Source organism: Orrella marina (genome assembly GCF_003058465.1).
Lineage (GTDB): Bacteria > Pseudomonadota > Gammaproteobacteria > Burkholderiales > Burkholderiaceae_B > Algicoccus > Algicoccus marinus.
This window is the reverse complement of the sequence record NZ_CP028901.1, coordinates 1,614,144-1,671,567: the sequence shown is the minus strand read 5'-3', so window position 1 is coordinate 1,671,567 and position 57,424 is coordinate 1,614,144. Positions and strand designations below refer to the sequence as shown.

General features: G+C 55.9%; 51 protein-coding genes and 3 pseudogenes (2 of these 54 only partly in view). 38 read left to right on the top strand and 16 right to left on the bottom strand.

Annotation, left to right across the window (positions count from 1 at the left end; translation table 11 throughout):
• Positions 1–161: the 3' portion of a DUF1850 domain-containing protein gene (locus DBV39_RS07460; RefSeq protein ID WP_159078858.1), read on the top strand. Its footprint begins 355 nt before the window's first position; only the last 161 of its 516 coding nucleotides appear in the window; its start codon lies off the left edge, out of view; the stop codon is at positions 159–161.
• A gap of 29 nt (positions 162–190) precedes the next feature.
• Entirely contained in the window at positions 191–2,422 is a 2,232-nt protein-coding gene (locus DBV39_RS07455) for a TRAP transporter permease (RefSeq protein ID WP_227870854.1), read from the top strand.
• 235 nt (positions 2,423–2,657) lie between these two features.
• Here DBV39_RS07455 and DBV39_RS07450 read toward each other — a convergent pair whose 3' ends face one another.
• Positions 2,658–4,301: a thiamine pyrophosphate-dependent enzyme gene (locus DBV39_RS07450; RefSeq protein WP_108621000.1), complete on the bottom strand. Its 1,644-nt coding sequence runs from the start codon at positions 4,299–4,301 to the stop codon at positions 2,658–2,660.
• Positions 4,302–4,605: 304 nt separating this feature from the next.
• Between DBV39_RS07450 and DBV39_RS19455 the strand changes: the two genes are divergently transcribed.
• Both DBV39_RS19455 and rplS read left to right on the top strand, forming a co-directional pair.
• Positions 4,606–4,773 (top strand): hypothetical protein, encoded by a 168-nt coding sequence (locus DBV39_RS19455; protein ID WP_159078857.1) that lies wholly within the window; start codon positions 4,606–4,608, stop codon positions 4,771–4,773.
• Positions 4,774–4,984: 211 nt separating this feature from the next.
• The gene (gene rplS / locus DBV39_RS07445) at positions 4,985–5,374 is read left to right on the top strand and encodes a 50S ribosomal protein L19 (RefSeq protein ID WP_108620999.1); all 390 of its coding nucleotides are present in this window, start codon (positions 4,985–4,987) and stop codon (positions 5,372–5,374) included.
• Positions 5,375–5,500: 126 nt separating this feature from the next.
• On the opposite strand, the gene DBV39_RS07440 is transcribed toward rplS, so the two are convergent.
• On the bottom strand, positions 5,501–6,880 hold the full coding sequence (locus DBV39_RS07440) for a serine hydroxymethyltransferase (protein ID WP_108620998.1): 1,380 nt from the start codon (positions 6,878–6,880) through the stop codon (positions 5,501–5,503).
• 289 nt (positions 6,881–7,169) lie between these two features.
• Complete coding sequence (locus tag DBV39_RS19890; RefSeq protein WP_227870853.1) at positions 7,170–7,577, bottom strand: transposase; 408 nt, start codon at positions 7,575–7,577, stop codon at positions 7,170–7,172.
• A gap of 2 nt (positions 7,578–7,579) precedes the next feature.
• Between DBV39_RS19890 and DBV39_RS07430 the strand changes: the two genes are divergently transcribed.
• The gene (locus DBV39_RS07430) at positions 7,580–7,993 is read left to right on the top strand and encodes an OmpA/MotB family protein (protein ID WP_108620997.1); all 414 of its coding nucleotides are present in this window, start codon (positions 7,580–7,582) and stop codon (positions 7,991–7,993) included.
• 334 nt (positions 7,994–8,327) lie between these two features.
• Positions 8,328–9,074, top strand: a complete 747-nt coding sequence (locus DBV39_RS07425) for a CoA pyrophosphatase (protein WP_108620996.1) — start codon at positions 8,328–8,330, stop codon at positions 9,072–9,074.
• Here the strand turns inward: DBV39_RS07425 and rsgA are convergent.
• Together rsgA and DBV39_RS07415 are read right to left on the bottom strand one after the other, a co-directional pair.
• Positions 9,035–9,934, bottom strand: a complete 900-nt coding sequence (gene rsgA, locus DBV39_RS07420) for a ribosome small subunit-dependent GTPase A (protein WP_108620995.1) — start codon at positions 9,932–9,934, stop codon at positions 9,035–9,037. The genes DBV39_RS07425 and rsgA overlap by 40 nt on opposite strands.
• On the bottom strand, positions 9,931–11,184 hold the full coding sequence (locus DBV39_RS07415; RefSeq protein WP_108620994.1) for a M48 family metallopeptidase: 1,254 nt from the start codon (positions 11,182–11,184) through the stop codon (positions 9,931–9,933). Before DBV39_RS07415 ends, rsgA begins: the two co-directional genes overlap by 4 nt.
• Before the next feature lie 99 nt (positions 11,185–11,283).
• On the opposite strand from DBV39_RS07415, the gene orn reads away from it, so the two are divergent.
• On the top strand, positions 11,284–11,892 hold the full coding sequence (orn, locus tag DBV39_RS07410) for an oligoribonuclease (RefSeq protein WP_108620993.1): 609 nt from the start codon (positions 11,284–11,286) through the stop codon (positions 11,890–11,892).
• On the opposite strand, the gene DBV39_RS07405 is transcribed toward orn, so the two are convergent.
• The 3 genes from DBV39_RS07405 to DBV39_RS07395 all read right to left on the bottom strand — a co-directional run bounded on the left by DBV39_RS07405 (position 11,849) and on the right by DBV39_RS07395 (position 15,786).
• The gene (locus tag DBV39_RS07405; RefSeq protein WP_108620992.1) at positions 11,849–13,300 is read right to left on the bottom strand and encodes an MATE family efflux transporter; all 1,452 of its coding nucleotides are present in this window, start codon (positions 13,298–13,300) and stop codon (positions 11,849–11,851) included. The genes orn and DBV39_RS07405 overlap by 44 nt on opposite strands.
• On the bottom strand, positions 13,297–15,033 hold the full coding sequence (locus DBV39_RS07400; RefSeq protein ID WP_108620991.1) for a glycosyltransferase: 1,737 nt from the start codon (positions 15,031–15,033) through the stop codon (positions 13,297–13,299). The genes DBV39_RS07405 and DBV39_RS07400 overlap by 4 nt, the downstream gene beginning before the upstream one ends.
• A 483-nt stretch (positions 15,034–15,516) precedes the next feature.
• A complete protein-coding gene (locus DBV39_RS07395) occupies positions 15,517–15,786 on the bottom strand; it encodes a type B 50S ribosomal protein L31 (protein WP_108620990.1) in 270 nt (89 codons plus the stop codon).
• 422 nt (positions 15,787–16,208) lie between these two features.
• Between DBV39_RS07395 and DBV39_RS07385 the strand changes: the two genes are divergently transcribed.
• The 12 genes and pseudogenes from DBV39_RS07385 (at position 16,209) to DBV39_RS07335 (ending at position 31,169) form a co-directional block, all read left to right on the top strand.
• Positions 16,209–16,979, top strand: a complete 771-nt coding sequence (locus DBV39_RS07385) for a spermine/spermidine synthase domain-containing protein (RefSeq protein WP_108620988.1) — start codon at positions 16,209–16,211, stop codon at positions 16,977–16,979.
• 153 nt (positions 16,980–17,132) lie between these two features.
• Positions 17,133–18,674 carry a malonate--CoA ligase gene (locus tag DBV39_RS07380; protein ID WP_108620987.1) on the top strand — a complete coding sequence of 514 codons (1,542 nt, stop codon included), beginning with the start codon at positions 17,133–17,135 and terminating at the stop codon, positions 18,672–18,674.
• Between the two features lie 31 nt (positions 18,675–18,705).
• Positions 18,706–19,299, top strand: a complete 594-nt coding sequence (locus tag DBV39_RS07375) for a DUF4136 domain-containing protein (protein WP_108620986.1) — start codon at positions 18,706–18,708, stop codon at positions 19,297–19,299.
• A 154-nt stretch (positions 19,300–19,453) separates the two neighbouring features.
• Complete coding sequence (locus tag DBV39_RS07370; protein WP_108620985.1) at positions 19,454–20,599, top strand: efflux RND transporter periplasmic adaptor subunit; 1,146 nt, start codon at positions 19,454–19,456, stop codon at positions 20,597–20,599.
• Between the two features lie 21 nt (positions 20,600–20,620).
• Positions 20,621–23,770, top strand: coding sequence for an efflux RND transporter permease subunit (locus DBV39_RS07365; protein ID WP_108620984.1), 3,150 nt, complete (start codon positions 20,621–20,623; stop codon positions 23,768–23,770).
• Positions 23,736–24,830, top strand: a pseudogene (locus tag DBV39_RS07360) (efflux transporter outer membrane subunit); the annotation flags it as partial. The gene DBV39_RS07365 and the pseudogene DBV39_RS07360, both read left to right, overlap by 35 nt.
• Positions 24,831–24,841: 11 nt before the next feature.
• Positions 24,842–25,390, top strand: coding sequence for a TolC family protein (locus DBV39_RS20430; RefSeq protein WP_322348753.1), 549 nt, complete (start codon positions 24,842–24,844; stop codon positions 25,388–25,390).
• Positions 25,387–26,148: a pyridoxine 5'-phosphate synthase gene (locus DBV39_RS07355; RefSeq protein WP_108620983.1), complete on the top strand. Its 762-nt coding sequence runs from the start codon at positions 25,387–25,389 to the stop codon at positions 26,146–26,148. The genes DBV39_RS20430 and DBV39_RS07355 overlap by 4 nt, the downstream gene beginning before the upstream one ends.
• 99 nt (positions 26,149–26,247) lie before the next feature.
• A complete protein-coding gene (gene nagZ, locus DBV39_RS07350; RefSeq protein WP_108623156.1) occupies positions 26,248–27,264 on the top strand; it encodes a beta-N-acetylhexosaminidase in 1,017 nt (338 codons plus the stop codon).
• Positions 27,251–29,089 carry an excinuclease ABC subunit UvrC gene (gene uvrC, locus DBV39_RS07345; RefSeq protein ID WP_108620982.1) on the top strand — a complete coding sequence of 613 codons (1,839 nt, stop codon included), beginning with the start codon at positions 27,251–27,253 and terminating at the stop codon, positions 29,087–29,089. The genes nagZ and uvrC overlap by 14 nt, the downstream gene beginning before the upstream one ends.
• A 67-nt stretch (positions 29,090–29,156) precedes the next feature.
• Positions 29,157–29,726: a CDP-diacylglycerol--glycerol-3-phosphate 3-phosphatidyltransferase gene (pgsA, locus tag DBV39_RS07340; protein WP_108620981.1), complete on the top strand. Its 570-nt coding sequence runs from the start codon at positions 29,157–29,159 to the stop codon at positions 29,724–29,726.
• 126 nt (positions 29,727–29,852) lie between these two features.
• The gene (locus tag DBV39_RS07335) at positions 29,853–31,169 is read left to right on the top strand and encodes an MFS transporter (RefSeq protein ID WP_227870852.1); all 1,317 of its coding nucleotides are present in this window, start codon (positions 29,853–29,855) and stop codon (positions 31,167–31,169) included.
• A 41-nt stretch (positions 31,170–31,210) separates the two neighbouring features.
• On the opposite strand, the gene queF is transcribed toward DBV39_RS07335, so the two are convergent.
• Positions 31,211–32,068 (bottom strand): NADPH-dependent 7-cyano-7-deazaguanine reductase QueF, encoded by an 858-nt coding sequence (gene queF / locus DBV39_RS07330; RefSeq protein WP_108620979.1) that lies wholly within the window; start codon positions 32,066–32,068, stop codon positions 31,211–31,213.
• Positions 32,069–32,631: 563 nt separating this feature from the next.
• Between queF and aceA the strand changes: the two genes are divergently transcribed.
• The 12 genes from aceA (at position 32,632) to DBV39_RS20265 (ending at position 41,923) form a co-directional block, all read left to right on the top strand.
• Complete coding sequence (gene aceA / locus DBV39_RS07325; protein WP_108620978.1) at positions 32,632–33,939, top strand: isocitrate lyase; 1,308 nt, start codon at positions 32,632–32,634, stop codon at positions 33,937–33,939.
• A gap of 147 nt (positions 33,940–34,086) precedes the next feature.
• The gene (locus DBV39_RS07320) at positions 34,087–35,043 is read left to right on the top strand and encodes a P-type ATPase (protein ID WP_108623155.1); all 957 of its coding nucleotides are present in this window, start codon (positions 34,087–34,089) and stop codon (positions 35,041–35,043) included.
• A gap of 6 nt (positions 35,044–35,049) precedes the next feature.
• Entirely contained in the window at positions 35,050–35,223 is a 174-nt protein-coding gene (gene ccoS, locus DBV39_RS07315) for a cbb3-type cytochrome oxidase assembly protein CcoS (RefSeq protein ID WP_108620977.1), read from the top strand.
• Between the two features lie 116 nt (positions 35,224–35,339).
• Positions 35,340–36,809 carry a cytochrome-c oxidase, cbb3-type subunit I gene (gene ccoN / locus DBV39_RS07310; protein WP_108620976.1) on the top strand — a complete coding sequence of 490 codons (1,470 nt, stop codon included), beginning with the start codon at positions 35,340–35,342 and terminating at the stop codon, positions 36,807–36,809.
• 8 nt (positions 36,810–36,817) lie between these two features.
• The gene (gene ccoO / locus DBV39_RS07305; protein ID WP_108620975.1) at positions 36,818–37,495 is read left to right on the top strand and encodes a cytochrome-c oxidase, cbb3-type subunit II; all 678 of its coding nucleotides are present in this window, start codon (positions 36,818–36,820) and stop codon (positions 37,493–37,495) included.
• A 2-nt stretch (positions 37,496–37,497) separates the two neighbouring features.
• Complete coding sequence (locus tag DBV39_RS07300) at positions 37,498–37,680, top strand: cbb3-type cytochrome oxidase subunit 3 (protein ID WP_108620974.1); 183 nt, start codon at positions 37,498–37,500, stop codon at positions 37,678–37,680.
• The gene (ccoP, locus tag DBV39_RS07295; RefSeq protein ID WP_108620973.1) at positions 37,677–38,612 is read left to right on the top strand and encodes a cytochrome-c oxidase, cbb3-type subunit III; all 936 of its coding nucleotides are present in this window, start codon (positions 37,677–37,679) and stop codon (positions 38,610–38,612) included. The genes DBV39_RS07300 and ccoP overlap by 4 nt, the downstream gene beginning before the upstream one ends.
• Positions 38,613–38,629: 17 nt before the next feature.
• A complete protein-coding gene (gene ccoG, locus DBV39_RS07290; protein WP_108620972.1) occupies positions 38,630–40,153 on the top strand; it encodes a cytochrome c oxidase accessory protein CcoG in 1,524 nt (507 codons plus the stop codon).
• A 15-nt stretch (positions 40,154–40,168) separates the two neighbouring features.
• Positions 40,169–40,393, top strand: a complete 225-nt coding sequence (locus tag DBV39_RS07285; protein ID WP_108620971.1) for a FixH family protein — start codon at positions 40,169–40,171, stop codon at positions 40,391–40,393.
• An 11-nt stretch (positions 40,394–40,404) separates the two neighbouring features.
• Positions 40,405–40,653 (top strand): hypothetical protein, encoded by a 249-nt coding sequence (locus tag DBV39_RS07280; protein WP_108620970.1) that lies wholly within the window; start codon positions 40,405–40,407, stop codon positions 40,651–40,653.
• Positions 40,654–41,216: 563 nt separating this feature from the next.
• On the top strand, positions 41,217–41,681 hold the full coding sequence (locus DBV39_RS20270) for a deaminase (RefSeq protein WP_265416043.1): 465 nt from the start codon (positions 41,217–41,219) through the stop codon (positions 41,679–41,681).
• Between the two features lie 23 nt (positions 41,682–41,704).
• A complete protein-coding gene (locus DBV39_RS20265; protein WP_265416042.1) occupies positions 41,705–41,923 on the top strand; it encodes a tRNA-specific adenosine deaminase in 219 nt (72 codons plus the stop codon).
• A gap of 291 nt (positions 41,924–42,214) precedes the next feature.
• Here the strand turns inward: DBV39_RS20265 and DBV39_RS07265 are convergent, their stop codons facing one another.
• A complete protein-coding gene (locus DBV39_RS07265; protein ID WP_108620969.1) occupies positions 42,215–43,447 on the bottom strand; it encodes a CaiB/BaiF CoA transferase family protein in 1,233 nt (410 codons plus the stop codon).
• Between the two features lie 235 nt (positions 43,448–43,682).
• Between DBV39_RS07265 and DBV39_RS07260 the strand changes: the two genes are divergently transcribed.
• Both DBV39_RS07260 and DBV39_RS07255 read left to right on the top strand, forming a co-directional pair.
• Complete coding sequence (locus DBV39_RS07260; RefSeq protein ID WP_108623154.1) at positions 43,683–44,834, top strand: acyl-CoA dehydrogenase family protein; 1,152 nt, start codon at positions 43,683–43,685, stop codon at positions 44,832–44,834.
• Positions 44,835–44,839: 5 nt separating this feature from the next.
• Complete coding sequence (locus DBV39_RS07255) at positions 44,840–45,859, top strand: acyl-CoA dehydrogenase family protein (protein WP_108620968.1); 1,020 nt, start codon at positions 44,840–44,842, stop codon at positions 45,857–45,859.
• Between the two features lie 99 nt (positions 45,860–45,958).
• On the opposite strand, the gene DBV39_RS07250 is transcribed toward DBV39_RS07255, so the two are convergent.
• Both DBV39_RS07250 and DBV39_RS07245 read right to left on the bottom strand, forming a co-directional pair.
• Positions 45,959–46,687, bottom strand: coding sequence for a helix-turn-helix domain-containing protein (locus DBV39_RS07250; protein WP_227870851.1), 729 nt, complete (start codon positions 46,685–46,687; stop codon positions 45,959–45,961).
• Between the two features lie 129 nt (positions 46,688–46,816).
• On the bottom strand, positions 46,817–47,722 hold the full coding sequence (locus DBV39_RS07245; protein WP_108623153.1) for a LysR family transcriptional regulator: 906 nt from the start codon (positions 47,720–47,722) through the stop codon (positions 46,817–46,819).
• Positions 47,723–47,840: 118 nt separating this feature from the next.
• On the opposite strand from DBV39_RS07245, the pseudogene clpB reads away from it, so the two are divergent.
• Together clpB and DBV39_RS07235 are read left to right on the top strand one after the other, a co-directional pair.
• Positions 47,841–50,428 (top strand): annotated as a pseudogene (gene clpB / locus DBV39_RS07240) (ATP-dependent chaperone ClpB).
• 296 nt (positions 50,429–50,724) lie between these two features.
• Positions 50,725–51,728 (top strand): annotated as a pseudogene (locus DBV39_RS07235) (glycosyltransferase family 2 protein).
• On the opposite strand, the gene DBV39_RS07230 reads toward DBV39_RS07235, so the two are convergent.
• Positions 51,639–52,037: a GtrA family protein gene (locus tag DBV39_RS07230; RefSeq protein ID WP_108620966.1), complete on the bottom strand. Its 399-nt coding sequence runs from the start codon at positions 52,035–52,037 to the stop codon at positions 51,639–51,641. The pseudogene DBV39_RS07235 and the gene DBV39_RS07230 sit on opposite strands and share 90 nt — an antisense overlap.
• 57 nt (positions 52,038–52,094) lie before the next feature.
• On the opposite strand from DBV39_RS07230, the gene DBV39_RS07225 reads away from it, so the two are divergent.
• Positions 52,095–52,952: a ChbG/HpnK family deacetylase gene (locus tag DBV39_RS07225; RefSeq protein WP_159078856.1), complete on the top strand. Its 858-nt coding sequence runs from the start codon at positions 52,095–52,097 to the stop codon at positions 52,950–52,952.
• Here DBV39_RS07225 and DBV39_RS07220 read toward each other — a convergent pair.
• Positions 52,907–53,587 (bottom strand): epoxyqueuosine reductase QueH, encoded by a 681-nt coding sequence (locus tag DBV39_RS07220; protein ID WP_108620964.1) that lies wholly within the window; start codon positions 53,585–53,587, stop codon positions 52,907–52,909. The two genes, DBV39_RS07225 and DBV39_RS07220, sit on opposite strands and share 46 nt — an antisense overlap.
• 395 nt (positions 53,588–53,982) lie before the next feature.
• Between DBV39_RS07220 and DBV39_RS07215 the strand changes: the two genes are divergently transcribed.
• Together DBV39_RS07215 and DBV39_RS07210 are read left to right on the top strand one after the other, a co-directional pair.
• Positions 53,983–55,269 carry an NAD(P)/FAD-dependent oxidoreductase gene (locus DBV39_RS07215; RefSeq protein ID WP_108620963.1) on the top strand — a complete coding sequence of 429 codons (1,287 nt, stop codon included), beginning with the start codon at positions 53,983–53,985 and terminating at the stop codon, positions 55,267–55,269.
• A 12-nt stretch (positions 55,270–55,281) separates the two neighbouring features.
• Positions 55,282–55,647, top strand: a complete 366-nt coding sequence (locus tag DBV39_RS07210; protein WP_108620962.1) for a hypothetical protein — start codon at positions 55,282–55,284, stop codon at positions 55,645–55,647.
• 132 nt (positions 55,648–55,779) lie between these two features.
• Here DBV39_RS07210 and DBV39_RS07205 read toward each other — a convergent pair whose 3' ends face one another.
• The gene (locus DBV39_RS07205) at positions 55,780–56,082 is read right to left on the bottom strand and encodes a DUF3303 domain-containing protein (protein WP_108620961.1); all 303 of its coding nucleotides are present in this window, start codon (positions 56,080–56,082) and stop codon (positions 55,780–55,782) included.
• 27 nt (positions 56,083–56,109) lie between these two features.
• Positions 56,110–57,424, bottom strand: partial view of a bifunctional [glutamate--ammonia ligase]-adenylyl-L-tyrosine phosphorylase/[glutamate--ammonia-ligase] adenylyltransferase gene (glnE, locus tag DBV39_RS07200; RefSeq protein WP_108620960.1) — the final stretch only. It continues 1,499 nt past the right edge of the window; the window shows 1,315 of its 2,814 coding nt (coding positions 1,500–2,814); its start codon lies off the right edge, out of view; it ends in the stop codon at positions 56,110–56,112.

Sequence of the window (57,424 nt, the reverse complement as noted above, 5' to 3'; positions counted from 1 at the left end):
ATGGTTGGCGACTGACCCTGAATCGAGTCATCGATCCACTGGTCCAGTTGCCTCTGCCGCAGCAAGAAATTGATCTGGTCTGGCCGATCGGCCGTATCCGGATCGCAAGCCTGAGCGAGTCCTCAGTGCGCATCACCCTTGAAGGTTGTCCGCCTGACTGACAGTCAATCCGATTCATTTGAGGTATGCAGTGAAATCAGAAAACAATAAACCAGATGAGGGCGCTGCGCCCAACGTCGACCAGTTGATCGAGCAATACGATCCGGAGTCGAATTTCCGGAATCTGGCCGGCATGGCTGCGATGTTTGTGACCATCGTGTCTGTCTCGCTCTCGGGCTGGCACCTTTACACCGCAGGCTTCGGTCTGCATAACGAGATTGAGCACAGGGCAATCCATCTGTCAGTTGTGCTCGGCCTTTGCTTTCTCGTCTTTCCGCGCCAGAAGGCCTTGCCTGGCATTTGGGAATGGATTGTGCCGACGCTGCTAGGCGTTTTTTACATGCTGCTTGCCTGGTGGCTGGTCGACGAGCTTGGTTCTGATCTTGATCCAGTTACGAGCTGGATCTTCATGGGTGTGGTGCTTTTGATCAGTGTGCTAGCCATGCCGTTCAAGGCTCTAGATGGCAGCCATACACACATTCCCCTGCGAGACTGGTTCTTTGCTGTCGTGGCAAGTGGTTTCTCGCTGTATCTGATTGTCTTTTTTCAGGACATTTTCATTGACCGTCCGGGAGACCATACGTCGATCGATCTCATGATCGGTGTACTGGCGATCATCATGGTCGTGGAAGTGACCCGGCGCACGATGGGCGTGTTCCTGCCTCTACTCGCCGTTGCGGTTGTCCTTTACGGCATTTTTGGCCCTTATCTGCCAGGCGATCTCGCTCACCGTGGGTACAGTGTTCCACGAGTGGTGGCACACCTTTACAAAGGTACCGAAGGCATCTACGGCATCCCTGTCGGTGTGGTTGCCACTTTCGTGTTTCACTTTGTGCTGTTCGGCATCATGGCGCAACTGACCGGTCTGGGACAATTGTTTGTCGATCTTGCAACAATTGCTGCAGGCCGCTTCTCAGGTGGCCCGGCCAAGGTTTCAGTGGTTTCTTCCGGATTGTTCGGCATGATTTCCGGATCACCGATTGCCAACACCGTCACGACAGGGGTGATGACCATCCCGATGATGAAGCGGGTCGGTTTCCCAGCGCGTTTTTCTGGCGGCGTTGAGGCTGCGGCATCCTGCGGAGGCCAGGTTACGCCGCCGATCATGGGCGCCGCCTCATTCATCATGGCTGAAACCCTTGGTATTCCGTATTCGACGCTGGTGTTGATTGCAATTATTCCGGCTGCCATGCATTACCTTGCCATCTTGCTGATGGTGCATTTCGAAGCCAGACGTCTGCGCTTGAAGGGGATGGATCCTGCCGATATTCCGGACGCCTGGAAGGTTCTCAAGGCTTCTTGGCACCTGTTCATTCCGCTGCTTGTCATGGTCACGCTGCTGCTGATGCAGTACACACCGTTCCTGGCCGCCTTCTGGGGCATTATTCTTTGCATCGTCTGCTCATGGATTCCGAAGTTTCTAGGTCAATATGGTCGAACGATGGCAGGAACGCCTATCACCCCGCGGGGTCTGATCATCGGTTTCGAAATGGGTGCCAAGACGGCTTTGGGCATTGGTGCGGCGTGCGCTTGCGTGGGCTTTGTACTGGGCATCATGACGCTCACCGGCATGGGGTTCAAATTCTCGTCATTTGTCTTGAACCTCTCGGAAACAGTTGCGTTGGGGGTGAAGGGATTTGACTTCCTCAATCTGCTGGACATGAAGCAGCTCACCATTTTCTTTGGTCTGCTGTTCACTGCTGTCGCGTGCATCGTGATGGGAGCTGGTGTTCCCACGACTCCGACTTACATCATTCTGGCTTCGATTGTTGCACCCACGCTGGCTCAACTGGACGTGCCGCAGCTTTCGACACACCTGTTCGTGTTTTATTTCGGGGTGCTAGCCGATGTCACACCGCCTGTTGCGCTGGCAGCCTTCGCGGCCGCGGGGATTGCCCGTTCTGAACCGATGCGAACAGGCATGACTGCGTTCCGTTTGTCAATGGGCAAGGCACTGGTGCCGTTTGCATTCGTGTACACACCAGCGCTGCTGTTCGTTGACTTCACCTGGAGTGCTTTCCTGGTGGCGTTCTTTGGCATGGTTGTGGCGCTGACTGGACTTGCCGCCGCCTACACGGGGTATTTCGGACGCAAGATTTCCTGGCCGATCTTTATTGTTCTGAATGTCTTGTGCATCTCGCTGGTCTTTGGCAATCCGGTAGTGACGGCCGTAGCTGCGCCGATTGTGGTGTTGATCATGATGTGGTTGTGGCGTAACCGCGACAATCACGATGATGTTCAACCGCAGGTGCAGACTGTCTGATCATGATGGTCTGGGCGGGTTGTCCTCGTGTGGGTGGTCCCGCCTTTTTCACACGCTGAGTCTTGTCTGCGAGTCGTCGTTAAAGGTTGAATCAGGTTAGCCAGCAACAAAAAAGCCAGACTGACGTCTGGCTTTTTTGTTGACTACCTCTTTTGCTCCTCATCCCGTCCTGGACGGTCGTGACGGTGGATCCATTGCCATTTTTCTACATGGTGCCGTGTTCTGAGTGATGTGCTCAGGGGGTGTGCGGCAGAATGGCGCGCAGACTGCTCTGGACTTGAATCAGAACCGGACCCTGCTCACGTACCGCCTGAGCGATGGTCTGGTTGATGTCACGGCTGTGTTCAAGTCTCAGTGAGCGCATACCGAAACTTTCTGCCATCGCCGCGAAATCCGGGTTATGCAGGCTTGTGCCACTGACTCGGCCAGGATAGTGAACTTCCTGATGCAGCCGGATCGATCCATAGGTTCCGTTACACGAAACAATCATCACGATTGGTAATTGCCTCTCGACTGCAAGAATCATCTCCTGACCGGTCATCAGTATTCCGCCGTCACCTGCGATGCAGATGACCTGGCGCTTTGGATAACGCAATGCGCAGGCCAGCGCTGCGGGAGTGCCGTACCCCATTGCACCTGCCAGTGGAGCCATCAATCGACGCTCCTGTATAAAAGATGCATAGCGGTAGACAGGTGCAGCGAAGGTTCCTGCATCCAGACAGATCATGGCGTCGGGTGTGGCATGGTCCATGACGGCACGCACGACCTGTGTAAAGTCCAGCCCATCATCAAGTGTGCGTGGCGCGGGCCACTGGACATATTCGGTGTGGAAAGCTCGAAGTGCCTCGCGCCAGCTCTGGTCGCGCATTTCGCAGCTGGCATCGTGTCCTGTCATGGCTCTGGCGAAGCCGACAGGGTCAGCTACCAGCGGAAAATCGGCCTCGGTGTCCCACCCGATCAGCCGACTGTCGGGATAACAGTGCAATAGCTTCTGTCGAGCCCGGCCGTATCGGGGAAACACATAGTTCTGTGTGGTGATGTCTCCAAGCCGGGTGCCGAGCGCGAGCAGGAAGTCACACTGTTCGAGTAACGCCATTTGGCGTGCAGGATTGGCCAGTCCCATCGTGCCAATAAATAGCGGATGATCGTGAGCCAGGATGTCGTGACGCCGAAATGACAAGATCACGGGTATCTGGAAATGTTCGGCAAAGGCTTGCAGAGCTTCGCGACCGCCGGGAACATCAAATGCGCCGCCAGCCATGATGAGTGGGCGTTGTGCCTGATTGATTGCGTCGGTGATCGACTGGCGGGTGCGATGATCCGGGATGCCGGCAATCTGCAGTTGAGCCGACGTGATGGCTGGCTCGACCTCCTGCTGCTGGATATCCTCCGGCACGACCAGAATGACTGGTCCGGGTACACCTGACGTCGCCACCCGGACCGCCTTGGCCGCCGCTTCACCTAGCTGTTCCGGGTGTCTGCACTCAAATACCCATTTCGCGATTGATCCGAACATCTGCTGGTAGTCGATCTCCTGGAATGCCTCTCTGCGCAGATCTTTCTCGGCGATCTGTCCGATCAGGAGAATCATGGGAACAGCATCTTGCTGTGCCGTGTGAACCGCAATGGTTGCGTTTGAGGCACCTGGTCCGCGACTGACCAGTGCCACGCCGGGACGTCGGGTTAGTCGACCATCTGTGACCGCCATGAAACCTGCTCCGCCCTCATGACGGCAGGTCACGGTGTCAATCTGCGCAAAGTCAACCAGCGCGTCGAGCAGACCCAGATAGCTTTCTCCTGGTACCAGGAATACTCGATCGACGCCCGCTTGAGACAGGACGTCAAACAAGGCGTGGCTGCTGGTGTAACGAGAATGCATTGGCTGGACTCCACAGAAAAATAGGGGACTCGGTGGTGACTGGGCGAACACGCGTGTGGCTGTCTGGTCACCGTGAGTACGATTCGACCCGTATTTTGCGTAGAGGCGAACCTGCCGGCAAGATCTCAGAATTACTTGCGAAGCTCGCCACCTGTCTCTATCCGGTAGAACGGGCCTACAGAACACAAGTTATCTGTTATTGCAATCAGCAGTGATGTTGTGTACAGTACTGTTTAAGAAATCAGTTTTTTGATCAGTCAACCTCAGACTGGCAGTCCGAAACAGAAACTTCCGGAGATGAACGATGACAAGTCTTTCTGCCACCAGCGTGCACGCTTCTTCATATGCCAGGGCCAACGAAGCATTACGAGAAAAACAGTCTGCTTCATTCAAGTCCGATGTCATGCTGGTTCTCTTCTGGGCAGCAATGATTCCTGGTCTGATGTGGATGGGGTCGTATCTCGGTTATTGATGCTGGTGGCGGTTGGCATCTTTGCGACTCGCCAGGACTGGCGTATGTTTTCAGGATAGGGGGGCATCGGTTCAAAGCACAGACTCGCAGAAACCGATATAATTGCGGGCTAACTTGTTTGCATCCTCTGTCCAGCGGATATTTAACAATTTCACAAGCCGGTCTCGTGCAGACCGCATTCGCTGCGAACAAGATGCGTATGGAGCCTTAAATGAATTTGATCGCTATTCTTGAGCAAGAAGAAATTGCTCGTCTGACAGAAGGGAAACAATTGCCCGAGTTCGGCCCGGGTGACACCGTTGTGGTGAACGTCAACGTGGTTGAAGGTACACGCAAGCGCGTCCAGGCCTACGAGGGTGTGGTGATTGCCAAACGCAAGCGTGGCTTGAATTCCGCGTTCATCGTTCGCAAGATTTCCTCTGGTGAGGCCGTTGAGCGGACCTTCCAGTTGTATTCGCCCCAGATCGCTTCGATCGAAGTCAAGCGTCGTGGTGATGTCCGTCGCGCCAAGCTCTACTATCTGCGTCAACGCTCCGGCAAGTCGGCCCGTATCAAGGAAAAGCTGGTCCGTCGCTCGGTCTCAAAGGCGACTGCTTCCTGATTTTCATTAGCTGGACACGGCGGCTCATGCTGTCGTTCAGCTTGAAGTCGATTTCGAGTCAAGAACACCCCAGCGTTTTTACGGGGTGTTTTTTTTCGTCTTCCTGTCTGGTGCTGGCGGTTTCAGTCAGGGTTTGGGCACCGGTGTATTGCGCATGAAATGCAGTCCCTGAAACTGCATCCTGAATCGTGCTGTGTCCGCGGCAACCGTCTCAGGGGCATCAGTCTGTAGTGCATGCGTAATGAGTTGTCCCAGTTCGCGCGTGTCCTGAACCCTTAGTCCTCTGCGGACAATTTCGGGTGTGCCGAATCGCACCCCGTTCGGCTCGCCCTCATCGCAACCGAGCGACGACTCCGGCAATCCAATACCGCACGCGAGAAATCCGGCGCGTCGCAGGTGGGCTGCCGCGTTCTGACCTCCGCCCCACGGGTGTGCGTGCAGGGCAAACTGGTGCGACAGGGTGGCGGTGTCCCGCAAGTCTTCAGGTTGGTAGACCGGTAGTCCTCGGTTGTGTAGCTCCATCGCAAGTGACTGGGCGACATCTACCATTGTGCGGGCATAGTCGCGTCCGTATGTGATCCAGTCTAGCAACGTGATTGCCAGTGCTGCTGTCTTGCCGGCATCGAAGTTCGCTGTCATGCCGGGAAACGCAATTGCTTCGATTCGCTGTGCGAGTTCCTCGTCCTGTGTAAGAATCATTCCGGAAGGGGGGCCACCGAGACTCTTATAGGTGCTCATCGTCATGATATGCGCACCCTGTGAGAGGGGGTTCTCCCAGACACCTCCTGCAATCAGGCCACATTGGTGCGCGGCATCGAATAGTAGCTTCGCCCCGACTTCGTCAGCAATCTCGCGAATGTCGGCAACTGGGTGGGGCAGCAAATTCAGGCTGCCTCCAATTGTGATCAGTTTAGGGCGTGTTTCGTGGGCGAGTTTTCGTAGCGCATCCAGATCCACAGTGTATCGGTCGCGGTCGATCGGAGCGTCATGCGTTCTGAGACCATACAGTCCGGCACATCCCGCTTCATGATGCGTGACATGCCCCGCGATCGCGCTGGCTGGTGCAATGATGTCATCACCGTGTGAGCAAGTTGCCATGAATGCATAAAGATTGGCCATGGCACCAGAAGCAACGCGCAGTTCGACGTGTCTTGCGTCAAAGACCTGCGAGGCCAGGCTTGATGCGATCACTTCAATCTGTTCGATGGCTTCGAGTCCGGTCTCATATTTGGCACCTGGGTAGCCAAGCGACGGTCGGGTGCTCAGTCCTGCACTTAACATCGCTTCTGCTTGCGGATTCATGATGTTGGAGGCTGGGTCAAGATTGAAGCACTGCTCATCGTGAATGCTCCTGTTTTCCTCCACAAGCGAGCGGATCCTGTTCTCGATACCGTCGCATGAAAGCCCGTCAATACTCAAAAGTATCCGTTGCTCACGTGTCTGAGTGGGTGAGGCAAGCCAGGTTCGTTGTTGGAGGCTGATCGTATGAAGATAGTTCTGGGTCATGGTCAACTCGCGAGGTGTTCAATGAGTCAGTTTGAATACAGGTGTGCAGGAACTTTGGACATGAGCATCGCGATCCTGGAATGCTGGGCGCAATGCGCTTCTTTAGCTAGTTTATGTCTCCATCTCTGAGGACTGACTTGCCCCTGCGGGATGTCACCATAACGGCAAGATGGACTGGGCCTTGAGGCGCAGCATAGAACGAACGCCTAAGACTAACGCTCAGGCAACCCGCTGCCAAGGGGAGCCCCATTTTTACACTATCTTGGTCTGGCGCTCGAGCATCTAAACTTTACGCCGTTGGTTCTGTAAGCGAATTTGAACACTTGCCCGCGTATTCCCCTTGCTGGTCCGTCTGGTTTGCGTGCGAACCCTTAGGCGACGCCGACCTGACAGGAGGGGGGCAAGCGGGCGGTCTGGTTCTGGGTGGTCCTGGGCCATTTGCCTTGGCGTTGGTGACTGCTTTGCGGGCATGCTCTTCGGTTCCCCGAGCGTCGACACAGGCACGCACTGTCTCAAACGTTACGCCGCCGACACTGCCGACAAAACAGGCGCGGTGCCAGAACTGCGGTTTCTTGTAGAAAGCCGCAATGTGTTCGGCATAGGGGTTTCTGGCTCGGCGGTTTCTGGCACGGCGGGTACTGGCCGTCTTGATGTTGTTGATCAGTACCGAGATATCCAGCGCATTGGTGGTCCTCATCGATGCGCACACGCCTGGGACGGGCGTGGTGGCGAGGCCCAAACCGCTGGCGCGGCAACGCGCCAACTCAAACTCTGGTTTCGGCCCTGAACCACCCCATGACTAAAGTCAGGGGCTTACGCTCACAGTTGGTCAGGAATGGGCCGCACACGATCACCATTGGGGGCCATACCGACTCGGTAGCAATTCGAAGCTCGCGCTTCCCTTCTAACTGGGAGCTTTCGAGTGCACGAGCGGGCAGTGTTGTCTGGTATCTGCAATCCAACGGAATCGATAGCAAACGTCTGAGAACAGTCGGCTATGCTGACACGCGGCCCATTGTGGCTGACCTGACGCCAGAAACACGAGCCATCAACCTACGTGTAGAGATTACGCTGGCACTTCCGCCTGGAGGATCGAGTGAGGTCAGTCGGTGATTCAGAAGAATGTCGGAACACAATCGCGTCTACGTCAAACGATAGGGGCTCGCGATTCTCAGATTTCACTGAGTAGCTTGTGAGTCCAGGAGTGGGTGAACTTTGTCTTTCAGGCACTTTGCATGTCAGTTGTGGCAAAACGTGTTCAATAGATCGGGGAGGCCCGTCGTCAAGGAGTTGACGCCAGCGTGTATGCTTGGATTCAGCATAGGCAATTTGTATTGACGCAAGTGACTCCTCGAAGTTCGGGTCTCTGTATTCGTCAAATATCATATCCGTTTATATTACATACGCGTAACCGAAAAAAGCAGCGTTGAGTGCAGGAAGTGGAATCATGTCTTCAACACCATTGAGTGGTGATCGGGTTAAGGAAAGACCTCGCAGGGGACCGCAGTTTGATCCCATGATGCAGCCATGGGAACCGGCAGATGCCCGGTTTGGTGCTGTACCGGCCGAGGTCCTGAGCCCGGATTTCATCAGAGCGGTGCTTGGGCGTCCGATTACCCCTGTTCCACTGGAGATTCCTCGCGAGATGCCAGTCGCCGGATACGAAAGTCGGACATCTCCCGTTCCAGCTGCCGTACTGGTACCGATGGTCATGCGAGAGCAAGGATTGACGGTGCTGTTGACGCAGCGCACAGCTCATCTACATGATCATGCTGGACAGGTTAGCTTTCCGGGGGGGCGAGTCGAACCCGAGGACCCCAATCCGGTCGCAACTGCGCTCAGGGAAACCATGGAAGAAACCGGTCTGGCTCACCACCATGTCGATGTGGTGGGACGTCTGCCCCAGTATTTCACTGGAACTGGTTTTTCCATTACACCAGTGACTGCTCTGGTACGGCCCGGTTTTGAGCTCGCACCAGACGCTTTTGAGGTGGCTGAAGTGTTTGAGGTTCCGCTGGCGTTTCTCACCGATCCTGGTAACTACAGAATCCATTTGGCTCGGCTGCCGGACGGCGGCGTGCGTCGTTACTTTTCTGTTCCATGGCAGCAGTTCTTCATCTGGGGCGCCACCGCCGCGATGTTGAGGGGGATGTATCAGGTTCTTGCGAAAGCTTTTTCCGAAAACAAGCGCTGATAGAGGGCGTGGCGGTCGGGGTGAACCAGACCTGCCTTCAGGTCGGCAAGCACGCCACATCCAGGTTCATGCAGGTGAGTGCAGTTGTAGAACCGGCAACTCTGCCTTCCGTGTTCGAATTCAGGAAATCCGTGTTCCAGATCTTCCGCGTTCAGGTGCGCCAATCCAAATGTTTGCACTCCTGGCGAATCGATCAGGTCACCAGTGCCTTCTGGCAGGTGGTATAAACGAGTCGCCGTTGTCGTGTGCCGTCCGGCCCCCAGTGCGACCGAATGAGTCTGAGTGGCCGCCTGAGCCTGAGGTACCAGGGCGTTTAAAAGTGTGCTCTTGCCCATGGCGCTCTGTCCGAGCAGAAGGGTTGTCTTGCCCTCCAGTCGTGGCAGAACCCGTTGCCTGGCCTGTTTCACGTCAAGTGCTGAAATCTCGATGACATCCACTCCGAGCACTCGATAGGGTTCTAATTTGCGGTGTGCCTGGGCGAGTCCTTTTTGCTCATCAGTCTTGTTGAGCACAATAATGGGGTCAACGCTGGCTGCCCACGCGCCCGTCAAGGCACGACCGAGCAAGTCCTCAGAAAACATTGGGTTGCCCGCGACTACAACCATCAGTTGATCGACATTGGCCGCGAACTGTTTGGTGCGTTGATCATCAGATCGATGGAGCAGGTTTTTTCGGGTCTGGATGCCAGTTAGAGACGCTTCCGTTTCACCCTGTCGGGCGATGTCGACCCAGTCGCCCACGCATGCGTCCTTGCGCTTGCCTCTCGGGTAGCAAAGCAGGACGTCTCCATTCTGAAGCTCAACCATATAGTGGCGGCCATGTGCGCTGATGACTCGTCCTGACAGGGTGGGGGCATTCATGTTGGAGCAGTGAGTTGGCGAATCCGGATGGCAGCCGGAGGGTGCGTGTCATAAAAGGCTGAATGCACCGGGTCTGGTGTCAGGGTGGCGGCATTGTCATCAAACAGCTTCACAAGCGCGGATACCAACTGTTCCGGGTCACTCTGGTGGGCCGCAAAGCGATCAGCCTCGAATTCATCTTTGCGTGACAGCATGTTCAAGAGAGGAGTGAACCAGAAGGTGAATACAGGTACCACCATGAAGAACAGGATGAGTCCTGTTGCACCCACAATCGATGTGTCTGGTGCAGCAACACCGAGATCCGTGTAAAACCAGGCTTGCATGCCCAGCCAGCCCAGCAGGGCAAACATCATCAGGGCAGTCAGCAGGCTCATGGTGATTCTTTTTGTGATGTGACGGTGTTTGAAGTGTCCGAGCTCATGCGCCAGAACGGCCTCGATCTCGTCCGCGGTCAGCTTGGACAGCAGCGTGTCAAAGAAGACAATCCGCCTGGATCGTCCGAACCCGGTGAAGTAGGCATTGCCGTGCGCAGATCGCCTGGAGCCATCCATCACGAACAGACCGTTGATCGAAAATCCGCAACGCCTGGCGAGTGCCTCGATTCGTCCACGTAGATCGTCGTCTTCCAGGGCAGTGAACTTGTTGAAAAGCGGTGCAATCCATGTCGGAAAAATCAGCATCATCACCAGGTTGAAGCCAGCCCAGACGAACCAGGCCCAGAACCACCAGCTTTGTCCGGCGACTTGCATCAGCCAGAGAATCAACGCCACAACAGGCGTCCCCAGAGCTAGCGCAACCAGCAGACCTTTGATACTGTCGGTGATAAAGAGCTTTAGCGTCATGCGGTTAAAACCATATCGTGCCTCCAGCCCGAACTGCCGATAAAGCGTGAATGGCAGGTGCAAAACAGCAATCAGTAGCAGGATGGCACCAACCAGGGCGATATCGGCCGTCATGCCCGAACCCAACAGACTCTCAAGCGATGAGGCAATCCAGTGAAGACCACCGCCGAGAGTGAGTGCAAGTAACACGGCAGCATCAAATACCGTTTCCACCATTCCGAGCCGGGTCCGGTCGACCGTGTAATCAGCCGCCCGCTGATGACTTCGCAAGCGAATCCTTGCGCTGAACTCTGCAGGAACCTGTTCTCGATGCTGCTTTACGTGCTGCATCTGGCGTCTGGCCAGCCATAGTCGGGTCATCACTTCGAGAGCGAGCAAGGTTAGAAACAGCGAGGTCAGCAATTGCATCGATATGAGAGAATGAGTCTGGTTGAGTTGATTTAGAGACAGTCTGCACATCCGTTGCAGGGTGTGCGCGGATATATTGATGGATTATAGGGTGAACCGATGTCGCAAACGCAGCAACAACAATCTTCAACAGGGCCATTGAACGAGTACCGCCTGGTCTGGCTGGATATGGAAATGACCGGGCTTGAGCCTGAGAAGGAACGAATCATCGAAGTCGCCGTCGTGGTGACCGAGCCGGATCTGACAGTGGTTGCCGAAGGGCCGGTTCTTGCAATTCATCAACCTGACACCATTCTGGATGCCATGGATAAATGGAATCAGTCAACCCATGGAAAGTCTGGTCTGGTTGATCGCGTCAAGGCATCGACTGTGACGGAAGTACAGGCTGAGAAGACGCTGATCGAGTTCCTGTCCCGGTACGTACCGCCCGGCAAGTCTCCCTTGTGCGGCAACACAGTAAGCCAGGATCGTCGTTTCATGTACCTCTACATGCCCGAGCTTGAGAAATTCTTTCACTACCGCACGATCGACGTCAGCACGATCAAGGAACTCGCCCGCCGCTGGCGTCCTGAGTTGCTCAAGGGGTTCGTCAAGCATAGCAAGCACGAAGCGTTAGCCGATATCCACGAGTCGATTCAGGAGTTGCAGTACTACCGGGAGCACTTTATTCGTCACGATCGACCAGAGTCGGATTCAGTGGCAACCTGACCCTGTTTTTCCTGGCGATGAGGCGGCGGTACCAGATGTGCAGCATCAGGCCGGACAGACCAAGGCCGACGCTGGACATGACCCACATGGTACCCGCACCGGGCGGTGCGTCTGCGAGCAGGGTCTGACGCAAAGGCGCCATGTACTGAACTCCCGGACCAAATCCCAGGTACCAGCCACCCAGCAAACCCACAAAAGTTAGCGCGAAGCCTTGGATGACAAGCGGGGCCATGGCTACCTTGTGGGCGCGCAGAAGGTACGCATTCGCACAATGCAGTGCATCGATGACATGAAACCACGGCAAGATCACAAGCAGTGACATCGCAATGGATGCCACGACCGGGTCACTGGTGTAGGCGGCAACGATCCAGCTGCGTCCAAAATAAAGTCCGCAAGCGGTCAGCAGGGCGCCCACGAATACAACTTTCAATCCCGTCATCCCCGTTTTGTGGGCGAGCTCATGTTGCTGCGCACCGATGGCCTGTGCGGTCAGTGATGCGGTTGCAATGCCGATTGCGAGGGGCATCATGTAGCTCAGAGCCGCCAGATTCGATGTGATCTGATGGCCACCGGTCACGGAGGTTCCTTCGCGAGCAACTAGCAAGGCCATGAATGTGAAGGCGCCGACTTCGATCATGTAAGAGGCGCCCATGGGAAGTCCAAGTCGCAGGATTTCCCACATCTGCGACCAGACCGGCATCCTGATGGTCAGAGAGAACTGCTTGAAGTAGGGTGTGCGGTAGACCCACCAGAGCGCAAGTGACAGATTGACCCAGAAAACAATTGAGGATGCCAGGCCTGCACCAGCAGCGCCCATTGCCGGCATGCCGAAATTGCCGAAGATGAAAACCCAGTTTAAAAATGCTTTTAGCCCGACACCCACCAGATTGATCACCATGATCATCTTGGGCCGTGACACAGCGTTAGCAAGAGAATACACCGTTCGGAATAGTAGCGCGGCGGGCAGTCCCAGCGTCAGCGCAAACAGGTACTCTGCGAGGCGTTCACGCACAGCAGGCGAGATGTCACCTGAAACAGACAACCAGATGTCCGGAAAACTCAATACCATCGCACCCATGATCGAGAGCAGCAGGGACACCCAGACACCCTGACTCCAGAACTGGCCTATCTCGTCAAATCGCTTGCCTCCGAAGGACTGTGCCTGGATGGGAATCAGGGCATGCATCACTCCCATCAGGCCAATGAACACGGTGATATAAATCGAGATTCCGAGGGCTAGTGCTGCCAGGTCAGTCGGACTGGCGTGGCCGGTCATGGCTGTGTCAAGCACTCCGAAAGCGATACTGGCCCATTGACTGATGAGTATGGGCCAGGCCTGCTTGAGAATGGATCGCAGTGGGTGAGCCGACACGCCTGGCGTGGTCGGCATGGGACGTGATGATGTCATTGCTGGGGCTTGATTTGCAAGAGTCGATACCGGTCAAACCGGTCAGCACCTCGTGATCCACTCCACAGCGTGGCAGTGTTGCGGTCAAACCCTGCAATCCCCTGGCGTAGCCGTTCAGCTGTCGTCTGTTGTAAAAGCAGCGGGCAACTCATGTCGTCTGTGACTTCAATCCTGTTGAACACGAAAAGTGAAGCCTGTGCGCCTTGGCTCAGCCCCACTGCACTGATGCACAAAGGCCGCCCTGCCACAGTCTGCACACGTTCAATTGCCTGGTGAAGGTCGGCCGACATGGTCCGGTAGCTTCTGACGTAATCGACGGTTGGCATCCAGAGCAGGACCAGCAGGATCCAGCTGCTGGTCAGCCCTGCAGCGCACAGCAACGCGCCGCGCCAGGCGGCTTTGGGGTTCAGGTGGATTCGCCATATCACGGTCGCAATCCAAGCCAGTGAAATCACAATCGCCATGGCGATCGCGCCAGTGGATACGCTCCCGGTGTACCCGACGGTCTGCCTGGAGATGTTTGATGCCAGCGCTGTGGGCCAGCCCGTCTGCTGGGTAATCCATCCCAGCCAGACCGATACCGCAGTTACGGAGAAGTACATCAGTGCAAACCAGTCCAGCGCGTTGACCGCGGCACGTCGCAGGGTGGGCACCGAAAAGGCTGCCATCATTGCACATGGCACGGTCAGTGAAATGTATTCCAGCTCACCGGCATGACGCTCCAGCAAGATAGCGATGGACTGGGTCACAATGAAGACTGTCGGAACCCATATGTGTGGGGCCAGAAGACTTTTGCGCCAGTTCCAGACAGCTATCAGCGCCAGGGGCCAGGTTGGCCAGATGAACCACGGTAGATCCCTGATTGGATTGAGATGCTCGGAGATGGCTCCGGGCTGCAGGTGCACGCCATTGTAAAACCACCAGGCCTGCGCCCATTCAGGGTTGACCAAGTGCACAAAGTAGAGCCAGATTGCGATCGGCAACAGGCCAGCGAGAACGGCGAGAATAATCTGCACGATTCTCTTTCTTATCGGCTCGCTCACGCTGGCCAGAAGGGTCGCTGCTGCGAGTGGTAGTGCAGCCGTCAAACCAAAGGTCAGTCCCGCTGCAGCAATGGCGGTGGCAAGAATTGCCCACGCTTGTAACGGCTTGTCCAGCAGGCGCAGGACACCGAGCAGGGCGAGCGCCTGAAAGGCCATTAGAGCCGGTGCGACTGACGTTTCATGGGTGCGCAGAACGATCCCTACAGTTGCAATCAGAAACAGGACGCTGATGTCGGCCAACAGGCGTCCATACTGGGCTTCCTTGGGCTCCCCCCCAAAAGGTAGCGCCAGCGGCTGGGCTTCGCTTCGACGTCCTGCCAGGTAGGTGGCGTACCAGAGGCATGCCAGGCACAGGACATACCAGAATAACGTTGCAAATCTGGCGGCGGCGATATCTCCGAGCAGAGGTCCCAGGATCCGGATAAAAACTTCGCCGACCCAGTTTGTAAGGGGACCGATACTGGCCAGGGCGGCTGTGCCAATGTGTGGAAACAGTCTTGTGAGGCCACCGGTCTCCACTGCCGTCATCATCGAAGCCAGCGCCACGACGTCATCGGTCTTCCAGGGGTCTCGCTCAAACAGCCCGATCAGAATATACAGCGTAGCAATGGCGATCAGCACCAGCCTGGGCAGTCGTGTGGTGGCCAGTGCAGTCAGTCGTGCAGGTGTAGCGGAGGTGAATGGCAGCACAGTCTCAGTGAAATTCAGCGAGGATTAAACGCAAACAGAGGGTTGGTGGCACGCGTTCTGGCAGGGATCTCGGCTTGTATCGTGGTGAGTGTCAGCCTGGAGACCGCCGTCACAGCGCAGCCGGTGCCCCGATGATCGCCCAATGAACGATAGCCGGCAAGCCCGGATTACCTGTTGAGTAATCAACGAGTGAAGGCAGCGAACTAAAAAAACAGGCCATTGTCGCAGTTCAGCGGCTCAGTCGGGTGTCTACGGCAGTGAGTTGTGTGTTTTCATATGTACGCATTGCCAGCTTATTGCAGAGACAGCTTTCTCAAGTTGCAGATCGGCACATTTGACCAGTCCGGATGCAAGAGGCAGCAATGAATGACTGAACCCGGGCTCCCCGGGCGCTCCTCATGACAGGCGGCTGTCAGGTACTTGTGCGCCAACAAAAATGGGCAGCACAGGGCTGCCCATTTTTGAATGCCTGTATCGCCTGGATCAGGCAGTTGGCTTGCTGCGTGTGCCGGCGGTACGAGCAAAACGCTGGCGGAATTTCTCGACGCGACCGGTTTCAACGATACGGGTTTGAGCCCCGGTGTAGAACGGATGTGACTCAGAGGTCACATCGCACTTGAACAGTGGGTAAGTCGTGCCGTCAATCTCGATGGTTTCGCGAGAGTTGAGGGTCGAACGGGAAATGAACGTGTTGCCAGTCTGCTGGTCCAGAAACACGACTTCACGGTATGCTGGGTGGATGCCTTCTTTCACTTGATGTCCTTGATAAGTCGTCTGTAGTGCCCGCACAATCTCGCCATCTGATCGATCACATGACGCGTGTATTGCGAATCTTTTGATTCATCACGTCCGGGTCTAGCAGGGCGCAGACCGACGAACGCAGGCAGCTGGAAATCTATTAAGCCCTCTAGTTTAACGTTTGTGTCGATTTCTGGCAATATGGGGTTTAATAGATGCCCATACGTGGGTCTGGCACCCTGCCAAAGGGGCCGTGTTGCCATCTGCATCCACACCTGTATCGATCTGACAGGTTCCAATGTCGTCCTGTCTCTATGCCTTGTCATGGCGTCCCGTCATGACATTCCATCACATTCCATCTGTTGTCCGCTTGTTCTGTTCTTGATTATGTCCAATTGCTTCAACGTACCCGTTCTCATCAGTCTGGCGATGCTCGCATGACTCGCGCCCGAGATCCTTCCAGCGAACAGTCATATATAGGTGACGAGCCGACTTTGTCAGAGTCTGTCGGAGTGCGCTACCTCCATTTCGGAAGTCCCTGGGTTCAGGGTGCCATGCAGGTTCGCAAACCCGAGCGACTCTATCTGGCCTACACTCAACAAATGATGGCATGGTTGCTGTTTCTTGAGCCTGAGTCCGACCGGGTCATTACCCAGCTCGGCCTGGGTGCGGCGTCAATCACCCGTTTTTGCCATAAGTTTCTGCCAAACCCGCTGGTTGTTGTTGAGCGAAATCCTGCAGTCGTGTCTATTTGCCGGCAATACTTCAAGCTTCCTGATGACGATCGGACCCAAGTGGTGCTTGATGATGCCGCTCAATGGGTCCTCGCGTCAGAGAACCGTGCAAGCGCAAGTGTGTTGATGGTTGATCTGTACGACGCGCAGGCACAGGGGCCGGTCTGTGATTCCCTTCAGTTTTATCGACATTGCCAACGCGTACTAGAGCCTGAAGGTATTCTCAGCGTCAACCTGTTCGGTCACCATCAAAGTTATGAACGCAATCTTGAACGACTGGCCAAGGCGTTCGACAATCGTCTCTTGTTGATGCCGCAGGCGGAAGAGGGTAACCAGATCGTGCTCGCATTCAAGGGGCCAATTCTCGAATGGAATCGACCCGCGCTCATGGAACGTGCCGAGATGCTCGAGACGGCGACCCGGCTGCCGGCTCGCCGCTGGGTGCGCAGTCTCGGTAAGATCACGTCCATTTGACGGGTACGAGACGATTGTGCGTCGACGATTGCTGGCGTCACCTCCAGATGGACCGGTCTTTAGTGGCTACTGGGGGGCGGTTTTTATCCGACCGTTATTTCGAATTTCCCGATTTTCTCTGAAAGCCTGAATGCAGATCTGGAGCTCCCTTTTATGGCCAACTTGTATAGCGTCCTCAGTAAACGATTTCTCGAACAGCCCGGGCATATTGCTCTCGACACGGGCGATCAGTGCTGGACTTACCAGCAGCTGCACACGCTCACGGGTCAGATCGCCAGCTGGCTTGCGGCAATGGGTTTGCCTCGTGGATCCAGACTTGCCGCGCAGGTGGAGAAGTCCCCCGAGGCGCTTGCGCTCTATCTGGCAACTTTGCGAGCCGGGTTGACTTATGTTCCACTCAATACTGCGTATCGCCCAGCAGAAATTGAGTACTTTCTGGAGAACTCGGCTCCTGCTGTATTTGTGTGCGATCCTGCCAGCTTTGCGGCCCTTGATCCGCTCGCACGAAACAAAGGGGTGTTTCAAGTCGTGACCCTGGATGCCGCAGGTGCGGGTTCTCTGATGGATGAGTCCGGCAAGCACAGTGCGGATTTTGTGGATGTGGCGACTGAAGACTCGGACCTTGCAGCCATTCTGTACACTTCGGGCACGACAGGGCGAAGTAAAGGGGCCATGCTGAGTCATCGCAACCTGATCGCCAACGCCGAGACGCTGAATGTGTACTGGGGCTGGACCTCCGATGATGTGTTGTTGCACATGCTGCCGATCTTTCACATTCACGGACTGTTTGTTGCATGCCACGGAGCCTTGCTGGCAGGCGCTCGCATGGTCTGGCTGCCTAAGCTCGATGTGGATCAGGCACTGCAGTGGCTACCTGAATGTACATTGATGATGGGCGTGCCTACATATTATGTCCGTTTACTGGCTGACCGACGATTCAATGAATCCATTATTCCAAAAATGAGACTCTTTGTCTCAGGATCGGCACCATTGTTGCTTGAAACGTTTGAATCATTTCAGCGTCAAACGGGTCATACCATCCTTGAGCGATACGGTATGAGCGAGACCGGCATGCTGACATCCAATCCATATCTTTCTGCCGAAGGAGATCGTATCGGTGGCACGGTCGGCAAGGCGTTGCCTGGCGTTCAGGTCCGGGTGGTTGGCGACGACGGGCAGGTGTGCGGTGTGCACGCAGTTGGTCATATCCAGGTCACCGGTCCGAATGTGTTCGCTGGCTACTGGCAAATGCCCGACAAGACCCGCGAGGAGTTTACCGTTGATGGCTGGTTCAGGACGGGAGATATGGGGCGCTGGGGTGGCGAAACGTCCGAAGGACAGCCCATTCCTGACGATTACCTGTCGATTGTGGGGCGAAGCAAGGATCTGATCATCTCTGGCGGTTATAACGTCTATCCCAAGGAAATCGAACTGGTGATAGACGCCATGCAGGGAGTGCTGGAGTCGGCCGTGATTGGTGTGCCTCATCCTGATTTCGGCGAGGCTGTGATGGCTGTTGTGGTCGCGCGCGAGGGCCATGAGCTTGATGACGTGGCCATGATTGCTGATCTGAAGACTCGACTGGCGAACTACAAGATTCCAAAACGGATTTGTCAAGTCCCGGAGTTGCCTAGAAACGCCATGGGAAAGGTTCAGAAAAACATTTTGCGCGAGCGCTTTGCAACTGCATCGTGATAAATTATTCGGGTTAACCAGAGGTGGCAGTATGCGTACGTTTCTAAAGCTAGGTCTGATCCTCTCGATATCCCTGGGCGTGAGTGCGTGCGCATCAGGACCGAGCATTGTCAGTGACTATGATCGGTCAGCTGACTTCGCTTCTTACCGCACCTTCGGTTTCATGAGCACGTTAGGCACTGACCGCGCAGGCTATTCGACACTCGTTACGGAGCGATTGAAGACGGCGACCCGGTTGCAGATGGAGCAGAAAGGGTACGTCTATGATCCGGCGGACCCGAACTTGCTGTTGAACTTTCAGGTACAGGTGCGTGAGCGTACGGAGTACGTGCCCCCACCTCCCATGCCGTGGGGGCCTAACTACTATGGATACCGGATGGGATGGTACGGACCCTGGCCTGGTTACGATTTTGGTCCGGACTTGATTCAGTACACGGAGGGTGTGCTGAACATTGACCTGATTGATGCGCGCAAGAAGCAGATGGTCTGGGAGGGCATCGCAACTGCTGTGCTCGATAATGCGCAGCAGGCCTCTTCGGCTGTGTACATTGATCCGCTGGTTGCGGACATTTTTAGGAAGTACCCGTTTCTCGCGGGTTCCGGAGTGCCAGCTACGCAGAAGTAATGCGGATGCTCTGCTCTGCGGGCTCGGTTGGGCAGTCATTTCTCGGATTTGAGAATGATTGCCGTTTCAAATTGACAGATCTTCCCTGACCGACAGGCTTCGGGGAGAGCTGTTGCTGATTTCAATTTCATACTCGGACAGTTGGATACACTCAATGAGCTCTGCCTCACACAAGGTTATTCGTTTGGTTGCAGTCGGTTCTGTTGCCGTGCTGCTTGCAGCCTGTGAACCCTCACAACAACAAGGGCAACAGCCACCACCGCCACTCGTGAGCACCGTCACGGTTGTCCCTGAAAGAGCGGTCATCACGTCGGACCTGCCTGGGCGGGTCAGCGCAGTCAGGGACGCGGAGGTTCGTGCCCGTGTGACCGGGATCGTTAAACGCGTTCTTTTCAGACAGGGTGGAGACGTCAAGGCGGGTGATTTGCTGTTCGAGATTGACCCGGCACCCTACGAAGCAGCTTATCAGGCAGCTGCGGCAGACCTGGAGAGAGCCCGGGCCGATGCACGGGCAGCGAGTCTGCTGGCCACGCGCTACGAGCCGCTGGTCAAGATCAACGCTGTCAGCCGCCAGGAGTATGACGATGCAGTGGCGCGTTCCCAGCAGACTGAGGCCAATGTGCTGGCAGTCAAGGCAGCGCTTGAGAATGCCCGTATCAACCTGGATTACACGCGTGTAACCGCACCGATTGACGGTCGTATCGGGCAGGCCCTGGTGACTGAAGGCGCTCTGGTGGAAGGGTCGACTGCGACACGTATGGCACTGGTCCAGCAACTCGATCCGGTCTACATCGATGTTCACCAGTCGACCTCTGATCTCTCGAGGTTGCGTCAGGCATTTCGGGATGGGCAGCTTGTGCAAGTCGCAGACGATGCTGCACAAGTCAAGGTGGTCCTTGACGACGGCACCATTTACCCGGAGTCAGCTCGTCTGCTTTTTACCGGGGCGACAGTTGACCCTGGCACCGGTCAGGTCGTCTTGCGCACAGAGGTCGACAATCCCGATGATGTGTTGCTGCCGGGAATGTTTGTCCGGGTCCGGGTGGAGCAAGGTGTGAATGACAGGGCGCTTGCGGTTCCGCCCCAGGCCATTCAGCGTGCTCCCAACGGATTAAGCAATCTGTATGTCGTGCGAGATGGTGCTGCAGTCATGGTGCCAGTCAAGACCGGAAACAATTACGACGGCAAGATCCTGATCACCGAAGGCCTCGAGCCGAATGATGAAGTGGTCGTTGAAGGATTTCAGAAGATCCGTCCGGGTGCGCCCGTTACAACCAAGCCTTGGCAGTCACCTGCCTGAACTGTCTGATACGGTTATCAAATGCCCCTGTTTTTTACTGAACGTCCAATCTTTGCCTGGGTTGTCGCGATCCTGATCACCTTGGTCGGGGTGCTGTCGCTACAGTCCATGCCGGTTTCACAATATCCCGATGTTGCGCCACCTGCCATCGATATTCGTGCCACTTATCCGGGTGCGTCAGCCGAGGAGGTTTCCGAATCGGTCACAAGTATCATCGAGAACGAGCTTAACGGTGCCAAGGGCTTGCTCTACTACGAGTCGGTCAGTGACTCCAACGGCTCGGCGCAGATCACGGCCACCTTTGCCCCTGGAACCAATCCTGATGATGCCCAGGTCGATGTGCAGAACCGGGTTTCGAACGTCATGGCACAATTGCCCGGTGCCGTCTCCCAGCAGGGTGTGCGTTTCGAGCAGACCAGTGCCGGCTTCCTGATGGTGGTGGCGCTGTCTTCGGTGGACGGAACTCAGGACCAGACTGCGCTCGCTGACTACATTACCCGCAACATCCAGAACCCCATCTCCCGGGTTCCTGGTGTCGGGCGATTCCAGCTCTTTGCGGCTCCGCGCGCTATGCGCATCTGGATCGATCCCGACAAGCTTGTCGGACTTGGCGTTAGCACGCAGGAGATCACGGCTGCCCTGCAATCCCAGAATCTGCTGATTCCAGCCGGGGTTCTGGGTGCACCACCCAATCCGGACAGCCAGCGGATCACTGCCAACCTGTCAACCAATGGTCAGCTGACGACTGTTGAGGATTTCGAGAGCGTGATCGTGCGTTCTCGTGGCGGCGGTTCCTCGATCCGGCTCGGTGACGTTGCCAGAGTTGAGGTAGGTGCAGACAACTATCAGTTTGGTGCCCGTTTGAATGCTGCACCAACGGCTGCTTTTGCTGTTGTGCTCGCTCCGGGAGCCAACGCGCTCGAGACAGCTGAGGGGGTTCAGCAGCGCATGGAGGAGCTGGCGGCGTTCTTTCCTGCTGACATTGAGTACACCATTCCCTATAACACCGCGCCTTACGTGGAAGTGTCCATCACCCAGGTGGTTTACACACTGCTTGAAGCGATGGTTCTGGTGTTCCTGGTGATGTACCTGTTTCTGCAGAATGTCCGTTACACCATCATCCCGTCTCTGGTCGTTCCGGTTGCGATGATGGGAGCATTTGCCGTCATGAATATGCTCGGATTCTCGGTTAACGTGCTCACCATGTTCGCCATGGTGCTGGCCATCGGTATTCTTGTGGACGATGCGATCGTGGTAGTCGAGAACGTCGAACGGATCATGGTGGAAGATGGGGTGTCACCGCTGGAGGCGACCAAGAAAGCCATGCCGCAGATCTCGGGAGCGATTGTGGGGATCACGGCAGTGCTGACCGTGGTGTTCCTTCCACTGGCCTTCATGTCGGGCTCCGTGGGTGTGATCTATCAGCAGTTCGCCGTTGCCATGGCGATCTCGATCATGTTCTCCGGGTTCCTTGCGTTGTCTTTTACACCTGCCTTGTGTGCGACCATCCTCAAACCCATTCCGAAAGGCCACCATGAAGAGAAGAAAGGGTTCTTCGGATGGTTCAACCGGGTGTTTACCAGCACGACCCACAAGTACGAGAAAGGAGTCAGTCATCTGGTCCACAGAGGTGGCCGTTATATGGTCATCTATCTGATCCTGGTTGCCGTGATGGGATGGATGTACCTGCGCATGCCAAGTGCCTTCCTGCCCGAGGAGGACCAGGGGTATGTGGTCGTCAATATGGAGCTGCCGTCAGGTTCGTCGTCCAGTCGTACCATGGAAGTGATCAACACGGTCGAGGATTACTTTCTGGATCAGCCTGAGACGCAGAACATCGTTGCAATCCGGGGATTCAGTTTCAACGGTAATGGCTTGAACGCGGCGCTCGCGTTTGTTCCACTTAAAGATTTTACGGAACGCACTGGACCTGGGCAATCCGCCCAGGCCATTGCCGGCAAGGCGACGGGTTATCTGATCAGTACTATCCCGGATGCGCTGGTGTTCTCTGTGATTCCTCCCGCAATTTCATCTCTGGGTAATTCCAGTGGTTTCGAACTGCGTCTCCAGGATCGCGGCGGCATGGGGTACGACGCACTGATGGCTGGTGCAAACGAGTTGCTTGCCAAGGCTGCACAGAATCCGGTGCTTTCCCAAGTCCGGATCACGGGTCTTGCTCCTGGACCCAAACTTGAGGTTCGCATCGACCGCGAAAGGCTCGCAGCGCAGGGCGTTGAGTTCTCTGAAGCGGCAGGTGTGCTGTCGGCGGCAATCGGGGGGCAGTATCTGGGCAAGTTCCCGAACATGGGACGCATGCAGAATGTCTGGGTGCAGGCTGAGGCTGATTTCAGGATGAACGTCGAGGATCTGCTCAAGCTTAATGCCCGTAACAAGGATGGCCAGATGGTGCCGCTGTCTTCGTTTGTCGAGACCTCGTGGACCCAGGGACCCACTCAGGTCGTGCGTTACAACAGCTATGACTCGGTTCGTATCAGCGGAGCGGCCGCGCCAGGGTATTCATCCGGTGATGCGATGCAGGCAATGCAGGCGCTGATCGGGGAGTTGCCCGGTGGGTTTGGTTTTGAATGGACTGGTCTGTCCTATCAGGAAGTCCAGGCAGGTTCGCAAGCGCCGATTCTGATGGGGCTGGCGATTCTGGTCGTGTTCCTGGTTCTGTCAGCGCTTTACGAGAGCTGGGCGATACCCTTGTCGGTGCTGCTCATCGTGCCGCTGGGCATGCTTGGTGCGGTCGGACTCGTAACGGCGCTGGGCATGAACAACGATGTTTACTTCCAGGTTGGTATGGTGACCGTGATCGGGCTTGCAGCCAAGAACGCGATTCTGATTGTGGAGTTTGCCAAGGATCTTTACGGTCGCGGCATGGGACTTTACGAGGCAACGATTGAGGCGGCGCGTCTACGGTTTCGTCCGATTCTGATGACGTCATTTGCCTTCATTCTTGGCGTGGTTCCGCTCACCCTGTCCAGCGGTGCTGGTGCGGCCAGCCAGAAAGCGGTGGGTTTTGGGGTGCTTGGCGGTATGCTGGCTGCCACGCCTTTCTCGGTCATTTTTGTACCAGTATTCTTCGTTGTCGTGTTGCGGTTCTTCAAGACAAAGGTCAAGTTGTTTGACAAACATGGCACGACTGCTGCAGGAGGCAAGCATGAATAAGCGAACATTGCCCCGGGCATTCGTACTGTCCGCGCTCTCGCTGGCGCTGGCTGCGTGCAGCATGGCTCCGAAGTACGAACAGCCGGATTCGACAGTTCCTTCCATGTACGGTCAGCAGTTTCGGACCAGCTACGATGCAAGAACTGGCGGGTTTACCGAGCAGGCCGTTGATGCCGCAAGCTTTGGGGTCGACTCGGTGGAGAATGCACAGACGCCATGGCAAGACTTTTTCAAGGATCCGCAACTCATTGCGCTGATCGAGCTGGCGCTTGCAGGAAACCGGAATCTGCAGATTGCAGTCTCCCGGATGGAGCAGGCCGAGGCGGTCTGGGGCATTCAGCGGGGGCAGATGTTTCCGCAACTGGGTGGCGCGTTTTCTGGATCCCGTCAGGCAACACCGAGTCCAGCCAGCCCCACTGGAAGCAACGTGATCTCGAGTCAGTACAGTGCTGGAATTGCTGTCACTGCATTCGAGCTTGACCTGTTTGGTCGCTTGCGCAATCTGTCAGAAGCCGCTTATCAGCAGTTCCTGGCTTCGGCAGAGGGTGCGCGCGCGGTCCAGATTGCGCTGGTGGCGGACACTGCCGTGCAGTATTACCGGTACCGGATGGCACAGGTGATGCATGAACTCACCAGCGAGACCTACAAGACCCGCAAGCGGACTTACGACCTTGTGAACGCCCGGTTCAGAAGCGGCGTTGCATCAGAGCGTGATGCTGTACAGGCTAAGGCCCTGGTCGATGCGTCTGCTGCCGATATGGCGCGTTTTACGCGTGAAAGGGAGCAGGCGCGCAATGCGCTGGCCATCCTGACAGGTCAGCCTCTGCCTGCGAACCTGCCCGATTCTTTGCCGTTTGCGGCGATTGATCAAGTCAGGGACATCCCGGTAGGGCTGCCTTCGGAGTTGCTGGAGCGTCGTCCGGACATCAGGGCAGCCGAGAATGTGCTCATGGCAGCCAATGCCAACATTGGGGCGGCACGAGCCGCGTTCTTTCCGAACATCAGCCTGACAGGAAGCGTGGGCACAGCGAGCACGTCACTTGGCGACCTGTTCAGCAGTGGAACAGGTGCATGGGCGTTCACACCATCCGTATCGCTGCCGATCTTCAGTGGGGGGCCCTGCAGGCCAGTCTCGAACAGGCCAGTGCAGCTCAGCGCGAAGCTGTTGCCACTTACCAGCAGAGTGTTGAGCAGGCGTTCAGGGAGGTGTCTGACGCGCTTGCCGGCGAAGCGACGTTCTCGTCTCAACTGGATGCACGTAGCGCTCAAAGCAAGTCCGCGCAGCGTTACTATGATCTGAGCAACGCCAGATTCTTTAATGGGATCGACAGCTTTCTTGACGTCCAGGTGGCGCAGGTCGAATTGTTCAATTCGCGTCTGCAGGAAGTTCAGACTGGATTTGAGCTGCTTGCCAACAGGGTGAATTTGTATAAAGCGCTCGGTGGCGGCTGGGACGAGTCAGTGCCAGGTGCGACTTTGATTCAGTCACCTTACACGCGCGGGAACGGTGCAAGTGAGTCTCTTGAGCATAGATCTGCGGGGGATCAAGGCGAAACAGCTGAAACTGTGGTAGAAACCATTGTTTTGACAACTGAAGAACCGGTACCCTCCAAAAAATGATTGACTTGGGTGTGAACATCGATCACGTGGCCACTTTGCGACAGCAGCGGCACACGACTTACCCTGATCCGATCAGGGCCGCGTTGCTGGCCGAACAGGCTGGCGCAGACCTCATCACGCTACATTTGAGGGAGGATCGGCGTCATATTCAGGATGCTGATGTCTGGGCATTACGTCCTCAGTTGATGACGAGGATGAACCTTGAGTGTGCGGTCACGCAGGAGATGCTCGATATCGCACTCAAAGTCAAGCCAGATGATGTGTGTCTCGTCCCGGAAAAGCGCACTGAACTCACGACTGAAGGTGGGCTGGATGTCGTAGGCGGGTTTGCTGCGGTGGCAGATGCTGTATCTCGCCTGCATGATGCATCCATCCGGGTGTCTCTGTTTGTTGACCCGGAGCCTGCCCAGATTGAGGCGGCGGCACGTGCCGGGGCTCGGGTGATCGAGCTGCACACAGGTGCGTACGCAGAGGCGAAGCAAGCTGTGCAAATCCAGGCCGAGATCGAGCGGCTCAAGATCGCGGTTGCGCACGCCAAGACGCATGGTATGCGGGTCAATGCCGGTCATGGGTTGCATTACAGTAATGTGCAGCCGATTGCTGCGCTCGATGGGATTGCGGAGTTGAATATCGGTCACGCCATTGTGGCTCAAGCCATTTTTTCGGGGTGGCAAGAGGCGGTACGCGAGATGAAGGGTTTGATGGTGCAGGGACGACTTGCTGGATTGCGTGATGAGTCCTTCACGCTGGGAGCCTGAACATTGAGCAAGTCTGATCAAAAGTCCCCCGGCAAAACAGGGTTCAAGGCACTGTTCAAGTCTGGTTTCAAGCCAGTGCGACTGGCTCGTGGCCCTGTCATGCTGGATATTGAAGGCCCCAGCCTCACCGTGCAGGATATCAGGCGGTTGCAGCACCCGGTGGTGGGCGGTGTGATCCTGTTTACGAGACACTTCGAGAGCCGTGAGCAACTGACGCGTCTGACCCGACAGATTCACCGGCTTCGCAAACCCAGGCTGCTGATTGCAGTCGACCACGAAGGTGGGCGTGTTCAGCGGTTCAGAGAGGACGGCTTCACGCAACTGCCCAGCATGGCTCGCCTCGGTCAGATCTGGATGAGAGATCCGATGCGCGCCATGTCGCTTGCGACCAGTGTGGGTCTGGTCCTGGCCGCAGAGCTTCGTGCTTGCGGTGTTGATCTCAGTTTTACCCCGGTGCTTGATCTTGATTATGGCGTGAGCAGCGTAATTGGAGACCGGTCGTTTCACCGGGACCCCAGAGTAGTTTCAATGCTTGCGCGCGCACTGGTCCAGGGCATGTCCATGATGGGCATGGGTGCCTGCGGTAAGCACTTTCCGGGTCACGGTGCTGTCAGTGCGGATTCGCACCATGAGATTCCTGTCGATCAGCGGAGCCTGACTCGAATCCTCAAAGAGGATGGCGCACCCTACGAGTGGCTCGGTGACATGGTGATACCGGCCGTGATGCCCGCTCACGTGATTTATCCCAAGGTTGATCGGTTGCCTGCAGGATTCTCGCCGAAGTGGATTCGCGAGATTCTGAGGGGTCGCATGGGTTACGACGGCGTTGTGTTCTCGGATGATTTGACAATGGAAGGTGCCGCTGTGGCGGGTGACATTGTCGACCGTGCCAAGGCGGCGCTTGAGGCTGGTTGTGATATGGTGCTTGTATGTAACCACCTGGATATGGCAGATCAGTTACTTGAGAGTCTGGTTCACACCAGCGATGTAGCGAGTCAGGCTCGCATCAGGCGCCTCATGCCCAGTGGCAAGGCAGTGCGCTGGCCTGCACTCGTGACCATGCCGATCTACCAGCGTGCACTTGAGCAGGTGCGCAGTATCAATGAGTCAGTCTGAGCCCGTCTTTGACGTCAAGTCGTTTCTGGCTAGTCTGCCGCATTTGCCGGGTGTGTACCGCCACATTGATGAGCAGGGCCAGGTCCTGTATGTTGGCAAGGCAAGAGATCTCAAGAAGCGGGTCAGTTCCTACTTTCAGAAGACCGGTCACAGTCCCCGGATTGCACACATGGTTGCCCGGGTTGCCCGGGTAGATGTCACGGTCACACCGTCAGAGGCCGAGGCGCTGCTGCTTGAGAACAATCTTATCAAGCAACTCAAGCCACGCTATAACATTCTCTTTCGTGACGACAAGTCGTATCCATACCTCTGGCTGAGTGGGCACGATGCGCCGAGGATGGCCTACTACCGCGGATCGACGCAGCGTCCGGGACAGTTCTTCGGGCCGTATCCTAATGCCTGGGCAGTGCGCGAAACCATGCAGATCCTGCAAAGAGTGTTCCGGCTGCGCACCTGCGAAGATACGGTGTACGCCAATCGCTCAAGGCCGTGCCTTCTTTATCAGATCCAGCGTTGTTCGGGACCCTGTGTCGGGCATATTTCCATAGAGGATTACCAGCAGGATGTTCACCAGGCAAGCCAGTTTCTGAAGGGGAACACCCACGAGATCCTGGAAGACATCGAGCAGCGTATGAATGAGGCCGCTCAGGCTCTCGAGTTTGAGCAGGCCGCGCAGCTGCGTGATCAGATGTCCGCATTGTCGCGTGTTCTTCAGCAGCAGACGATGGAAGATGTGGATGGCAGTGATACCGATGTCGTGGCAGTCACGCTGCAGTCTGGCAAGGCCTGTGTCAACCTGGCTATGATTCGTTCGGGACGTCACCTCGGTGACCGGGCATTCTTTCCTACACATGTCGACGGGGACAGTGAGGCGGATGTTCTGGAGGCTTTTCTGGTGCAGCACTATCTGGAACAGCCAATACCGGCTGTCGTCACAGTAAGCCCGCCACCCAATGATCCGGACATTATCAGACTATTGGCCAGCGCTCGCGGAACGCGCGCCAAGCTGCTTGTCCGTCCGCAAGGAATGCGTCGAGCCTGGCTGGATCAGGCGATTCAAAACGCGCAACTGGCGCTCTCGCGAGCTTTGACTGAAGGCGGGGCACGCCATGCTCGAACGCTCGCGCTGGCTCAGCAACTGAGTCTTGAAACGGACGAGCAGTCGCTTCAGCAGTTGCGAGTCGAGTGTTTTGATATCAGTCATACCGCAGGTGAAGCCACCCAGGCCTCATGCGTGGTATTTCAGAATCACGAGATGCAGCCTTCACTATATCGACGCTACAACATTGTGGGTATCACGCCTGGAGATGATTACGCAGCCATGCGTCAGGTGCTGACGCGTCGCTATGGAAAGGTAGCCGATGGACAGTCCTTGCTGCCGGATCTGGTCCTGATTGACGGCGGCAAAGGGCAGGTAGAGGTTGCACGGCAGGTTTTCGAGGAATATGGCCTGGATGTTTCAGTTTTAGTGGGTGTAGCCAAGGGCGAGAACCGCAAGACCGGTCTTGAAACACTGGTGTTTGCGGATGGGCGTCAATCGCTGGTTCTCGGGCAGATGTCGGCTGCACTGATGCTGATTGCGCAGATTCGGGATGAGGCTCACCGGTTTGCGATTACCGGCATGCGTGCAAAACGATCCAGGGCCCGGCAGACATCGCGCCTGGAAGACATCGAGGGCGTTGGCGCCAGGCGTCGCCAGAAGCTGCTGGCCAGGTTTGGTGGTTTGCGGGGAGTGGGAGACGCCAGTGTGGAGCAACTTGCCTGCGTTGATGGCATCTCGCTGGAGCTTGCCCGGCGGATCTATGACGCTTTTCATAACGGTTGACGCCTCGCGATCCTGTCTCGAGCGGTGCGTCAATTAAGGATCAATTTCGGTTAGCATAGACAACATCATGCCTTTCAATATTCCCATCGCCCTGACCTGGCTTCGCATTGCGATCATTCCGTTGTTCGTGGGGCTGTTCTATGTTCCGGAAATCTTGTTGCCGACCGCATTGCGCGATGCGATTGCAGCCTGGATGTTTGTCATTGCCGCGTTGACCGACTGGCTAGACGGCTGGCTTGCAAGACGCTGGAATCAGACTTCATCGTTTGGTGCATTTCTTGACCCGGTGGCCGACAAGTTGATGGTTAGTGCAGCATTGCTGGTGCTACTGAATCTGGATCGTGTTGACAGCCTGATTGCACTGGTGATTATCGGGCGAGAGATCGCGATTTCTGCACTCAGGGAGTGGATGGCGAAGATTGGAGCAAGCGGGAGTGTGGCCGTTCACTGGCTTGGCAAGTTCAAGACGGCAGCGCAGATGATTGCGATTCCCTGTCTGTTGCATCACGAAGACTGGTTCGATCTGCCAGCCCAGTTGATCGGGCAGATCCTGATCGTGGTGGCAGCCTTGTTGACTGTCTGGTCGATGTTCTACTATCTCAAAAAAGCATGGCCTGAGATACGGGCCAGGACCTGAGAGGGTGTACTCGCGCCCGGGCTGATTGACCTTGTCACGATCGAGATGACACTGTAATAAAGGGCAACACCTCATCAGGCCAGCTCTCAACTATTACTACTAAGTGCTACCTGTTAGGAGATAGGCATGGCGCAAACTGCCGGGCTGGATTCGTCTATGCTTCCAGGGCGACCTGAGCAAGGCGACTGGACAACCATTGGTCTGGTAGGGGCTGCGCATGCCAGTTCACATTTTTTTCAACTGGTGATTCCCAGTCTGTTTGTGCCACTCGGGCAGGCGTTTGCGCTTGATTTTGTGCAGCTCGGATTTCTGATGACACTGTTCTTTGTGGTGTCTGGATTCGGGCAGGCAGCCAGCGGATTTGTTGTGGACCGGATCGGTGCGCGACCCGTGCTGTGGTTTGGTGTAGCCTGTTTTCTGGTGGCTGCTCTGGTTCTCTATGCTGCAACGGGGTATGGAACGTTGATGCTCGCTGCATTGATTGGTGGGATAGGTAATGCCGTCTTTCATCCCGCAGATTTCTCCATCCTGAACCACCGCGTTCAGCCCAGTCGTCTCGGGCATGCGTTCAGCATTCATAATGTCACCGGCACGCTGGGATGGGCGCTCTCTCCGGTTTTTGTTGTGGGTCTCACAGCGCTGTTTGGCTGGCGCAGCGCTGCACTGGCGGTCGCATTACTGATGGCGTTGGTGCTGGTGCTGATTGTGCTAGGACGTGAGTCGCTTGAGGTGCCAGGAACACGAGAATTGAACCGGCGTGCATCGGAAGGTGAAAAGAGCAGCGAAGTGTTTGGCGATGTGCGTGATGAGGAGCACAGGTTGAAGTCGCCCGGCGTGCTGGCTACGCTGCGTCAGTTGCTTGCTTCTCCCGCACTGTGGGGGGCGTTTCTGTTTTTCTGCTGCGCCACAGTTGCCCTGTCTGCAGTTCAAAATTACACCATTCCGCTGATGGGTAGTCTGTATGGCATGGCGGCTGTCGCAGCGGGTTCGGTCATCACGGCGTACATGGTCGGCCAGATTGTCGGCATGCTGGCAGGTGGTTTTCTGGTCAATGCAACGCCGCGCACCGAGTTGGTGGTGCTGGCATCATTGCTACTGTCTGCCACCATGTTCGTGTTGCTTGCCTCCGGTGTGGTGCCTGGCTATATGGCCATGTTCATCATGTCCATGGCCGGGTTTTTCTCTGGTGCTTCGGCACCGTCGCGCGACATGATGGTTCGTAAGGTGACGCCCAAGCGTTCGGTGGGTTCAGTCTACGGGCTTGTGTATTCCGGAATGGATGTGGGGTCCGCTCTGGGACCGTTGATGTTCGGTATCGTGATGGACTGGGGATGGGAGAGGGGGCCCTGGATGGGGGCGGCCCTGGCGTTTGTTGTCGGTGCAATGCTGGCAGCGCATATCGGGCGCTATAGCAGGATGAGCCCGAGTGCCGCCACAGCCTGACAGCCTCGTCGGAAGTGGCTGGGCAGGCTCGCTGCAATCATTTATTGTTGAGCGCTTCGACTTGTGACTGGTTCCGGGAGCCCTTGGGTTGCACGCCATGGATTGATGTCCATTCCTCCGCGACGGGTGTAGCGAGCGTAGACACTCAGACGCTGTGGCTGACAGCGTTGCATCAGGTCACAAAATATCTGTTCGACACATTGTTCGTGAAATCCTTCGTGTTGACGATACGAGACGATGTATCGCAGCAGCGCCTCGTGGTCGATCGCCGCACCTTCGTACTCGATATGCACACTGGCCCAGTCGGGCTGTCCGGTGACTGGACAATTCGATTTTAATAGTCTGGAAAAAACACTCTCAGATACGATTCGTTCCGGATCGCATGCTAGCAGGTCCGGATCCGGCTGGTAGTGGCCGATCTCGATGGCCTGGTCATCGAGGCAGCCTTCAAGTGGTTCGCTGATCACTTCGCTCGCAAACTCTTGCGGTGTCACTACTTGAACCTTCACTTCTGCACCAACCCGGGAGGAGAGGTCAGACTTGATCCGCTTCTTAACGGATTCAATGTCGTCCATTCTTTCATTGTTCAGACTGTTCAGATACAGCTTGAACGACTTGGACTCGATGATGTGGGTACTGGTGCAAGGCACCCATGCCTTGAGTATGCCAATCTTTGGTAGTCCTCGAGGGTCGAACCAGGACAGTTCATATCCGCGCCACATGTCCCAACCGGTGAAGGCAATCTGTGCCTCGGGATTCTGCGTCAGTCCTGCGAGCAGCGCCCTGCCTAGCGATCGACTGATCGGAAGCAGCAGGTCGGGATCATATCGGGTTGGATATGCCACTTCCTTGCCCAAAGCGATGGTGGGGTGGTGGATTTCTAGCGTGTGAGTAGACATGCGCGCAATTGTAAGACGGAATGATGGGACTTCATTGCAGACGGGTTGTGTATCGAGCAAGGGCACCAGGCATGATTGTCCATCAATCGCGTACGGGTTCACTGGGCGCTATCTTGATGACCTTGTCTGCAATAGCCTGCCTGGATCGATAGTGCTCTGTCGACCGTTGTTTGCAGTGACTCAATTTTCATAATGTGAAACATAGGGTGCATCTTGTGAAATTTGATTGTGCAATGCCAGAATGGTTCATTTCATAACTGAGAATTGTATTTCATAATGCAAAATAAAAAATATAACAAATTGATAAATAACAATAAAAAAATATATCTTATATAAGACAAAAGACCTGGTTGCAACGCAGCATAGGAATAAACTGTTTACAACAGCAAACGAACTTTGTTCTCTGTTCTACCAAGCAGATGGTAGATGCACCGGGAGGTCCAGACGCAGTAGCCCGGCAGTTGGGGCGGGATGATGCGGTCCAGAGAGTGAGTTCAGTTTGACCAGTACCAGGGTTTCCAGTTTTTGTTTTCTTACTTTGTTTACAGACAGGAGTCATCATCATGAGCAACCGCGAAGCAGCTATCCGTGCCCTTCAAAAAGACTGGGCAGAAAACCCCCGCTGGCAAGGTATCCGGCGCGACTACAGTGCCGAGGAAGTCATCCGCCTGCGCGGTTCGGTTGCTGTCGAACACACCCTTGCCCGCCAAGGCTCCGAGAAGCTCTGGAAGCTGCTCAATGAAGAGCCCTTCATCAACACCTTGGGCGCACTGACTGGCAACCAGGCCATGCAGCAGATCAAGGCCGGTCTCAAAGCCATCTATCTGTCCGGCTGGCAGGTTGCGGGTGACGCCAACCTGGCGGGTGACATGTATCCCGACCAGTCTCTGTATCCAGCCAACTCGGTACCTCAGGTTGTTCGTCGCATCAACAACGCCTTGTTGCGTAGCGACCAGATCCAGTGGATGGAAGGCAAGAATCCGGGGGATGACGGATACGTGGATTTTCTGGCACCGATCATTGCTGATGCCGAAGCCGGATTTGGCGGCGTGCTCAACGCTTACGAATTGATGAAGGCAATGATTGACGCCGGTGCAAGTGGCGTTCACTTCGAGGACCAGTTGGCCTCCGTCAAAAAGTGTGGACACATGGGCGGCAAGGTTCTGGTTCCAACCCGCGAAGCCGTGAGCAAGCTTGTTGCTGCCCGACTGGCTGCTGACGTGGCAGGTACTCCGACCATTGTGTTGGCACGTACGGATGCAGACGCGGCCGATCTGGTTACCAGTGACGTTGACGAGAACGATCATCCGTTCCTGACCGGTGAGCGCACTGTCGAAGGGTTCTTCCGGACACGTGCCGGCATCGAGCAGGGCATCAGCCGGGGTCTGGCCTACGCGCCCTATGCAGATTTGATCTGGTGTGAGACTGCAACGCCCAATCTGGAATATGCTCGCAAGTTTGCAGAAGCCATTCACCGCCAGTTCCCTGGCAAGTTACTTGCTTACAACTGTTCGCCGTCGTTCAACTGGAAGAAGAACCTGGATGACGCAACAATCTCCAAGTTCCAGCGCGAACTCGGTGCAATGGGATACAAGTTCCAGTTCATCACGCTGGCTGGATTCCATTCGCTTAACTACGGCATGTTCGACCTGGCCTACGGTTATGCTCGTAACCACATGAGTGCTTTTGTTGAACTGCAGCAGAAGGAGTTTGCAGCAGCTGACCGTGGCTTCACTGCGGTCAAGCACCAGCGCGAAGTGGGTACCGGATACTTTGATGCCGTGACTCAGACCATTGAAGGGGGCCAGGCGTCAACTACCGCACTGACGGGCTCTACCGAGGAAGCCCAGTTCGAGGAAAGCCACGCCTGAGCCATGCGCCAGGATGTGTCGACCTTGAAATGAGACTGTCGAGACAGACGCGATTGTTCGTCTGTCACTGACAGCAAAGACCGGCCTGCGGGCCGGTCTTTGATTTACATCAATGCACGTTGCCAGCGACAGAACTATTATCGCGGCATGGCAAAATCTATCCTCGCATTCAACCGAACTCTCACGCCAGAAGAAACGCGCGCGCGTCGTCGTTCGCTGGTGCGTCTCGGGCTGGCCTGGCTTGCCATGATGCAGGTCATGATGTTTGCGTTGCCCGGCTACCTTCGCCGGGACTCCTACGGTCACGACAACCTTGAAGTGCTGGACTGGGCGATCACGCTCATGAACTGGATCAGTCTGGTCATGACGATTCCTGTGATCCTGTATGCGGCCTGGCCCGTCTGGAAGGGAACGCTCAAAGCGATCCGCACCTTGCACGTCACAATGGACGTTCCTGTTTCCATTAGCATGATCGCGGCCTTCGTGCCGAGCGTATACGCCACCATTTCAGGACATGGTGAAGTCTATTTTGATTCTGTGACGATGTTTGTCGCTTTTCTGCTGACGGCGCGCTTTTTTGAAGAACGGGCCAGAATGTCGGTGGACAATGCGCGTTTTGCGCGCGAGATGGATGCCTTGCGCACGCCCCTGATGGCACGCGCCGACAAAGTTGCCATGTGGTTCATCGTAGTTCAACTGGCCATTGCAGGTCTGGTTGCGCTGTATTGGTGGATGGTTGAGCCTGTATTCGCGATTCCCGTGATGGTTTCTCTGCTGGTCATGAGTTGCCCATGTGCACTGGCGCTCGCAGCCCCGTCTTCACTGGCAGCTACCAACTCTACCCTTGCAGCTTGTCCAGAACTGAATCCTGAGCAGTCACGTGCGCTGTTTGCGAAAACACGTCGTATCACCTCACAGAATCTCTACGGATCGCTTGTTTTTCACCTGATCACGACGCCGTTAGCTGCTGTGGGGCTGGTGACTCCGTGGCTGGCTGCGCTGGCAATGTTTGTTTCATCGGTTGCTGTCGCAGCCAATGCATGGCGCCTTTATCGCATACCGGCTACTCGTCCATCGCGTTCTGCGCCCGCGATGGCTGGGTAAGGGATCATGGAAATCCTCTATCTGTTATTGCCGGTTTCATTGCTGTTCGTTTTGATGATCGCCGCAGTACTGTGGTGGGCTGTGTTCTCTGGCCAGTATGACGACCCTGAACAGAGTGGTCATGCCATTCTGGATGACGACGACACCCCGGGGCAGGAAAACGACAGTCGGCGTGATTGATCGGTTTGCAGGCTGCCAAAGCGGATTCGGTTGAGGAATATCAAGGCATCTCGACAAAATAGGTGGCATCATGCTATCCGTAACATTTTGTATCACCACGTTTAAGGAAACTCACCATGGCTAGTTTGCCCACAGCAACTGCCGAGTCCTTCAACTACAAGGTCGTCAGGCAATTTGCCATCATGACCGTAGTCTGGGGGATTGTCGGAATGCTCGTAGGGGTCCTGATTGCTGCTCAGCTTCTGTGGCCCTCGCTCAACTTTGACATTCCCTGGCTGACGTATGGCCGTCTTCGTCCACTGCACACCAACGCTGTGATTTTTGCGTTTGGGGGCAGTGCGCTCTTTGCGACCTCTTATTACGTGGTACAGCGTACCTGTCAGGTTCGCCTGTTCAGTGACAAGCTCGCCGCCTTCACCTTCTGGGGCTGGCAAGCCGTGATCGTGGCTGCCGCGATTTCACTGCCAATGGGGTTTACCTCGTCCAAAGAGTATGCCGAACTCGAATGGCCGATCGACATCCTGATTACCGTGGTCTGGGTGGCGTATGCATTCGTTTTCTTTGGCACCATTGTCAAGCGTCGGGTCAAGCACATTTATGTGGCCAACTGGTTCTTTGGTTCGTACATCCTGACGATCGCGATGCTCCACGTGGTGAACAACCTGGAACTGCCGGTTTACTTCATGAAGTCGTACTCGCTGTATGCCGGCGTGCATGACGCCATGGTGCAGTGGTGGTACGGACACAATGCGGTGGGATTCTTTCTGACCACCAGCTTTCTGGGCATGATGTATTACTTCATTCCCAAGCAGGCTGGCCGTCCGATTTATTCGTATCGCCTTTCCATCGTCCATTTCTGGGCGCTTGCCTTCACCTACATGTGGGCAGGTCCGCACCACTTGATTTACACCTCGCTGCCTGACTGGACCCAGTCTCTTGGTATGGTGTTCTCACTGATTCTGCTTGCACCGTCATGGGGTGGCATGATTAACGGCATCATGACACTGTCAGGTGCCTGGTACAAACTGCGTACGGATCCGATTCTGAAATTCATGGTGGTGTCGCTGTCGTTCTATGGCATGTCGACTTTTGAAGGCTCCATGATGTCTATCCGCACCGTGAATGCCCTGTCGCACTATACGGACTGGACCATTGGTCACGTGCACTCTGGTGCACTGGGCTGGGTTGCCATGATCACCTTCGGCTCGCTTTACTACCTGATTCCGCGCCTGTGGGGCAAGGACAAGATGTGGAGCACCCGTCTGATTGAGGTTCACTTCTGGATCGCAACCATCGGTGTAGTTCTGTATATCGCGTCAATGTGGATTGCCGGCGTGATGCAGGGTCTGATGTGGCGTGCAACCGAACTGGATGGAACACTCACCTACAGCTTCGTCGAATCAGTAAAAGCAACCTATCCGTTCTACGCGATTCGTCTGGCCGGTGGCACGCTCTACCTGGCTGGTGTGTTCTTGATGGCCTACAACGTATTCAAAACTGTCGTAGGTGAGAAAGCGATCAATCCGCCGGTTCCAACCCAGACGGCGGATCCAATCCGCCCGGCGGCGTCGCTGGCCAAAGCTTGAGGTGAACAATGAGTGATCAGAAAACTCCTTTCTTTTCTCACGAGACGCTCGAGAAGAATATCGGCTGGATGATTATCGCGAGCTTCACCGTAGTGGTGTTCGCGGGTCTGGTTCAGATCGTTCCGCTGTTCTTCCAGTACTCGACGACTCAGGCTGCGCCCGGTGTCAAGCCTTATGAGCCGCTCGAGCTCGTCGGGCGTGACATCTACATCCGTGAAGGGTGTGTGGGCTGCCACTCGCAACAGGTTCGCATGTTGCGCGCCGAAGTCCAGCGTTATGGTGATTACTCCATAGCGGGTGAGTCGGTGTACGACCACCCCTTCTTGTGGGGCTCGAAGCGCACTGGTCCGGATCTTGCCCGTATTGGCGGACGCTATTCGGACGAGTGGCATCGCATTCACCTGCGCAATCCTCGTGATGTGGTGCCTGAGTCCAACATGCCGAACTACCCGTGGCTGGCACGCAGGTCGGTTGAGAACATGGATGTCGCACGGCGCATGGAAGTTCTGCGCGTCATGGGTGTGCCGTATTCAGATGAGCAGATCAGTCAGGCGCCTGAAGCGCTCGTAGGCAAGACGGAGGAAGACGCCGTCGTGGCTTATCTGCAAAGTCTGGGTGCAGGTGTGCGGGAAGCCATGCTGCAGCGTCAGGCTGAGGAACGCGCAGCGCAGCAGAAGGCTAACTGACCATGGCGATTCTGAACGCGATAGCGACCATTCTCGCCATGGTCCTGTTCTTTGGAATCGTGTGGTGGGCGTTTTCTGCCCGTCGCAAGAAGGACAACGAACAGGCTGCGAATTTGCCTTTTGATCTGCCCGACGAGGCGACCCAGGCAAAACAGACAAAAGACGATGAGGTAAAGAAGCCATGAACGACTTTACGAGTGGATTCTGGGGCATATTCATTGCCGCAGTCACCTTGCTGGGTATTGCCTGGTGTCTGTGGCTGCTGGTTTCACAGAGAAAGTGGCTCAAGATCACCAAGGAAGGTGATGTGGGTGACACCGGTCACGTGTGGGATGGCGACCTGCGTGAGTTGAACAATCCGGTGCCTCGCTGGTGGACCATCATGTACATCCTGATGTGCGTGTTTGGTCTGGGCTATCTGTTTCTGTTCCCCGGTCTGGGTAGTTACTCCGGTGTGCTCGGTTACACGACTGAGCAGGAACTTGAACAGCGATCCCAGGCTTATGCCGAGTCTGTCCGTCCGACTTACGCCAAGTTTGACGGCATCTCGGTCGAGCAGCTTGCAAAGAATCCGGAAGCCCAGCAAATTGGTCAACGCCTGTTTCTGAACTACTGTGCGCAGTGCCACGGATCGGATGCGCGGGGCAGTGCAAGCTTCCCGAATCTGGTTGACGGCGACTCACTCTACCCGCGCACGCCAGAAGCGATTACGGAGACAATCTCCAAGGGTCGCAACGGCATCATGCCTTCGTTTAACGGTGTGATTGATGGCGCAACCGCAACCGACATCGCCCAGTATGTGCGCTCGCTCTCTGGACTGGCTCATAACCAGCTGGCAGCCATTCGTGGCAAGAGAGCCTTTGACACAAACTGCGTGGCCTGCCACGGGGTTGACGGCAAGGGTAATAAGATGCTCGGTGCACCCAATCTGACTGATGGTGTCTGGCTTTATGGTAGTTCCGAGCGCAGGATTGTGGAGGCCATCATGAACGGCCTGAATAACCGGATGCCCGCTCAGGAAGCCATTCTGTCACCCGAGCAGATCCGCATGTTGACCGCCTGGGTCTGGGGACTGACGCACCGTGATGGTGCGGCAGTTGTCAGCACCGCACAGTAAGCTGGAGTCAGAAGCGTATGTCCACGTCAGGTCAACCCGAGCACCCGGCTCCTCAGGCAGAATCCGAGCAGCCGCCGCCATGGCGGCCCCCGGGCGCCAAGAAAGTGCGCCCCGGCTCGGAGTCGCTTGAGGAAACGCTCAGGGATGTTCGCCGCAAGATTTATCCGCGATCGGTAACCGGATGGTTTGCGCAGTGGCGGATTGTTCTGGTTGTTCTGACACAGTTACTGTATTACGGTCTGCCCTGGTTGCAGTGGAACGACCGCCAGGCAGTCCTGTTTGATCTTGGGGCGCGTAAGTTCTACATCTTCGGCATGGTTCTTTGGCCACAGGATGTGATCTATCTGACCTTGTTGTTGATCATCTCGGCGCTCGCACTCTTTCTCTTCACAGCAGTCGCTGGCCGGCTCTTCTGTGGGTATGCCTGTCCGCAGACCGTATATACCGAGATTTTCATGTGGATCGAACGCAAGGTGGAGGGCGATCGCGTTGCCCGGATCCGCCTTGACGAGTCGCCCCTGGGTGTCAGGAAATTACGTATCAAGGCCACCAAACACCTGCTCTGGATTGTGGTGGCGTTCTGGACGGGTTTTACATTTATCGGATACTTTGCACCGATCCGTTCGCTTGGGGCGGATCTGGTCGCGCTGTCGCTCGGTCCCTGGCAGTGGTTCTGGCTGTTTTTCTACAGCTTCGCGACTTGGGGCAATGCGGGATTTCTGCGTGAGCAGGTCTGCAAGTACATGTGTCCGTACGCAAGATTTCAGAGTGTCATGGTGGACCATGACACCTATGTGGTTACCTACGATCACAAGCGGGGAGAGCCCCGTGGTGCGCGCTCGCGCAAAGTCGACCACAAGGCTGCGGGCCTGGGCGACTGCGTGGATTGCAGCATATGCGTGCAGGTCTGTCCGACCGGCATCGATATTCGCAAGGGTTTGCAGTACATGTGCATCGGTTGCGGAGCCTGTATCGACGCCTGTAACCAGGTGATGGAAAAGGTCGATTATCCGAAAGGGCTGATTCGCTACACGAGTGAGCGGGGGATCGAAGAGGGAATGAGCGACCAACAGGTGCGAAAGCGCTTGTTCAGGCCGCGTATCCTGATTTACTCCACGCTGATGATTATCATTATTGCCGTGTTTTTTGGATCGCTGGCGACCCGTACGACTTTACGTGTCGATGTGATTCGTGACCGGGGTTCACTTGGGCGAGAGGTTCCAGGTGGACTGATCGAGAACGTTTATCGACTTCAAATTCTGAATTCGTCTGAATCTCCGCTGGTACTTGACATATCTGCCGTTGGTCTGCCCGACATGACTGTGGGGGTCGGGCGCGGTGGAGAGGGGCCAGCGCAAGGGATCGAAGTGCCTGCGGCAGCCAACTATCTATTGCCGGTCGTTGTTCAGACTCCCTACGATAGCCAGGTTGAGCCAGGCTCGTATCCGATCGAGTTTGTGACCACGTCTCGCTTAGCTGATGGCTCCAGCGATGCGGTCACCGAAGTACGTGAAGCCTCGAGTTTCATCTTTCCCAGATAATAGAAGGAGACCACAATGACCGATCGTGACAACCGTGCCCCGACACCCTGGTATCGTGAGCGGTGGCCATGGCTGTTGATGCTTGGCCCTGCAGTCGCCATCGTCGGATGTGCGATCACGATCACGCTGGCGCTTCAGAACTTCTCTGATCAGCCTATCTATGATGGTGGCGTCAAGCGAGGATTGCTGGTCGAGAAACCCTCGAACAAGAGTCCTTCCTCCTCTGCGATCGCTGAATAAGGAGTGCGTCCATGAACGCTCGCTCCATCATGCTGATTCTCTGGCCCTCCTTTCTGCTGGCCGGAGTTGGCAGTGCGGTTGTATTTGCTTTTATCGATCCGCTTGATGTGGCCATATTTGGTCATATCCGTCCCTCGCGGGAGTGGCTATATGCCATGGGATTTTTTGCCTTCTGGGGGATGACAGCGCTGTCGAGTCTGCTTACGGTGCTGATGTTGCCGGACAAGTCAGCGCAGACGGATTCCGACATTGATTTCTGATGTTTGTGCAAGGCCTTTCAATGATGCGTCAGTGACACTCATTGTCTATTGACCGATGTTTTGCGGGTGCAAGTCCCGCTGCATCCCAGGGCCGCAATGCGGGCATACGATGCAGCGCGATCAAAACAGCGCATGGGGGGTCTCATCGATGCGCACACGCCAGGAACAGGCGTGGCGGCGAGACCAGAACCGCTGGCGCGGCAACGCGCCAAGTAAAAGTCTGTGACCCGTGAAACCCCCGCTACAACGACGCAAGGAGTTTAGCAATGGTGGAAGAGCTCATGTCGATCAGAAAGGTAACTTCGTTCTTAATATGCCTGTAAGGTAATTCTTATGTCTGGCGCTTGCAGATAATCTGCATCATGAGAGCGAATCAAGTTGCGGCGTACTGTTGCTGGGGGTCGGGAAATTCTTTGGGTCATTTTGACACCGAACAGTAACTTGACTCATCGCACATCACTCGTACCTCACATTGTCGATATCGAGCATTCACGGCAAGAAGAAATTCGTGTAGCATCCAATCGTCGAAAGCCCCTCCGCAACGAGAAAGGACAGGTATGACCATGGATCATCATAACGCTTCTCACAACCATAACAGACGTGATTTTTGTCGTTATGCGACTGCTTCCGTTGCCGGTGTTTCAATGGCTGCCGGCATGCCAGCATCTGCTGCCGCTGCCGCAACAACTGCCGCTATTCCACCTGATCGGCTCAAGTTCATGGAGGAGGCTAGTCGCCTTGCCATGGAGTCGGTTGAAAAGGGCTGGGGTGGCCCCTTCGGGGCTGTTGTTGTGAAAGATGGGGAAATCATTGGCAGGGGACAGAACCGGGTGCTTTTGACAGGGGTGCCGGTCTACCACGCTGAAGTTACTGCGATTATTGATGCGTCCCAACGTTTGAACCCGAAGGCCTTGCTTGGAGCCGGTACGGAAGAGGGCACGTTGCTAGAGCGGATTCCTCCTCCCCCGGGTCACCCGATCTGGTATAGCAACGAGCCAAAATGCTTGCCGGTTGTGAAATCTATGTGAATGCAGCGCCATGCCCGATGTGTATGAGTGCAATCTACTGGGCACGAATTGACAGGCTCTTTTTTGCTGCCAGCCTTGAAGACACCAGTAGTATCGGGTTTAGCGATGCATTTCAGTACGAAGACTTTGCGCTTGCCTGGGAAGACCGAAAAGGAATCAAGGCTACGCCCAACTTCGGGCGGGAACTGGGTCTTGAACCCTATCGTGCCTGGATGGCACAATCTGATCCCCATTATTATTAATGGCCTACAAAAGGGAATGTGAACGTCGGTCGCGTTTGCGTTCCCTTTCTACCAGGCAAATCGTGGTTCATATTCTTATCACGAAGTCCCGGGTTTTGTATGAAAGGTCTACATGACTGTGGCTTGGCGCGTGGGCCAAGGCTTCGGGTCGTGGTGCACTCTCCAAAGGAATATCCTGACCCTGAGCGCGACAACCGGGACATTCCTGCCTCCCATGAGGCGCAGATGATCACGTCCATGTCAGTCGACTCGCGGTTTGGCCTTCCTGATGTAGTAATCCTCTCTCATTTTTTATTCGGCCTGTTTGGCGGATCCCTGTTCGAGAAGCGCTTTGATTTCCTCTTCTCCTAGACCCGCTTGTGCCAGCACCTCTGTCGTGTGCTGACCAAGCTGGGGCGCCAGACCAGGCTCAACATAAGAATTCTGCATCCTGACAGGATTGCGCACGAAGCGGTATGGATGACCATCCGTCCCGGGTACATCCTTGAAGAACCCGACGCTTTGCAGGTGAGGGTCGGACTCCAGGTCGTCCAGGCGATTGACTGGGGCGGCCGGAATCTGGGTTCTCTCGCACAGTTCGACCCAGTAATCTGTCGGCTGTGTGGCCACGATTTTTCCCAGCGTTTCATAAACATAGGCAATATGTTCAGTCCGTGCTTCTATGTTTGCAAACCGGGGGTCCCCGGCGTGTTCAGGGTATCCTGCAGCAAGAAAAAACTTCTGCCAGTGCTGATCAGTGTAGGGCATGACACAGACCAGCCCATCCGAACTGGCGTAGGGTTGCCTCCATTGAGTGAGTGCCCTTGGGTAGCCGGTACCAGCGCCTGTGTCTGGCAGTTGATGGCCGTAAAGATGCTCTACCAGCAGATATGACGTCATGGTTTCAAACATCGGGATCTCGATGAACTGTCCGCGGCCAGTTCGTTCGCGCTGGAACAAGGCCGCGAGAATGGCATGGGTCGCTGCCATGGCGCAGGTCTTGTCTGCGGCGATGGTCGGGAAGTATCGAGCCTGCCCCGACTGTTGCTGAACCAGATCGACCACGCCACTCATTCCCTGAATCAGGTCGTCATACGCTGGCTTGCCGGCATAGGCGCCTCCTTCACCAAATCCGTAAAGTCCGGCATACACCAGCTTCGGGTTGCGTGCACAAAGCGCCTTTGCGTCCAGACCAAGTGCCTGCATTTTCTGGGGCCGCATACTGTGCATGAGGACATCAGCCGTGTCGATCAGCTTCAGAAGTGCTTCTCTGGCGCCCGCTTGCTTCAAATCCAGACAGAGGCTTTTCTTGTTACGATTGACGCCAAGAAAGATGGCTGACAGTCCGCGGGTGTGTGAAGGTCCTGTGTATCGGGTTGAGTCACCAGCGGGTGATTCAACCTTGATGACTTCGGCACCATAATCAGCCAGCGTCTGGCTGGCCATGGGGCCAAAGACCACTGCTGTCAAGTCCACAATACGAATACCCTGCAGAGCAGTCTGAGTTGTTGTGCTGTCGGGAAATGGGGATGAAACGTTTGTCATGGGTGGCAATTGGTTGGGCTGTCGTTAGCGGGGTTGCAGCGAAGTGATCTGGCAAGGCAGGCGGCAGGAGTAAACCTGCTTCCGGTTTACGGACCCCTTGTTTGCAGCTTGCTGGTTTGTCTTGCGGGCTCTTTGTCAGCGCAGATCGCAGACCACTGCTCAGGTTTTTCAAACCCAGATCCGTATACGGGTGCTCTGATCATAACTGAGTGAATCACTGGAGACTTTTGGGATGATGCTAAAACCGCTGGATTATGTTAGCGAGCCTGAGGCGCTCGACTCGTTCCGGGTGCAAGTGCGCCAGTTCCTGGACGAGCAAATGGCGAGCACGCCGCCAAGCGAGCGGGCACGCTCGTGGATGGGGGCAGATGAGTCCTTTAGCCGCAAACTGGCTGAACGCGGCTGGCTGGGCCTGACTATTCCACAGAGCCATGGCGGGGCAGGAAAGGACTACTTTTCTCGCTTTGTGCTGTCCGAGGAGTTGCTGGTTGCTGGCGCTCCTGTGGCTGCACACTGGATTGCCGATCGACAAAGCGCGCCACTTGTCATGCGCTATGGAACGGATGATCAAAAGTCCTTTTATGTCCCCAGAGTTTGTCGGGGCGAGGCTTTCTTCTGCATTGGAATGAGCGAGCCAAATTCGGGTTCTGATCTGGCCAGTATCCGTACCCGGGCCGAACGGAACGAGAAGGGCTGGCTGCTCAACGGTAGCAAGATCTGGACCACAGTTGCACACCATTGCCATTACATGATCGCCCTGGTGCGTACCAGCGGTCAGGCAGCCGATCGGCATAGAGGCCTCTCGCAGATGATCGTTGATCTGTCGCTGCCAGGTGTGACGGTCCGTCCGATTGTTGATATGGCAGGTGATGCCCATTTCAATGAGGTTTTCTTCGAGAACGTCCAGTTGCAGGAGGATGCTCTCATTGGAACGGAGGGGCAGGGCTGGGAACAGGTCAATGCTGAGCTTGCGTTTGAGCGTAGTGGCCCAGAGCGGATCTACTCCAGCATGGCGCTACTCAGACTCTGGGTTGACGAAGTCAGGGCGGCACGACGCTCTGATGCGGGCACTGATTGTCTGCTCGGGCAATTGCTGGGTGAGATGGCGGTCCTTCGAGGCATGTCACTGGCAGTCACGCAAGAGCTGGTCAATGGTCAGAGCCCGGCTGTTCAGGCATCCCTGGTCAAGGACTATGGAACGGATTTTGAACAGAAGGTCATTCGGGAGATCGCAAGCTGGCTGGCTGCACGCCCTGACTTTGAAGCATCCGCCGAGCTAATCAGAACCCTTGCTTATCTGGAACAGATGGGCGTGACGTTCTCGTTGCGTGGTGGCACGCGTGAGATCCTGCGAGGCATCATCGCCCGTGGTCTTGGATTGAGGTAATCGACATGCAGAATGAACTGTTTGACACCATGGACCGGCAACTTGCCGAGATTTGCACGCCAGGCGTGATTCGCGAGATCGAGGCAGGCGGTGACTCGCACCGGCTCTGGGGTTCAATTGCCGATTCGGGGTTTGCCGACTTGATGCTGTCCGAGCAAGCCGGTGGCGCAGGGTTGGGATGGACCGATGCCTGGTCTGTTTTGTTTGCTGCCGGGCGTCATGCTGTGGTGGTTCCGTTCGGGTCGACGCTTTTTGCCCGGGCTGTGCTCGAGCAGATGGGGCAGCCGGTCAGTGCTGACAAATCAATGGCGGTTAGTGGTTTCGGACACATTGACTCACAGGGTCGCCTGGTCGCGCAGTCTGTTAACGCGGTTGCAGTGGCAGACGAGTTGCTGGTGCAGGCGGGCGAGACTGTTTACCAGATCGCCACCTCGAGTCCGTTCTGTACGCTTGAACGCACAGGGGGGCCGGCCTGTCTGGATGCCAATGTGGTGGTGACCCAACCTGATCCGATTGGTAACTTGCCAGTCGGTACGATTGCCAGTGGTCTTGGACTGGTACTTGCAATTCAGTTGGCGGGTGTGGCTGATAGGGTCCTGTCCATGACACTGAACTATGCCAATGAGCGTCAGCAGTTTGGAAAATCGATTGGTCGTTTTCAGGCTGTGCAGCAGCAGATCACCGAAATGTCCGAGCGCGTATACGCTATGCGCATGGCCAGCCAGATCGGGGCCCGTAGTGTCAACTGGCAGCCTTGCTCCTTACAGGCGGCTTTGGCCAAATCGCAGACAAGCGCTTGCGCTGCACGAGTGGCCAGTATTGCTCACGCAGTGCACGGCGCAATCGGTGTGACGCAGGAGTACGATCTGCAGATTTACACTCGCAAGTTGTACGAGTGGGCGCGCGCCGGCGGTGGAGAACAGTACTGGGCTGCTCAGATTGGACGCTCTGCTTTGGAGTCACAACAGGAGTTACTTGACTTCACACGTGAAAAGATGTTCGGTGGCAGCCCACCAGCCTCCTGACAGAGTAGTATCCGGGCGTAGCCAAACAGTAAGAGGCATCGGGTGAGTCGTTCAGCTCACCCGATCAGTCGGCCTGGCCAGGATCGCAAGAGGAGGTTGTCAGGAGACTTGTCCTGCTAGTTGTTTGAGTGCGTCCAGGTCAAGGATACGCACCTCGCGCTGGCTGACCCGGATCAGGCCGTCGCGGGCAAAGCGAGAGAACAGGCGGCTGACTGTCTCAAGCGTCAGTCCCAGATAATTACCAATTTCCTCCCTGCTCATGCGCATCACAAAATCCGTGGATGAATATCCCAGTGCAGACAGGCGTTGTGAGAGATTGATCAGAAAGGCGGCTAGCCGGGCTTCTGAACGCATGGAACCCAGAGCCAGCAAGACCTGGTGAGAGCGCGAAATCTCCTTGCTCATGATGCGGCGGACCTGCCCCTGCAGGGAGGGTGCGTAGCGGCTGACCTCATCAATGTCTTCGAGCTTGACTACACAGACCTCCGAGTCTTCCATGGCGACGGCATTGGACGCGTGCAGGGAGTCGAGCATGCCGTCAAGACCGATCACCTCTCCCGGCAGAAAGAAACCGGTGATCTGCACCTGACCGCTAGCATCCTCGAGTTGCGTTTTGACAGAGCCAGTGCGAAGGCCGAAAAGCGCGTCGAGTGACTCCTCCTGTCGGTAGAGCAAATCGCCCTTTTTGAGACGAACTCGCTCCTTGACTAACAAGTCAATCTGCTCGAGCTCTCTTTCTGGCATGCCTGCAGGCAGACAGACATTGCCCATCATGCAGGTTGAACAGTGTGGTGAGCTCACGGTCACCGGAACGCGTTTCTGAGTCATATCACTATAAGTTTAACGGTTTACCGGGGTTAAACAGCTTTTTAGAAGACAAGGCATCTACTACTGTTGTGAAACACCATCAGTAAATGCTTATTAACGCACCATACCTCATGAGACACGATCAATGTCTCACGCAAGCCAATAATCGGGTCGTTGATAGTGGTATTTCAGCCAGTCAATGAGAACGCGTACTTTTGGGGGGGTGAGCCGGCGTTCAGGCATGAGCGCAAAGATGCCGCTGGGCGGCGCCCGAAAGGTGTCCAGTACAGTCACCAGGCGTTTATCCTGGATGTCCTGTCTCACTTCCCAGAGTGATCTCCATGCCAGTCCGAAACCTTCCAGGCACCATGCGTGTAGCACTGAACCGTCACTGCACGCCATCGAGCCTTGTATCCGCACCGCCTGTGTCTGGCCATCGATTCTGAACAGCCACCCACGATTCTGCCCACTGTGCGCGGCCAGACTCAGGCACTCATGATGTTTCAGATCGTGTGGAGACTGCGGTGTGCCGGCACGGCCCAGGTAGTGAGGGGATGCCACGACTACGCGTTGGTTGTCCGCCAGACGAGTCCCAACCAGGCTGGAGTCGCTGAGCTCTCCAATCCGGATTGCACAGTCAACACGCTGGGAGACCAGGTCCACGAAATGATCACTCAAGTCCAGCGAGAAGCTCAGGCCAGGGTGACGTGCACGCAGGCCCGGCAGCAGCGGGGCTACGTGACGTCTGCCGAATCCTGCCGGAGCTGTGAGTCTGAGGAGCCCGGATGGTGTTGCGCTGGACTGACTGATGCGCATCTCTGTTTCTCTGAATGCTTCGAGCAGAGAAGGGACCTCCTCCAGGAAAGTCTGACCTTCCATCGTGAGAGAGAGCCTGCGAGTGGAACGAATAAAAAGGCGCACGCCTAACCGTGCCTCGAGCGCATCAATACGCCGGCCAATCAGGGTCGGACTCACGCCTTCGGCTCGGGCTGCTTCAGAAAAGCTGCCCAGGCTGGCTGCCGCCACAAATGCTTCCAGTTGAACAAACCTGTCCATAGGGAGCATGATACGTTCTGGCAGATGCTGTTGCATTGAAATTCTGGCAAAGATCCCCATCTAGTTGGCATTCAGACGGTGAACTCACCTTGATCATTAGATAACGACAGGACAGACCATGCGATTCGACAAACTCACAACCAGGTTTCAGCAGGCTCTGGCAGACGCGCAGAGCCTGGCAGCACGCAATGATAATCAGTACATCGAGCCGGTTCATGTGCTCGCGGCCATGCTGGCAGATAGTGAGAGCGGGGCGGGTAGCCTGCTGGCGCGCGCCGGTGTGGCCGTCAACCGTCTTGCGCCAGCTTTGCAACAGGCTATCGATGTTTTGCCCAAGGTCCAGGGGGGCGATGGCAATGTGCAAATCAGTCGTGAACTTCAGGGTGTGCTTACGCGCACCGACAAGGAGGCTGGCAAACGCGGTGATACCTATATTCCGACTGAGCTTTTCTTGCTGTCCTTGACAGAAGACAAGGGGCCGGCCGGGCGCCTGCTATCAGAGGCGGGCTTGCAGCGTAAGCCTCTGGAGGCAGCGATTGATGCTGTACGGGGGGTGAAGCAGTGACTGATCAGCAAGGTGAGTCCAATCGCGAAGCGTTGGCAAAGTACACGCTTGACCTGACCGAGCGCGCGCGCGCTGGCAAGCTCGATCCTGTGATCGGACGTGATGACGAGATTCGTCGTGCGATACAGATCCTGCAGCGGCGGACCAAGAATAACCCGGTGCTCATCGGTGAGCCAGGCGTGGGCAAAACCGCCATTGTCGAAGGCCTGGCTCAGCGTATTGTCAATGATGAGGTGCCTGAGACATTGCGTGGCAAGCGTGTGCTCTCGCTGGATCTGGCCAGTCTGCTCGCCGGGGCCAAGTTCAGAGGTGAGTTCGAAGAGCGACTGAAGTCAGTACTCAAGGAACTTGCGCAGGACGACGGGAGCAATATCGTCTTTATTGACGAGATCCACACCATGGTCGGCGCTGGCAAGGCCGAGGGTGCGATGGATGCGGGCAACATGCTCAAGCCGGCGCTAGCCCGAGGCGAACTGCACTGTATCGGCGCGACAACGCTGGATGAGTATCGCAAGTACATTGAGAAGGACGCTGCGCTCGAGAGGCGTTTTCAGAAGGTTTTGGTTAACGAACCGGACGTGGAATCTACCATCGCAATCCTGCGTGGTCTGCAGGAGCGTTACGAGGTCCATCACGGGGTGGAGATCACCGATCCGGCCATTGTTGCAGCAGCTGAACTTTCGCATCGGTACATCACGGACCGTTTTCTTCCGGACAAGGCGATTGACCTGATTGACGAGGCGGCTGCGCGGATACGGATGGAAATTGATTCCAAACCTGAAGTCATGGACCGGCTTGAGCGGCGGATCATTCAGCTCAAGATCGAGCGCGAGGCGGTCAAGAAGGAAACGGATGAGTCCTCCAGACGTCGTCTGCAGATGCTTGAGGACGAGCTTGAAGGCTTGCAGCGCGAGTACAACGACTACGAAGAAATCTGGAAAAGCGAAAAGGCGGCTGTTCAGGGTACTCAGGCGATCAAGGAAGAAATCGAGCGACTTCGCGCCGAGATGGCAGAACTGCAACGAAAGGGGCAGTATGACAGGCTTGCAGAGCTTCAGTACGGCAAGCTGCCGCAACTTGAGGAGCGTCTGAAGGCAGCAGAAGGCGCGCAAAGCGACGAAGCAACCAAGCCAACGCTGTTGCGCACCCAGGTTGGCGCCGAAGAGATCGCCGAAGTGGTTTCCAGAGCGACCGGCATTCCCGTGGCCAAGATGATGCAAGGTGAGCGTGACAAGCTTTTGCAGATGGAAGAGCGTCTGCATCGACGCGTTGTGGGTCAGGACGAGGCTGTGGGTCTGGTGGCTGATGCGATTCGCCGTTCTCGGGCCGGGCTGTCCGATCCGTCGCGTCCATATGGGTCGTTCCTGTTCCTCGGGCCGACCGGTGTTGGCAAGACCGAGCTCACCCGTGCCTTGGCCGACTTTCTGTTTGATTCGGACGAGCACATGATCCGTATCGATATGAGCGAGTTCATGGAGAAGCACTCTGTGGCGAGACTGATTGGTGCTCCGCCAGGATACGTTGGTTACGAGGAAGGTGGTTACCTCACCGAGGCCGTTCGCCGCAAGCCGTACAGCGTGATACTGCTGGATGAAGTCGAAAAAGCTCACCCGGATGTCTTTAACGTGCTGTTGCAGGTGCTCGATGACGGTCGTCTGACAGACGGCCAGGGCCGGACCGTGGATTTCAGGAATACCGTGATCGTCATGACATCGAACCTGGGCTCCCAGCACATCCAGTCAATGGTTGGTAAGCCGTATGACGCGATCAAGGAGGTCGTGTGGGATGAGATCAAGCTTCACTTCCGGCCCGAGTTCCTGAATCGGATTGATGAAGTCGTGGTTTTTCATGCGCTCCAGAACCGGCACATCGAAAAGATCGCCGAGATCCAGATCGAGCGGCTGGCCAGGCGACTCGAGATTCAGGAAATGCAGCTCGAGATCACGCCTGCCGCACTGGCCGAGCTGGCACGCAGCGGATTCGATCCGGTGTTCGGGGCAAGACCCCTCAAACGAGCCATCCAGCAGCAGCTTGAGAATCCGATTGCCAAGTTGATTTTGCAAGGTCGGTTCGGACCGAAGGATGTGGTTCCGGTTGACTTCAAGGACGGTCAGTTCGTTTTTGAGCGAACCCTGCAGTAGGATGCCGACTTCGCAGAAAGCATCCGTGCCCGTTTCAGCGCGCCTGGCAGCTGCGGCGGGTTCGGATGTCAAGGTATGATTCGGGACTAGCGTTGCGGGGCGAAACAGGCCGGCTCGCGCCGATGCATGTCCCGCGGTAAACCGTAATCAGAACCTGGGTGTCTTTCCGGATGTCAGAGCAGATGTCGCAACAAGAACTCCATCAAGAACGCATTTCAGGCAGCTCTGGGGAAAGGGGTGCCGACGGTCCCGTCCATGCCTGCCTGGACCGGGAGTCGCGTGATATTGCCGTCACGATGATCTCCTGCGTTGTGCCCGCCTACAACGAGCGCGACAACCTGCGCGTATTGCTGCCGATGCTGCAAAATGAACTGTCTGCACTGACTGGATCCTGGGAAGTGGTTGTGGTCGATGATGGCAGCCAGGACGATACTTCAAGTCTGATGCAGAAGTGGACGGGTCGTCCCGGCTTCCGGTACGTCGAACTCACCCGCAACTTCGGGAAGGAGGCCGCTCTGACTGCTGGACTAGAGGCGGCGGCGGGGGGGTCGTCATACTGATGGATGCGGATCTTCAGCATTCCCCGGAATTGCTCGGGGCCATGGTGAGCAAGTGGGAAAGTGGCGTGGACATGGTCTATGCGGTTCGTGAAAGTCGTCAGGACGAGGGATGGAAGAAGCGACTCGGTACACGGGTTTTTTATTCGATGTTGCACAGTGGCAACCGGGTCAAGGTGCCTCCGAACGCCGGCGATTTTCGGTTGATGGATCGACGTGTCGTTGAGGCTTTGTTGCGCTTGCCAGAGCGTAACCGTTTCATGAAAGGTCTCTATGCCTGGGTGGGCTTCCGGTCAGAACCCATTGTTTATATGCCTCAGAGCCGCATGAGCGGAGAAAGTACGTTTAACGCGGGCAATCTCTGGCGTCTGGCAACCACCGGTCTGACTTCTTTTACCACCTGGCCGTTGCGTGCAGTTAGCATCGTTGGATTCCTGGTTTCGATCTGTTCGTTCATCTATGGCATGTTCATCGTGATCGAACATATGTTCTACGATAATCCTGTCGCTGGCTGGCCAACCATTGTGACAATCCTGCTCTTCTTTTCCGGGATCAATCTGCTCTCTCTGGGCGTGGTCGGAGAGTACATTGCCAGAATATATGATGAGGTCAAGGGACGTCCGCTTTATCTTGTTCGCAGATCGAGTGGCCATTCAACCGGTGACTCGTTGCGGCGCAAAAGCCCAGAGTTTGCTCGCCACAAAGGTGAGGAAGGCCACACCGATCAGGACACCGGCCAATAACCACTCATAGTTGATGGAGGTGTAAGTCAGCAACAGGGCGTACGATGTCTCGTTTATCAGAAACCCACTGGCTGATAGGGCAAAGAAGCGTCTCACGGCCGATAGCGCTGCAGTGTTTTGGTGTCGGAAGGTCAGTTGATAGTGTCCAGTGAAAGATACGACAAACGCTATCAGCCAGCCCGCGACATTTGCCAGCAGCGGGTTCATGGTGAAATGCGTGACCAGTGCAACGACAACCAGCCAGTGCACCAGTGCAGAACTCGTGCCCACGACCACAAACCAGAAAAGCTGGCGCATCAGGCGCTTCATCTGGTGTGCCTGTAAGGGATGTCTCGTGCGTGAGACCAGAAAATTAGGACGGTATATTTGAAAGGCATCTTGATCTGTGCGGATGATTACGGGTTGCACCCGGATGTCGATTGCGCCATTGTAGACTTGGCAAAGGCTGGACGGTTAAGTGCAGCCAGCGTGCTGGTCGACGCGCATGGGTTGCGCGAGCGTGCCAGCTGGCTGGACGGACTGGATCTGGATGTCGGTCTGCATTTGAATCTGACCGAACGGGTGGGTGACCTCAGTGACGGGGATGTCGAACCGTCTCTGGGCAAGCTGATTGTGGCGTGCTATGCGCGAAAGATCGCCCCGGCCTGGGTCAGTCATGCAGTCGCTCGACAGTTCGACGCCTTCGAGCGTCTGTTTGGGCGCCTGCCTGATTATGTGGACGGGCATCAGCATGTGCATCAGCTTCCGGTCGTTCGCACAGCGTTGATTGCAGAGCTTCAGAAGCGCTGTGACGCAGTCCAGCGCAGACCGTGGATACGCAGTACCCGCTCAACACGGGGATTGCTCGCCACCGGTGTACGTCAATGGTTCAAATCTCTGGTGATCGAGTCTCTGGGTGCCAGAGCCATGGAGCGGCTGGCTTTGTCGGGAGGGTTTGCCTGTAACCGCGGGTTTGCCGGCGTGTATGACTTCACACGGCCGGCAATGCCTTATGGTGATCTGATGCAGCGTTGGCTAGATACCTGCGAGATGGGGTCACTCATCATGGCCCATCCGTCTCGCGGATTGCTTTCAGGCGATCCTGTCGGCCAGGCGCGACTGACCGAATTTCAGGTGCTCGCCAGCGAGCGCTTTATGCTGTGGCTTGCAGAGCGTAGTCTGGCGCTCGTTCGTCCGGATCAGGTACTCGACCCAGTATCTGTCAACGACTCTTCGCGCCCGTAATACTTGACACCGATTTTGATCCGCTCACGCCCCTGTGCGCGACGATGGCGGTTGGTGTCGCGAAGCGAGTACACGCAGCCGCAGTATTCCTGTTGATAGAACTGCTCTCGTTTGCTGATTTCGATCATACGTTGCGAGCCGCCGTGCTTACGCCAGTTGTAGGTCCAGTAAATGAGATCCTCGTAGCGTGCAGCAGCCCGTTCGCCACTTCCATTAATCTGGTTCATATCTTTCCAGCGCGAAATGCCGAGTGAACTGGTGATGGTGTCATAACCGTGCTCGTAGGCGTAAAGCGCTGTACGCTCGAACCGCATATCAAAACAAACCGTACAGCGCTCACCGCGTTCTGGCTCGTTTTCGAGTCCCTTGATCCGGTCGAACCAGTTGTCCATGTCGTAATCAGCATCAATGAAACCGATGCCGTGTTGCTCGGCAAAGCGGATATTTTCCTGCTTGCGGATCTCATACTCCTTGACTGGGTGGATGTTTGGGTTGTAGAAGAAGATATCGAACTCGATTCCGCTGGCTACCATGGCCTCCATGACTTCGCCCGAACATGGGGCGCAGCAAGAATGCAGCAACACCTTTTTGCGGCCTTCAGGAAGCTTCATCGAGGGGCGGAGTGAATCAGTCATGATGTGTGTGTGATAACAGGTTACAAAATTACAGTTTGTAATTTAATATAGTAAAAACGTCGAATAAATGTGTAGGGATCAGACGTGCCCGGAACGCTGGCAAACTGGATGCCGTCTGGACTCAGGATGGAAGTGTCGCCCCGGAACATGACCCGCACAATAACGTATTGATCTGCAGGTTACAACCCGATTTGCAGATTCCCTGGTTCGGAGAACCGCTGACTTGGAATCGTCACTCAAGATTGCGGCATGTGCTGCCTTGAATGAACGTGAGATGCCAGATGTTCATACTGAATCGATAGAGTCTCAGCAAGCTTGTGTCATTTCTGTTCACCCGGTTAATGAGGTGACCTTGAGAACAAGCCTGTCAGACCTGTTTTAATCGAGAGGAGCATATGCAAAGAAGACAGTTTCTAGCCGGGGCCGCCTCAGTGGCGGCGCTTGGATGGGGGGCTGGTTCGCCAGTCATGGCCCAGAACAGGGTTAGGGTGGTGATTGCGGGCGCTGGCGCGGCGGGACTGTCGATTGCGGCCCGACTTCGAAAGCAAATGCCCAACGCAACGATCACGATCTTTGATTCGCGCCAGAATCACTACTTTCAACCAGGGTGGACGCTTGTCGGTGCAGGGTGGTGGCAGCCAAGCCAGACTGTTGAAAGCACGCGTAGCTACATACCTGATGGCGTCCGGTGGGTAGAGGAGTTTATTGCCGAGTTCGATCCTGAAAGCAACAGCGTCACTACAGCGGGGGGCGATAAACATGAGTATGACTGGTTGTTTGTCACAACCGGGCTCTCGCTGGACTATGGCGCAATTGAAGGGATGAGCACGGATCTGATCGGACAGAAGGGTATCGCCAGCATCTACAACGGTCCGCAGGCAGCGGGTGCGTCGGCCAAGGTGATTGATCAGTATCTGAGCAAAGGCGGTGTGGCGCTGTTCGGACGACCTGCGACCGAGATGAAATGTGCAGGTGCACCGCTGAAAATGACCTTCATTACCGATGACAAGGCGCGCAGGGCGGGGCGACGTTCCAGCTGCAAGATCATTTATGCAGCACACAATGACAGCGTGTTTGCAATTGCACCGGTCAACGAGCGAGTCAAGCAGATGTTTGGTGAGCGCGGGATTGACATTCAGTTCAATCACGTACTCACAGCGATTGATGCGGATGCCCGCAAGGCTACTTACCGCACCCCTGAAGGCGCGGTATCGATCGACTATGACATGATCCACGTTGTGCCACCGATGCGTGCACCCCAGGCTGTTAGAAACAGCCCACTTGCATGGCAGAGCGGACCCAATGCCGCAGATGGCTGGATTGAAGTGGATCGTCATACGCTTCGCAGCCCGCGCTATCCGAATGTTTTTGCTGTGGGTGATGTCGCGGGTGTGCCGCGCGGCAAGACTGCAGCCAGCGTGAAATGGCAAGTCCCGGTCGCGGTGGATCACATGATTGCGGCGGTGCGGGGGGAGACCTCTCCCAAGAGCTACAACGGTTACACATCATGCCCGATGGTGACCGGGCTCGGCAAGGCGATGCTGGTCGAGTTTGATTATGCGGGCAACCTGACGCCTTCTTTCCCGTTCATTGATCCCCTGAAAGAATTGTGGGTCTCGTGGTTCATTGAAGAGAAAGCATTGTTGGGTACGTACCGTGCCATGTTGCGTGGTTACGCCTGAAGGAGAGCACAAATGGAAGAGTTTTCAATCGGGATGGTGGTGGTCACCCTGTGGGAGACCTTTAGGTGGCTTGCTGTTATCGGGGCCCTGGCTGGCTTGTTCGCCCTTGTCGTGCTGTGGCGATCCCTGTGGCGGGCAAGGCGTCGCAATCTGGGGGCTTGGCGTCTGTTTCGACGTGGCGTGATTGTCATGCTGGTGGTCGCCTTGATTCTGACCCCGTTTGTACCGACCTGGACTATGGCACCGATTGGCGATCTGCGGGGCATTGCTGATTACGTCGTCGCCTTTGGCATGGCCCTTGCACCGGCTGCACTGGCAGGTGTCTTCTGGGTCTATCTGGGTTCATTGCGCACCGCATCACGACCGGCCAGAGCCTGAGAAAATCAGGTGCTTGACGCATGGTGACATCGTGTGACGAGTACCTGATCATAAATTCGGTGAGATGAATAGCGCCGACTATATCGTGTCAGCGGGGATGTTCGCTTCCAGTTTCCAGACTCATTACGGCGCTCAGGTCTGGATCTGCCCGCTTTGCAATGATTGCAGATGTCCTTTCGCCTGATCGGCGTCGAGCAACGGATAAACATCAAACTCGGCCGGTATCATGTCAGCCCATTCGTTCAGATAGCGGTGAAGCGTCAGATGTGAGTCGACATCGAACATGGCTACCACGCCACGACCGACTCGTGCATGCACGCTGCGACAATGACCGGCATCCAGCAAGGGCTGTACCCAGGCCCAGAAGTGACGTCTTGAACCGGCAACGTCGCTGGGACGTTCGGGTCTGGGATTGCTGATGACCAGAAACAGCATGATTGCTTCTCCTTCATTAGTGTGAAATCAATTGCCTAGAACCTCTTTCCACAAGGTTCTGACAGCTAGTCGAACGCTCGCCAGTTCTTCGGGCGCAACACGAGCTTTCTCCTGGCCTTGCAGTCGCAGTTCGTGCTGGCGTTTACGCAGAACCCGATAAGCCTCGATTGCCTCCCTGGCAGTCTCGCTTTGGATCAGACCGAGTTCGCCACTGATACGCAGCAATGCAATGTTGCCAAGATTCGGGACGAGCTCAGGGTGCTGATGTGCGTGTAACAAAACCAGATACTGGGTCACGAACTCAAGATCAACCATGCCTCCTTCGTCGTGCTTCAGATCAAAGAGCTCGGTACGATTCGGATGTCCGGCACTGATCTTCTGGCGCATTTCGCGCACTTTCGTGGCGAGATCCAGTGCGTCGCGCGTAAGCGTCAGTATTCTTTCCCGGATTTTTTCGAACTGCTGACCGACAACTGGATCGCCTGCCGCGAATCGCGCGCGCGTCAGTGCCTGATGTTCCCACGACCACGCGTTGTTGAGTTGATAGGCCTCGAACGATTCGACAGAAACAGCCATCAGTCCTGCATCGCCGTCTGGTCGCAGGCGCATGTCCACCTCGTACAATCGTCCTGATGACGTCATGGTTGAAAGCCATGACGTCAGTCGGCCCGCCAGCCTCGTGTAAAGCTCCTGGGCATTCTCGTTATCATCATCATAGATAAACACAAGATCCAGGTCTGACGAGTAACCAAGCTCCTTGCCGCCAAGCTTGCCATACGCGATGATCGCAAACTGAGGATCCCTGTAAGGCAATCTGGCACGTGCAAGGACCAGTTTCCAGGTCCGGATCAGCGCCTGCTCCAGCAGGGTATCAGCCAGTGCAGACAGGTTGTCTGCCAGAGACTCGACCGAAAGCACCCCTGCCAGATCCTGTGACAGCAACTGAAAGCTAACCTGACGTTGCAGATCACGCATCAGATTCATTTGCCGCTCAACATCAGGCTGGCCATCGGGCAACATGCTGGCATCGAGATCGGCTTGCAGGTTCTCGCGTAATCTGATGAAGTCGATCGACTCCATCAAGCTAGTCCAGTCAATCAGGCTGTCGAGTACGACCGGGTGCTGGATGACGTACTGGGCTGCCCAGGGGCTTGCCGCCATCAGCATTGCCACTCGGACCAGTGTGGCGGGAAACTCCACCAGCAACGCGAGATAGGCACTGCGCTGCGCGATTGTCTCGATCAGGTCCAGTAGCCGGAAGCAGGTCGTTTGCGGGGCCGATGTGCCGAGCGAGGCGTTAATGATCAGCGGCAGCAATTCATCGACCCGGGTGCGGCTGTGA

Excerpts from the sequence above, each read along its gene's own strand:
- DBV39_RS20265 (WP_265416042.1), top strand. The coding sequence starts at position 41,705 with ATGAGTGCAATCTACTGGGCACGAATTGACAGGCTCTTTTTTGCTGCC.
- DBV39_RS07220 (WP_108620964.1), bottom strand. The coding sequence starts at position 53,587 with ATGACTGATTCACTCCGCCCCTCGATGAAGCTTCCTGAAGGCCGCAAA.
- DBV39_RS07405 (WP_108620992.1), bottom strand. The coding sequence starts at position 13,300 with ATGACATCATCACGTCCCATGCCGACCACGCCAGGCGTGTCGGCTCAC.
- DBV39_RS07335 (WP_227870852.1), top strand. The coding sequence starts at position 29,853 with ATGGCGCAAACTGCCGGGCTGGATTCGTCTATGCTTCCAGGGCGACCT.
- DBV39_RS07210 (WP_108620962.1), top strand. The coding sequence starts at position 55,282 with ATGGAAGAGTTTTCAATCGGGATGGTGGTGGTCACCCTGTGGGAGACC.
- DBV39_RS07415 (WP_108620994.1), bottom strand. The coding sequence starts at position 11,184 with ATGCAATTGCTGACCTCGCTGTTTCTAACCTTGCTCGCTCTCGAAGTG.
- ccoP (WP_108620973.1), top strand. The coding sequence starts at position 37,677 with ATGAACGACTTTACGAGTGGATTCTGGGGCATATTCATTGCCGCAGTC.
- nagZ (WP_108623156.1), top strand. The coding sequence starts at position 26,248 with ATGCTGGATATTGAAGGCCCCAGCCTCACCGTGCAGGATATCAGGCGG.
- DBV39_RS07285 (WP_108620971.1), top strand. The coding sequence starts at position 40,169 with ATGACCGATCGTGACAACCGTGCCCCGACACCCTGGTATCGTGAGCGG.
- DBV39_RS20270 (WP_265416043.1), top strand. The coding sequence starts at position 41,217 with ATGGATCATCATAACGCTTCTCACAACCATAACAGACGTGATTTTTGT.
- orn (WP_108620993.1), top strand. The coding sequence starts at position 11,284 with ATGTCGCAAACGCAGCAACAACAATCTTCAACAGGGCCATTGAACGAG.
- DBV39_RS07260 (WP_108623154.1), top strand. The coding sequence starts at position 43,683 with ATGCTAAAACCGCTGGATTATGTTAGCGAGCCTGAGGCGCTCGACTCG.
- uvrC (WP_108620982.1), top strand. The coding sequence starts at position 27,251 with ATGAGTCAGTCTGAGCCCGTCTTTGACGTCAAGTCGTTTCTGGCTAGT.
- DBV39_RS07440 (WP_108620998.1), bottom strand. The coding sequence starts at position 6,880 with ATGACCCAGAACTATCTTCATACGATCAGCCTCCAACAACGAACCTGG.
- DBV39_RS07385 (WP_108620988.1), top strand. The coding sequence starts at position 16,209 with ATGACTCGCGCCCGAGATCCTTCCAGCGAACAGTCATATATAGGTGAC.
- DBV39_RS07205 (WP_108620961.1), bottom strand. The coding sequence starts at position 56,082 with ATGCTGTTTCTGGTCATCAGCAATCCCAGACCCGAACGTCCCAGCGAC.
- DBV39_RS07265 (WP_108620969.1), bottom strand. The coding sequence starts at position 43,447 with ATGACAAACGTTTCATCCCCATTTCCCGACAGCACAACAACTCAGACT.
- DBV39_RS07370 (WP_108620985.1), top strand. The coding sequence starts at position 19,454 with ATGAGCTCTGCCTCACACAAGGTTATTCGTTTGGTTGCAGTCGGTTCT.
- DBV39_RS19890 (WP_227870853.1), bottom strand. The coding sequence starts at position 7,577 with ATGAGGACCACCAATGCGCTGGATATCTCGGTACTGATCAACAACATC.
- DBV39_RS20430 (WP_322348753.1), top strand. The coding sequence starts at position 24,842 with ATGGGCGTTCACACCATCCGTATCGCTGCCGATCTTCAGTGGGGGGCC.
- DBV39_RS19455 (WP_159078857.1), top strand. The coding sequence starts at position 4,606 with ATGACAAGTCTTTCTGCCACCAGCGTGCACGCTTCTTCATATGCCAGG.
- DBV39_RS07300 (WP_108620974.1), top strand. The coding sequence starts at position 37,498 with ATGGCGATTCTGAACGCGATAGCGACCATTCTCGCCATGGTCCTGTTC.
- DBV39_RS07320 (WP_108623155.1), top strand. The coding sequence starts at position 34,087 with ATGGCAAAATCTATCCTCGCATTCAACCGAACTCTCACGCCAGAAGAA.
- ccoG (WP_108620972.1), top strand. The coding sequence starts at position 38,630 with ATGTCCACGTCAGGTCAACCCGAGCACCCGGCTCCTCAGGCAGAATCC.
- DBV39_RS07250 (WP_227870851.1), bottom strand. The coding sequence starts at position 46,687 with ATGACTCAGAAACGCGTTCCGGTGACCGTGAGCTCACCACACTGTTCA.
- DBV39_RS07450 (WP_108621000.1), bottom strand. The coding sequence starts at position 4,301 with ATGCATTCTCGTTACACCAGCAGCCACGCCTTGTTTGACGTCCTGTCT.
- queF (WP_108620979.1), bottom strand. The coding sequence starts at position 32,068 with ATGTCTACTCACACGCTAGAAATCCACCACCCCACCATCGCTTTGGGC.
- ccoS (WP_108620977.1), top strand. The coding sequence starts at position 35,050 with ATGGAAATCCTCTATCTGTTATTGCCGGTTTCATTGCTGTTCGTTTTG.
- DBV39_RS07425 (WP_108620996.1), top strand. The coding sequence starts at position 8,328 with ATGTCTTCAACACCATTGAGTGGTGATCGGGTTAAGGAAAGACCTCGC.
- DBV39_RS07230 (WP_108620966.1), bottom strand. The coding sequence starts at position 52,037 with ATGAAGCGCCTGATGCGCCAGCTTTTCTGGTTTGTGGTCGTGGGCACG.
- DBV39_RS07215 (WP_108620963.1), top strand. The coding sequence starts at position 53,983 with ATGCAAAGAAGACAGTTTCTAGCCGGGGCCGCCTCAGTGGCGGCGCTT.
- DBV39_RS07430 (WP_108620997.1), top strand. The coding sequence starts at position 7,580 with ATGCGCACACGCCTGGGACGGGCGTGGTGGCGAGGCCCAAACCGCTGG.
- DBV39_RS07245 (WP_108623153.1), bottom strand. The coding sequence starts at position 47,722 with ATGGACAGGTTTGTTCAACTGGAAGCATTTGTGGCGGCAGCCAGCCTG.
- DBV39_RS07280 (WP_108620970.1), top strand. The coding sequence starts at position 40,405 with ATGAACGCTCGCTCCATCATGCTGATTCTCTGGCCCTCCTTTCTGCTG.
- DBV39_RS07255 (WP_108620968.1), top strand. The coding sequence starts at position 44,840 with ATGCAGAATGAACTGTTTGACACCATGGACCGGCAACTTGCCGAGATT.
- pgsA (WP_108620981.1), top strand. The coding sequence starts at position 29,157 with ATGCCTTTCAATATTCCCATCGCCCTGACCTGGCTTCGCATTGCGATC.
- rplS (WP_108620999.1), top strand. The coding sequence starts at position 4,985 with ATGAATTTGATCGCTATTCTTGAGCAAGAAGAAATTGCTCGTCTGACA.
- aceA (WP_108620978.1), top strand. The coding sequence starts at position 32,632 with ATGAGCAACCGCGAAGCAGCTATCCGTGCCCTTCAAAAAGACTGGGCA.
- rsgA (WP_108620995.1), bottom strand. The coding sequence starts at position 9,934 with ATGAATGCCCCCACCCTGTCAGGACGAGTCATCAGCGCACATGGCCGC.
- ccoN (WP_108620976.1), top strand. The coding sequence starts at position 35,340 with ATGGCTAGTTTGCCCACAGCAACTGCCGAGTCCTTCAACTACAAGGTC.
- DBV39_RS07380 (WP_108620987.1), top strand. The coding sequence starts at position 17,133 with ATGGCCAACTTGTATAGCGTCCTCAGTAAACGATTTCTCGAACAGCCC.
- DBV39_RS07365 (WP_108620984.1), top strand. The coding sequence starts at position 20,621 with ATGCCCCTGTTTTTTACTGAACGTCCAATCTTTGCCTGGGTTGTCGCG.
- ccoO (WP_108620975.1), top strand. The coding sequence starts at position 36,818 with ATGAGTGATCAGAAAACTCCTTTCTTTTCTCACGAGACGCTCGAGAAG.
- DBV39_RS07375 (WP_108620986.1), top strand. The coding sequence starts at position 18,706 with ATGCGTACGTTTCTAAAGCTAGGTCTGATCCTCTCGATATCCCTGGGC.
- DBV39_RS07355 (WP_108620983.1), top strand. The coding sequence starts at position 25,387 with ATGATTGACTTGGGTGTGAACATCGATCACGTGGCCACTTTGCGACAG.